Below are 57,671 nucleotides of genomic sequence, written 5' to 3'. Positions count from 1 at the left end.
CGGCACCGTGGAGCTCATTCTCGTCACGCACCGGCACGCCGACCACACGGAGGGCAGCGCCCGGCTCCGCGAGCTGACCGGTGCCCCGGTCCGCGCCGCCCACCCGGACTTTTGCCACGGCGGCGCACCCCTGCGCGGCGGCGAGCTCATTCGCGCCGCCGGCGTGGAAATCGAGGTGCTGGCCACTCCCGGCCACACCTCGGACTCCGTCTGTTTCGCCCTGTTGGACCTCGACCTGAAGCACGACGGCGGCACCTCCCAGGTGCTCACCGGCGACACCGTGCTGGGCCAGGGAAGCACCGTCCTTGACTACCCGGACGGGCGGCTGGCCGACTACCTGGACTCCCTTGAAACGCTGCACGTGCTGGGCGGCGGTGTCCTGGGCGGCACCGCCGGCGGCCGGCCCGTCGCCGTGCTGCCGGGCCATGGGCCCGTCCTGCCGGACCTGGCCGCCATCGCCGCCGCCTACCAGGCACACAGGCGGGAGAGGCTCGCCCAGGTGAGGGCCGCCGTCGAACATTTGGGTGGGGAGCCCTCCGCCGGGGCCGTGGCGGCCGTGGTGTACGGGGATGTCCCGGCGAATCTGCAGGGCGCCGCGCAGCTTTCGGTGCAGGCGCAGCTGGACTACCTGCGGGGCGCTACTTCCGCCCGGTGAAGTGCTCCATGGACTTGTAGACGCCAAACACGCGCCCGGCCACCACATCCCAGGCGCCGACGGGCAGGATCCCGCGCAGGGCTGTGCTGAGCTTGACGGTCCACGGCATCATGAGGATCGGCGTGCCCTCCTTCATGGCCTGCCAGACGCGCCTTGTCACAAGTCCGGGGTCCAGCAGCGGCGTCAGCAGCGGCCCGCGCGCGCCCTCGAACATGCCGGTCCTGATGTAGGAGGGGCAGAACGTGGTCACCTTGATGTGGCGGTGGCCCGCCTGTGCCAGCTCCAGCCGCAGGGAGTCGCTCCAGCCGATCACTGCCCACTTGGAGGAGGAGTACACGCTCATGCGCGGGTTGGCGAGCAGCCCGGCGGCCGAGGCCACGTTGACGATCCGGGACGTGCGCCCGCCGGCGATCATGCCCGGCAGGAACTCGCGGGTGATGTGCATCGGGGCGAGGGAGTTGATGGCCATGGTGGCGGCAATGTCGGCGCGTTGCTCGTGCTCCCAGAAGTACTTGCCGCGGACAATTCCCGCGTTGTTGATGAGGATGTCCGGCGTGCCGACGTCGGCGCGCACCCTCTCCGCCGCCGCCTCGATCGCCGCCAGGCTGCCGACGTCCACCACATGGCGGTGGATTTCCGGGCCGCGGCCTTCCAGCTCCGCGGCGGCCTGCTCCAGCAGTTCGCCGTTGATGTCCCAGAGCACCACATGGGCGGCGTGGTCCTCCACAGCCAGATGGGCGTACATCCTGCCCATGCCCATGGCGGCGCCCGTGATCAGGACGGTGGTGCCGGTGAGGGATGCAATGGTCATGGTGTGTCCTCCGTGTCAGCGGTGTCCCGCGTTGTGATGGTACTTGGCGGTGCGGCCGGGATCGGCGCCCCGGCGGCGCCTGGCGTCTCCGGCGGGATGAGCTTGCCCGGGTTCATGATGCCCCCGGGGTCCAGCGTGTCCTTGATGCTGCGCAGCACCCGGACGCCCAGCTCCCCAATTTCCGCGGCCAGGTACGGCGCGTGGTCCAGGCCCACGGCGTGGTGGTGGGTGATGGTGGCCCCTGCCTCGACAATCGCCGAGGAGGCCGCCGCCTTGACGCGGGCATTTTGCGCCAGCCCGTCCTTCTCGAGCCCGGCGAGAAAGGTGAAGTACAGGGAGGCGCCGTCGGAGTAGACGTGCGAGACGTGCGTCTGGACGTATGCCGCGCCGCCGTTTGCCTGCAGCGCGCCGAGGATGGCGCCGCGCACGCTCGCGTACGTCTCCTCGAGGCGGCCCCACGTGGCTGCCGTTTCCAGCGTCTCGACGTAGACGCCGCGGGTCAGCAGCTCGTCGCGCCGGTAGGGACCGCTGAACCGCCCGTGCTCCCAGGACTTCCCGGGCAGCGGCCCCAGCGGGATGCCGCCGGCCCGCCGCAGGATCCGCGCGCCGCGCCGCCTGCGGGCCCGTGCCTCCCGCCTGCCGCCTTCCCAGACAAACAGCGCCAGCGCCGGGGTCGTTTGGCCCCGGCCCCGGAGGTACCGTGAGAGCGTGCGGGTCTTCCAGCCGCCCAGCTTGAAGGTCGACGCCGTTTCATCCGTGTCGCTCAGCCGGCAGACATGCGGCAGGTCGCCCCGGGCGCCGTCGTGCCGCAGCCGCCGCAGGGCCTGCGCCCCCGCCTCGAAGGTGGGGAAGGACCAGGCGCCGTACACCCTGTCCGCCGGCGCGGGCGAGACCTTGACGGTGGCGCGGGTGATCACGCCGAGCGTGCCTTCGCTGCCGACGACGGCGTCCAGCAGCCGCGGCCCGGCGGCCGAGCCGGGTGCCAGCGACCCGGCGTCGAACGGGCCCGCGGGGGTCTCGAGGTGCACGGCCTTGACGAGCTGGTCGGAGCGGCCATAGCCCGTGGACGCCTGGCCGGCGGAGCGGGTGGCCACGTAGCCTCCCAGCGTCGCCTCCTGGTGGCTTTGCGGAAAGTGTCCCAGCGTGAAGCCGTGCGGCGCCAGCGCCGCCTCGATGGCCGGGCCCCGGATGCCGGCCTCGAAGGTGGCGGTGCGCGAGAGCGGGTCCACGTGCAGCAGCCGGTCCAGGCGCCGGAGGTCCAGGGTGACCACGCCGGCGAACGGTCCGCGCAGCGCCTCGACCCCGCCCACCACGGAGGTGCCGCCGCCAAACGGCACCACCGCCAGCTTCCGCCGGGCGCACAGGGCCAGGACCTCGCCCACCTCCCCGCTGCCGCCGGGGAGGACGACGGCGTCCGGGGCGCCGAGTGCGTCCCCGCTGCGGCGGCGCAGCAGGTCCGGGGTGCTCTTGCCGCCGGCGTGGAGGATGCGCTCCGTGGCGCCGGTGGAGACGTGCTCGGGACCGGTGATGGCGCGGAGTTCCGCGAGGACCTCCTCGCCCAGCGCGCAGGGGCCCACCCGGACGGCCGCGAGGGCCACGGGCGGGTGGGCCGCCGACACGTCCGTCAGCCTGAGCGTGCGGCGCAGGAACTCGAGGGCACCGGCGTTCAGGGGCCGGGCCCGGGCCGGGTCTCCCCAGCCGTACCAGACGGACCGGGAAATTTCTTCTGTGAGGTGGGTCACCATGGGATACAGTGTGACACATGAAGTCACAACGTACCAGCATGCCCGCCGACGAAAGGCTGCTGGCGGCCACGAGGGACGCGGTGGTGGTCCACGGCGTCCGGCGCACCACGGCCAATGACATTGCCGAGCGGGCCGGCGTCTCCCGCATGACGTTCTACCGCCGGATGGGCTCGGTGGAAAACGCGGTGCTGGCGGCGCTCACCGAGGAGTTCCGCCGCTACGCCGGGGAAGCGGGGGCGGGCACCGCCGCCGGGCCCGCGGGCACCGCCGCCGCGGGCAGCACCGCCGCCGCGGGCACCGGGCGCGAGCAGCTGGTGCGCTTCGCGGTGGAGAGCGTGCGGGTGTTCGCCACTTCGGAGCTGATCGCGTCCATTGCCGAGCGGGACCCCGAATTCCTGATCCCGTATGTCACCGACCGCTTCGGCGCGAGCCAGCAGCTCATCCTGGAGCGGCTGCACGCACTGCTCGGCGCCGGCGCCGGCGACGGCAGCATCGAGGTCTCGGACGGCACCGCCACCGCGCTGCTGCTGGCGGTCCAGGGGGTGGCGCTCTCCTGCCGGGTCCTGCGCAAGACGGGTGCGTTCGAGGGCGCCCTCGCGGAACTGGGGAAGATGCTGGAACGGTACCTCACGCCGTCGGACGCCATGGCGGACGGCGCCGCCCGGGCCAGGGGGAACTGAGCATGGCCAACCCCACGTGGATCAATGACGCCACCCGCCGGCGCTCGCTGGAACACCTGGCCGCGCACACCGTGGACGTGGCCGTGGTGGGCGGCGGCATCACGGGCGCCGGCGTGGCCCTGGACGCCGTGAGCCGGGGGCTGAGCGTGGCGCTCGTGGAGGGCGCCGACTTTGCCTCCGGGACCAGCGGCTACAGTTCCAAGCTCATCCACGGCGGGCTGCGCTACCTGGCCGGGCTGGACTTCGGGGTTGCCTGGGAGTCGGCGGTGGAGCGGCGCTGGCTGATGGCGCGGATCGCCCCGCACCTGGTCCGCCCGCTGGGGTTCGTCATTCCGGTGATCCGCGGCGCCCCGGCCCGGGAGGCGGCGGCGGAGGGGTTCGGCGCCGTCCTCTACGACGTGCTGCGCCGGCTCTCCGGGCTGGGCGGCCGGGTGCTGCCGCGTCCGCAGCTGCTCACCAGGCAGGCGGTGGCCGCGCTGGTGCCTGCCCTCGACGCGGAGGCGGTGCGCCGCGGGATCCTGTACTGGGACGGGCAGGCGGTGGACGACTGCCGGCTGGTGCTGGGCGTGCTGCGGACCGCCGCCGGCCGGGGCGCCCACGTGCTGCGGGATGTGAAGGCCCGCGCCCTGACGGCCACCGCCGTGGAGGCCGTGGACACCCGCACCGGCACCCCCGTCACGGTGGACGCCCGGGTGGTGGTGAACGCGGCGGGCGTGTGGGCCGCCGACTTCGAGCCGCAGCTGGCGGTCATCCCCAGCCGGGGCACGCACCTGGTGGTCCGCGCGGAACGGCTCGGCAACCCCCATGCCGCGCACACCGTTGCCGTGCCCGGGCACTTTGGCCGCTACGTCTTTGTGCTGCCGCAGCCCGGCGGACTCGTGTACATCGGGTTGACGGACGAGGAGGACCACGGCGCGGACGGCCACCATCCCGCGGTTCCCGAGCGCGACGTCGGCTTCCTCCTGGACACTGTCAACGCCGCCCTTGCCGTGCCCTTGGCGCGCGACGACGTGGTGGGCACCTTTGCCGGGCTGCGGCCCCTGGTGGAGGCCGCGCACGGCAGCGGGCCCGGCCGCCCCGAGGGCACCGCCGACATCTCCCGCCGGCACCTGGTCCGCGACGTGCCCGGGGCGCCCATCACGGTGGTGGGCGGGAAGCTGACCACCTACCGGCGGATGGCCCAGGACGCCGTGGACGCCGCGGCGGCGCGGCTCGGGGTGGACGCCCCGTGCCGCACCAAGGTCCTGCCGCTGGTGGGTGCCGGATCCGCCCGGGAGCTCGACGCCGTTGGCGCGCCAGCCCGGCTGGTGGCGAAGTACGGCACGGAGGCCGCGGACGTGGTGGCCCTTGGCCGGCTGGACCCGCTCCTGGCGGAGCCCCTGTTCAACGGGACCGGGATCACGGGCGCCGAGCTGCTGTTCGCGGTCCGTGCCGAGGGTGCGGTGTCGGTGGAGGACCTCCTGGAGCGGCGCACCCGGCTCGCGTTTGTGCCCGCCGACGCGGCCAAGGCACGCGGGCGGGCCGCGGAAATCCTGGCGCTCGCAGGCACTCTCGGCGATGGGGCCGCGGAGTGAGCGCGGAGATTGGCGTGGTCCCGTCGGGCGGGGAGGCGCTGCTGCTGGTCAACCCGGCGTCGGGTCGCGGGCGGGCGCTGCGGCTGCTGCCCCGGACCGCGGACGCGCTGCGGGCCGCGGGGTTTGTGCCCACTGTGTGCATCACGGAGTCCCTGGCGGACGCCACGGCAAGGGCCCGCGCGGCAGCCCCGGGTAGCCTGGTGGCCGTCCTCGGCGGGGACGGGTCCCTCGGGGCCGCGGCAGGAGGGGCGCGGGAGTCGGGCGCCGTCGTGCTTCCCCTGGCGGGCGGGAGGGGGAACGACACGGTGCGGCGGCTGGGACTGCCGCGGGACCCCGTCAAGGCGGTGCGGGGCATGGGCCGGCTCGTGGTGCGCGAGCTCGACCTGGGGCTGGTCAACGGGTGCCCGTATTTTGGTGTTGCCAATGCGGGGTTCGACGGGCTGGCCAACGAATACGGCAACGGCGCGCGGCTGAACCTGGGGCCGTTTGTGTACCTGTACGGCGGCCTGAAGGCGTTCAGGGAGTGGAAGGATGTGACGTTCACGGTTTCCGTCGACGGCCTCGAGACCACGTTTCCGGGCTGGTTTGTGGCGGTGGGGAACGTGGGCCAGTACGGGGGAGGGTTGCGGATCTGCCCGGCGGCGAAGGCCGACGACGGCCTGCTGGACGTGGTCTCGCTGGGCCGGGCGTCGATCCTGGCAGTGGTGGCCGTGTTCCTGAGGTCGTACCGGGGTGCGCACCTGGGCCAGGCAAACGTCAGGTTCTCGCGGGGCTCGGCGGTGGTGATCAGCGCCAACAAGTCCCTGAGCGTTTATGCGGACGGCGAGCGGGTGGCCGAGCTGCCGGTGACGGTGGGGATCGCGCCCGCGGCGGTCCAGGTGCTGGTGCCGGAGGGGTCGGGGGGTTTTGGGTGAGAGGGCTGCCGGCCGGCCGCGACGGCTGCTGCCGGCACATGTCCGTCATTGGGACCAGGCAGACCAAACGACCCCTCAAGCCCCTGCCAGGTGTGGACACTCGAGTCGGCGGAGTATTGGCGCATTTGTCCGGCAAGGTGGCGAGCCCTTTCTCGAGCCACGTCCTGGTCATCGCCGCGGTCCACCCGCTTGATTTCTTCGTTGCACACCACCTCCGCCGGAATCTTTCCGGCGCGGGCTTGGATGAAGTCGTAGACCCTTCCCGTTCCCGGCGCATCTGGGTCGACGAATGTTTCTGTGGTTGCGGTGTTGCTGGTCATTGGATTCTCAGTTCCAGCACGTTCGTTTTTTGCGTTTTATCCGTTTTCTTCGAAAACAACCTTGGTGGGCCCTGGCGTCGAGCCCGTGCGTACGCCCGTCCCGCCCCCCGCGGGCCGTGCGCATCAACTCCCCGCCCGTGACTCCGTCTGTGGCCCCGTCTGTGGCCCCGTCCAGCCATATACGCTGGCAAGTAGACAATGTGGTCATTGATTGGGGACAGGCGGGGCATCATGGGTGAAGGCACACCTCCACGGAGGAATTTGGCCATCTTTTTGGACATGGAGAACCTCTTCGGCGGCTACGCGGGCAACGTTGCCGGCGTCCAGATCGGCAAGGTGGTGCGCGGCATCGAGCAGATCGTCCGCTCAAGCGGCATCGGTCAGCAAACCGCCACCGTCCGGGCCTATGCAAACTGGGGCCGCTCCGACATGGCGGTTTACCAGCGGGAGATGCTGGAGTACGGCGTCGAGCCGGTCCAGATCTTTTCCTTCAACAAGAACGTCAAGAATGCGGCGGACATTGAACTGTGCGTGGACGTCCTTGAAGTGGCCCACGATTCCCCGTGGGTTGAAGTCTTCGTCATTGTCAGCGGCGACGGCGGGTTCGTGCCCCTGATCCGGCGCCTCCACTACCTGAACAAGTACGCAATCGTCGTGTCCACCAACGACGCCAACGCCGGCGACGTCAACCCCCTGCTCAAGTCGGTGGCGGACGAGTATCACCAGATAGATGTCTCCGGCGTGCTGGCCGCAGTTTCCACGGAGTCCTTCGGTTCCGCGACCGAGCCCGAAACCAGCGTCGTCCCGCCGTCCATCGTGACAAGGCCTAAATCCGAGAACGGAAGTCCGGCAGCGCCGGTCCTCCGGGCCGCCATCATTGAGCTGTGCAAGAAGGATTCCCAGGTTCTCATTGACGGGCAGGTGAATGCGGCGGCGCTCGGCTCAGTATTGCGCAGCAAGTGGCCTTTGGTGGACTACTCGAAGTACGGGTCCAGGAACCTTGCCGGTTTTGTGGAGAAGCAGTGCGGCCTCACGGTCTACCGGCCTGTGGCGCCCAAGTCCGATGGATCGAAGTCGAAGCCGCCGGCATTGATCCGCGCAATCAAAACGCGGGACGAGTACATGGCTGCCGTCCGTGGATTGTTCACTGACGGCGACCTCGGCCTCGCCGTCAGGGATCACGAATCCCGTGGTGTGGGCCTGCCACAGATTGGAGCGCAGCTCAGGAACTCCATTCCAAGTTATTCGTCCGCGGATTCCGGATTCCCGCGGCTCTACATGGTGCTCCAGTATGCACTTTCAGGCACGGCCTACCACGTGGTGCGTTTTGAAGACAAGTCCCTGGCCGTGGTCCACGTGGATCACCTGGACTACAGCGACGCTCTGCCGCACCTCATGGACCGGGACCTAAAATCGCCGGAACTCGTTCGCATGGTGCTGGGCCAGAGGATGCCCGCCGTTCTCTACCCGGGCCCGCTTGTCCTGTCGGACGTCCTCCGGGTGGTCCTGGCCGTGCCCCGGCCCTACGGCCTGGCGGAGTTCATTGACTTCGTGGCCGACGCACTTCCCGCCGTGCCCGCCGAAACCGTCCGGCTGACCCTCGGCCTCCTGTTGCGCGTTGGTGTCCTGACGGACGACGGCGCCGCTGACCGGATGGTTGTCAAGCCCGGACTGGTGACGGAATCCGCAGCCCTCCGGGTGGTCGTTGACGACGCCGTGCGCCGGGCCGCCGAGATCCAATGGCCGGTGACGGAGGAAGACTTGCTTGAGGCGCTTTACTGAATTTGGCATCATACAAGGGCACCAATCTCATCATGGCACACCGGGGTACCGTGGAGGAGAAAGCGACAAGGGGCGATGACCATGGCTGCTTTGCCTAACAATTCCCGCGCTGCACGGGCGGAGGGTATCAAGGGCCCACTCTCGCCGAAACAAAACGGTGTGCTTGCCAAAGCCGCAGGTGCAGGTCAGGCAGAAGCCCGGCGCGTTCATGGACAACCTGAATGTTGAGACGAGGCTGCCAACTGACTGGTTCACCGACCATGGGATTGCCTTGGTCGAGTGACCACTGAGTCCCAGTGGTTACGCAATCGCAACCCCCAAAACGCCCCGCCTAACCGCCGGCAGCGGCCCCGTGCCGTAAAATTGCTCATTGGCCGTGTAACGTCACGTGCTGCCACAGTGGAGTTAGTCCACCGATTTGGGGGGGAATGCATGCCGGAGTTGGGATCCGTCCGGAAGCCGCGCAGAGGCTGGAAGATTGCAGGCGTCGCCGCATTTGTCCTGGCCATCGGAGCGGGCGGCGTCGGTGCGGCCACCGCCACGTCCTGGCTCCCGGAGAACCCTGCCAGCGCCACAGTACCCACGGTGGCAGCCCCCACCACGCCTCCCGCCACGCCCGTGGAACTTGCCCTCGAGCCCAAGCAGGGCACGGTGAGCTACAACCCGGCCGTGCCGGTCGTGGCCCAGGTCCAGGCCGGGACAATCCACAGCGCCATCCTGAAGGAAACCGAAACCGGCGCCACCACGGACGGTGAACTTTCGGACGGCGGCCGCAAGTGGGTCTCCGGCTCCGCGCTGGCCTTCAACACCGACTACACGTTCAGCGTCACCACCATGGATGACAACGGCACCCTGGAAACCCAGGCAAGCACCTTCTCCACGGTCCCGGCCGCCAATGAGGCCGACATGTGGATGTACCCGGCCAACGGCTCCACCGTGGGCGTGGCCCAGCCGCTCGAATTCCACTTCAGCGAACCGGTGGCCAACAAGGACGCCGTCGAGAAGGCCATCAGGATCACCTCCGCCACCGGGCAAAAGGGCGCGTTCCACTGGTACTCGGACACCATGGCCCGCTACCGCGCCGCGAGCTACTGGCCGGCCAACACCGCGCTGAAGGTTGACATCAAGCTGTTCGGCGTCGACTACGGCAACGGCCAAATCGGCAACTTCAACAAGACCAACACCATCAACATCGGCGACAAGGTCGTCATGGAGGCAGACGCCTCGGCCAAGGTCGTCCACATCTTCATCAACGACAAACTGGCCCGGACGTTCCTGGCCTCCATGGGCGACGAGCGCTTCCCCTCCGCAGCCGGCTTCCTGGTCCTCACGGCGGACAAGCAGCGCTTCGCCACGTTTGACGCCGCCACCATCGGCCTCAAGCCCGGGGACCCCGCCTACTACGGCAAGCTCAAGGTCGAATACGCCACGCGCCTGGCCAACAGCGGAATCTTCATCCACCTGGCCGCGCCCGTCGCCATCCCGTACCTGGGCAAGGTCAACCTCTCCCACGGCTGCATCGGCCTGGACCGCGAGGGCGCCTCCTGGGTGTTCAACAACATGAGGCCCGGCGACCTCGTCCACACGGTAGGCACGGGCCACCCCACCAACACCATCGCGCCCACGGACGGCTTCGGAGACTGGAATATCCCGTTCGCCCGGTACGCCAACAAGTAGCCCTCCGCCGCACCTCGGATCCGGTGCCGTAACATCGGGCTTATGATCACTGTTCTGCGCGTCCTCTGGGGGACCGCGCCGCTCGCCTTCTGGCTGGTGCTGATTGCCGGCCTCCACTACCTGGTGATGGCCTGGCGGCTAACCGTCATCGACATCAGGCACCAGCTGCTGCCCAACCGGATCGTGTTCCCCTCCGCCGCCATTGCCGGGGTGCTCCTGCTGTTGGCCAGCCTTTTCATGCATGACGCCGGGGCCGCCTTCCGCACCGTCCTGGGGGGTGTGGTGCTCTGGGCCGCCTACGTGGTTCTCAGGTTGGTGTACCCGGCCGGGATGGGTTACGGAGACGTGAAGCTGGCCTTTGTGCTCGGCCTGTACCTGGGCTTTGTCAGCTGGGGCGCGGTGCTGTGGGGGACTGTGCTGGCGTTCCTCTTGGGGGCACTGTGGGGGCTTGCGCTCATGATCCTGCGCCGCGGCACCGGCAAGACACAGATCCCGTTCGGGCCGTTCATGCTCGCCGGCGCGCTCGCCATGCTCGTGGGCTGAAGGCGCTCAGTCCGGGATCCGCAGCAGGTGCTGGTTGGGGCTGATGGCGTTGACGGCGGAAACGAAGATCGGACCAAGCTCCGCTCCCTCGGCGGCGCAGGTGGCGGTGGTCGCGTCCCCAAACGCGACCGTCACGATCAGCACGTGCTGGGCCTTGGCACTGTCGGCGACCTGCAGCAGCTTGTTGCACGCCACCGCCCCATCGGTGCTTCCGATGCCGCCCAGTGTGTCAATCGACGTGATTCCCGTGATGTTCTGTTCATTGGGCTGGCCGTCGGTCTCGAAGATGATCGCCTTGCGGGCCGCGACCGGGCGGGAGCCCCGGCCCTCCAGTCATGTAATCGCCGGGGGTCGAAAAGTCAAACTCCGCCGGCTAAAACTTTCAGTCCGCTTGCGTTTATCCGGGCATGACGGCGACGATGTGTCGTTCAACCCAATGGGGGCAGGATGCTTGAGAAACCGGAAGGGTCATGGGCCTCTGCAAACAAGGTGTTCTGCTCCCTGTCAACATGTAGCTGTTTGGTCATGGAACCGTGGGCACTCCCTCAGCGCTCCGCTGGTTCGCCATCCCAACCATCAGCGATTTTGCCGACTGTCACACTCGCGCCGGCAACCGGGGCATTCGTCAAGTTTTCTGGGGGCTGATGATGGCCAGGGCCAGATAAGCGCTAGACAGCGCCAGGGTGCCACGGGCGGCCCGCAGCAGGGGATCCCATCCGGTACCCAGGGTGCAGGCGCCGATGAGTAAGGACGCGGTGGTCCCGGGTCCGGGGGCGACTAGTGGGTTGGGCAGGAGACGGTGGTGAAGGTCGAAGGCTGCCAGGGGGACGTCGATTGCTGCGCATAACAGGTAGGCCAGCAGTTGTGGGGTGAATCCAAGGCGCCAGGGAAGCAGGGCGAATACGAGCGCGGTCAGCGGTTCATGGAGTGCGGGTCAGGTTTTAGTCTTTGACTGGTTGACGGATCCAGATGCCGATGCCCCGTCCGGCCAATTTGGTGGGCAGGAGGATCCAGGGTGGGGCGGTAGTCCAAGCTGTTGTGGCGGTGTTCATTTGACGAAGGTGTTGATGACGCCGATGGCCGCCGGGCCGAGCATGACGATGAAGAGGACTGGCAGGATGCAGAACATGAGGGGGAAGAGAACCTTGACGGGGATCTGCATGGCTTTTTCTTCGGCGCGTTGTCGGCGCTTGAGCCGCATTTCTGCGGCTTGGGTGCGTAGTACTCCGGAAATGGAGATGCCGTACATGTCGGCTTGGATGATGGACCGCACAAAGCGGCGCAGGTCGGTGACGCTGGTCCGTGCGGCGAGGTCGGTGTAGGCTTCCCGGCGGGACCGGCCAACCTGCATGTCTTGGAGGGTCCGGACGAGTTCCTCGGCCAAGGGGCCTTTGCCGTTGTAGGCGGCTCTGGACATGGCCGCTTCAAATCCCAACCCGGCTTCAACAGCGATCGTCATTTGATCCAGTGTGTCCGCAAGGCCTTTGGCGATCGCGGCCTGCCGCTCTGTACCTTGGCTGTAGAGAAGCAGGTCCGGCACGAAGTAGCAGAGCGTGATGGCGGCGGCGGCCAACAGGTAACGGCCCGCCCCAGCGGAGCCCGCCGCGTAGAGGATACCGAGGCAGGCGGCTGCCACGGCGAGGAGGAATTTCGTGGAGAGGACCTTCTTCATGGGCCATGCCGGGGGTCTTCCCGCACGAACGAGGAGCCTGTCCAGCCGGGCGATGAAACTGCCGGGAGTAAATCGTCTGGCCAGATCGGCGAAGGGATGTCCCCGGTCAGTTTCTACCGTTGCCGGGGATGGCAGGAGTCCCCGGGAAAGGTTCCGATGGGCTGCAGGGTCACGGTAGAACCTGGGGGAGAGGATTGACCAGCCCAGGACGGGTAGTGCCAGGGCGGTGGCCACGATGGCCAGGACGATGGTCAGGGACATGGGTTCATTCTCCGGTCAGAATTTGAAACTGATCACTTTGCGCAGCCAAAGCCCGCCGGCGACCAGAAGGATGGCAGCCGTTGCGACCATGGCGTAGCCGATGGGCCCGTCGAAGAGGGGGGTGAGGTAGCCGGGGGTGATCAGGACAAGGATGCCGCCGAGTCCGAAGGGCAGGATCATCAAAACGAGGGCCGAGATGCGGCCCTCGGCGCTGAGCGTTTGGATCTGGCGCCGGATCTGGTTGCGTTCACGGATGGTTTGGCCGACCTGGTCGAGGACTTCGGCGAGGTTCCCTCCGACCTCCCGGTGGATGGCAATGGCCTGGGCCACCCAGAGGAAGTCTTCGCTCTTCATGCGTTCGGCCGTGGCGTCCAGGGCTTGGCCCACGTCACGGCCGAGGCGGGTTTCATTGATGATACGGGCGAATTCCTCCGACGTCGGGGTTTCCGCTTCAGCGGACAGCGCATCAATGGCGCGCAACAGGCTGTGCCCGGCCCGAAGGCCGCTGGCCATGAGTTGAAGGGAGTCGTCGAGCTGGTCGTTGAAAGAGGCACGTCGGCGCCCGGCAAGGTAGCCGAGGAGAAATTTTGCGCCGAAGCCCCCTGTCGCGACGATGAACAGCGCCGTCAGCGGCCCGCCGATGGGGAGGAGGACCCCTGCAACGACAACGGTGGACGAGGCCACGATAATGATGAACTCGGCTGGCTTTAACCGGAGTCCGGCGGCTTCCAACGCGGCTGAGAGGGCAGGTGCCCCACGGATCTGGGTCAGTAGGTTTTCAATGACCCGCGTGGCAGTAGCGGTGAACCCGGCCAGAACGGAGGGCTGTTGCGAGGGGGAAACCGTCCGCTGGAGGGAGATTTTCGCACATGGCGGAAAAATGGCCAGGTAAACGGCGGCCAGCGCGGCGCAGCACAGCAGCAGCCCGAGGATTAGCAGGATCGGGGAATCCGCGGCCGGGCCCGTCGCGGTGACGCCCTGGCCCTCCAGGGGAAGGAAATCCGTGCTGGTGGTGCCTGCACCAAGCATCCCTCTCACCACCGACCCGGAGTGGAAGCCGCGCCGCCAAATACTTGGGGCGAGAGTTCGATGCCGAGTTCCTCAAAGCGGTCGGTGAAGCGCGGACGCACCCCGGTGGGTATGGGTTTGCCCAAGAACCGGCCGTTGTGGTCCAGTCCGGCGCTGTAGTCGAACACAAACGTATCCTGCAGGGTCACGATCTCTCCCTCCATGCCCTGGACCTCGGTGACATGGGTGACCCGACGCGTGCCGTCGCGCAGCCGGGTTAGCTGGACGATCACGTCCACGGCGGAGGCAATCTGTTCCCGCACCGCGCGCAGCGGCAGGTCCATCCCGGCCATCAGCACGAGGGTCTCCAGCCGGGAAATGGCGTCCCTCGGCGAGTTGGCGTGCACGGTGGACAGGGATCCGTCGTGGCCGGTGTTCATGGCCTGGAGCATGTCCAGGCTTTCCCCTCCGCGGCACTCTCCGACCACGATCCTATCCGGCCGCATTCGCAGGGAGTTGCGGACCAGGTCCCGGATGGTGATCTCGCCCTTGCCTTCAATGTTGCTCGGGCGGCTTTCCAGGGTGACGACGTGGTCCTGCTGTAGTTGCAGCTCCACGGCGTCTTCGATGGTGACGATGCGCTCGTCTGCGGGGATGAAGGAGGAGAGCACGTTCAGAAGCGTGGTCTTCCCGGTGCCGGTGCCACCAGAAACAATGATGTTCAGCCGGCCTTTGACGCAGGCGTCGAGCAGTTCGGCCATTTCGGGGGAGAGGGTACCGAAATCGATCAGATCGTTGACCTGGAACGGATCGGTGGCGAACTTACGGATGGTCAGTGAGGATCCGTGCACGGCCAGCGGCGGGATGACCGCGTTCACCCGTGAGCCGTCGGAGAGCCGAGCGTCCACCAATGGTGACGACTCATCGATCCGGCGCCCCACCTTGGAGACGATCCTTTCAATCACCCGGCGAAGATGCGCCTCGGAGGCAAACCGGACACCGGTCAGGGTCAGTTTGCCGTGGTGCTCGGCATAGATGCGTTGGTGTCCGTTGACCATGATTTCGGTGACGTCGTCGTCGTCGAGTAGGGGTTGCAGGGGGCCGTAACCGATGACATCGTCGGTCACTTCCTTGATCAGGCGTTTGCGTTCGTCCCTGCTTAGCAGGATCGCTTCCGCGTCGACCACCCGGACCAGTTCCTCATGGACCATTTCGTACAGGGATTCCTCGGTCAGGGAGGCATCGAGGAGACGGGCGCCCATCCGTTCAAAAAGCTCTTCACCGGCGCGTTGTTTGAGTTTCGCCAGGGCGTCGTGGGGTTCAGAGAGAACCGGTGCATTCATCTTTGACCGGGACGCAGGGGCAGGACCGTCCGCGGGAGGAGGGGGGACTGCCCTCTCGGAAGGGGGTGGGCCCAGTGTTTGTGGTTCCTGCGGGGGCTGGCCGGGCGGGGCGGGTGCGGTGCCGTGGGCGGCGGCCAGGCGTTCGGCGAGATTCATGGCATTCCCCTTCTGTGTCGGGCTTTGCTCAGGCGTTTGCGTTTCGGTGCGGGTGCCGGGATGAAACGTTCAACCAGCCGACGCAGTTCCTTGGTTGCCCGGTCCTTCGGGGTGCCTTGAAGCAGTGGTGTGCCCTGGTTGGTGGCCAGCCGGGCGGCACGGCTGAAAGGGATGACTATGTCGGCTTTGTGGCCCAGGGTCGTTTCGACGTCGGGCATGGACAGCCCGTCCCGGGGATCGGCACCGTTAAGGACGACGTGCCGGCTGGGAGGAACCATCCCGAGTTCCTTGAGAACGTCCAGTTCCCTGCGCAGGCCGCGGATACTGGGCACGTCCATGCCGGCGACAAAGACGTAGTCGGTGGATTTGTCCAAGGCGGCCAGGGTGTGGTCGGAGAGTCCGGCGCCGGTATCGATGACAACGTAACTGTACTGGCTGGCAAGCTGGTCAAGAAGGTGGCCGATGTTGGCGGCCGTTATCTGCGCCTCAGCGGCAGGGGAATCCGGGGCGCACAGGACATAAACACCCGTCGGGTGGGGGCTCAGGTACGACTTGAGGACCATGGTGTCCTGGGTTGCGGCCCCGCTCACGGCCTCTGCCACTGACTGCTCGGGCGCGATCTGCATCGCATTGGCGACGTCCCCGAATTGAAGGTCGAGGTCAACCAGGACGGTCGCATGCGGGGCGGAAGCCGCCAGCCCGACGGCAAGGTTTGTGGCCACAGTGGTCTTGCCGGCACCGCCCTTGGGGGAAAGGACCGAAATAACCCGGCCCTTCACGCCCGGATCGGCGGTACCTGGCAAGGCGGTAAAGGCCGAACGCCGGTCCGCGGCCGAACGGACGGCCCGATGCAGCAGCGCTGTGACATCGGTGGCCTCGGCGCCCGGGTCAAGGACATCACGGATACCGGCGCGCATGGCGGCCAGCACGATGTCCGCTCCGCCGGGATGGACCAGCAGGACGCTGACCTCGGGGTGGGAGTGGTCCAGGGCTGAGGCCAGGGACAGGGATTCCTCCATGGCAGTGCCGGGGCCCAGAATGACAACTTCGGGACGGCTGGTGTTGCGTTGGCCGGCGAAGAGGACTTCGGGTTGTCGGGGGAAAACAGGGTCATTCCAGTGGTGAATCTCACCGGCGAGTTCGCCTGTCGCAGCAGCGTCCAGGCGCCGGGCGAAGCCGGTGTCAGAGGTGATCAGCAGATACCTGCTCATTTGAAGACGCCGTCCCGGTTCAATACCCGGGCTCCGTTTTCCGAGGCTGTTGATGGTTCCCGGCTGAGCCAGATCTTGCCGTTTTCGGCTGCGTAGACGATTTTCTCCACATCGGGTGCGGTCCGGGCCAGGGTGACCAGGACCGTGCCTGCAGGGACGGCAGGCACGGAGCCGGCCTGCCCGTTTCCGGTGGACGGGGCATTGGCCGCCGGGACACCCTGGACTGTCAAGACGAGGACTTTCTGCATTTCCATATGGGTGACGGGCCCAACCGGACCCCCAGCCGGGCCTTGGCCAAAGGAAAAAAGGACACCGACGGTGTCACCGGGCGCGAGCTGGCCTCCGACCACCCGTTGGGGTTCAAGCTGGATGGTCACTTCCTGCATCCCGTCCGGCAGGGGGACTTGGCCTGCGTTCTTGTCCTTGAGTGAGTCCGGGTTGACGAATCGGCTGTTGAGCAACTGTTCACCTGGGAGAAGGTCTGTCGAGGGTACCCTTCCGGCCAGTTGGGACAGGTTGCTGATGGCACCGAGGGCGACGGCGTTGGCTGGCAGTGCCTGTTCGGCGACGAGCTGGGGCAGCTTATCTGCGGCGGTGCCGGCCGGAATGCGGGAGCGGACAATATAGACCTGCACGGCCTGGGCGCCCTTGAGGGCGCGCTGGTCCGCGTTGGCGACATAATTTGTCAGCACTGCCACCCCAATGACAGCCAACAGGACGGCAGCCACGGCGGCCAAGATCCGGACTTTCACGAAAAAGAAGCTCCTACTGGCTGAGGGAAACAAAAGAGGCATTTAGGGCGGGCCCGCCGAGCCGGGTCACAGACCAGTGCCGGGCACTGTCAAGGGTGACGAGTTGGCTAAAGTAGCCCCTGATGCCCGTACATTTGTCGCAGGCAGCCGAGGGGGATTGGGTGTAACTTCCGGGCCAGCTCCAGTCGGTGACATGGAAGGCGGCGAAGCCAGAGATGGAGTATGTAGCGTTCGTCCCCTGCCCTGATGCAACCGCGTAGACGGGAATCAGGATCGTCGTATTGACGATCGTGGACATGTTACAGGGGGGCCCGCTTTTACCGGGCTGGCTGCCCACCTCGGCGGTGAGGTCTACCACGGCCGCACAGGGACTGCTCTGATCGAGCCATCCGAATCCGCCCGGGACGACGTTTCCGGAGGCATCCGTACACGAACTGGTAGTCGTGATCCATAACACCTGCCCTGGCGGCGTCTGGTCATAAATGCAGCGCGGGGTGGTGAAGGGAAACACGGTGGCCGCCGCGGGGCTGCCCCAGCTCGCCGTGGCCCGGGCCGTGACGGTGCTCGTAGGAATCCCGAGAATGGCGCCGAACGTGTTGGTCAGGACGTGCTGCCCAGCCGCGGTCAGCGTGCCGGTGTTCACGGTGACGGTGTTGGCGGCCAGGTCAAGGGTAGCGGTGCCACTGGCGCTGCTGGTGTGGTTGTTCTGGCCCGCCAGGGCAGTCGCGGTGGCGTTCGGATCTCCGCAGTTCCCGGCGGCACAGTTTTGGGCTATGGCCAGGGCTGCGGCGTCGGCGCCGGTTTGGAGTTGGGTGCGTTCGAAGTAGATGCTGCCGGCATCGATGACCATTGCGGCGCAGCCAAGCAGAACGACCATGGACAGGGCCGTAATGATGGCCACGGCACCACGCTCTTGGCGCAGACGGCGGCGAAGAAGTGTTCTTATCCTCCGCATTGCATTGCGCTCTTTCCCGTGATGGTGATGCTGTTGCCGAACATTCCCGTGAGGAACGTCAGCGGATAGGTGGCCGTGACCGTGACAGTCAGGTTCGGCGTCCCGATTGTGTTAAGGCAGGAGGACGGATCCGCCCCATTCGTCAGCACCGAGATCTGCGCATCCGTCAGGGCAGGATTCAGCGACGGAGCCCCGGCACGGGCTGCTGCCTTGGCTGCCGTGGAATTGTTTTGGATTGCCATCACCCGGGCGCCTTCACGGGCGGCTCCGGTTAGTTCGATCTGCGTATTGTAAACGCGTCCGAATTCGATGATGCCGAACAACAGCAGCAACAGGACGGGAACGACGAGGGCGAACTCCACCGCCGCCGCGCCCTTCTCCGACTTGCACAGGCGGTCCAAGGCCACCCGCAACCTGGTGCGGGGCGCGGCGGCGCCCCGCACCGGATCGACATTCCAGAGACGATTCACCCCGGAACCGGCAATTCTGTCAGGCAGGTGCGTTGAAGGTTTTGGCCGCGAGTCCGCCGAAGAAGGTGCTCAGGGCAGGGCCGAAGAGGGTGATGCCGGCGACGAGGACGACGGCGATCAGGCCGACGAGCAGGGCATACTCAACGGCGGTCGCTCCGGTTTCCCCGCGGCGCAGGCGCTGCTGCAGGTTGAAGCCAAGGGTGTGGAGGGTGGCAAAGATCGAGACCATGGGGGTTGCTCCTGAAAAGTGAAGAGTAAAAGTGAAGAGTAGCAGCCCAGCGCTGGTACTCTGTGACAAATGTAACACGGGAAACGATCAAGTTGAATACCGAGTTACATGAATATTTGTGTTTTTATTTTCCTTCCTCTTCACTTCCATGTTCCATCTTCGGGGATAGGCGGGGCGGGGAGATTGTGGAGGGGACTTCTTTGTTGCGGACATATTGATGGACGGAGGTGTGCTTTGCTTGGCTGGCGACTTGCTCGAGCTTCACGCGGTGTTGACAGTTTCAGGGGCGCCTTCCTGCCGGGACTGTCCGGGGCCCGGGTCGCTGCCCCGTGGTGGGTCTACGTATGTCTGGCTCTGATCATGGGCGGATCAGGTGTGATTTTCGCGTATGACATTGGGTTTGGCGGCTATTCCGACTACTACGCCTCAGCTGCCCGGAGCATGTCCGGGAACTGGCGGGCCTTTTTCTTCGGCGCCTTCGACCCCTCGGCCACAATCACCTTGGATAAACTTGCGGGGTTCCTGGTGCCCCAGGCACTTGCGGTACGGGCCTTGGGCTTTAACCCCTGGGCCCTGGGCCTTCCCCAGGCGTTGGAGGGACAGGCCACCATCCTGGCCGCCTACGCGGTGATCCGCCGCTGGGCCGGGTTTCGGGCCGGCGTGTTCGGTGCTGCCGTGATGGCCACCACTCCACTTCTGGTGTCCATGTTCTCCCACCCAATGGAGGACGCGATGCTTACCCTGTGCACGACGCTGGCCGTGCTGGCCTGGCAGAAGTCGCTGGATACCGGCCGCACCGGCTATCTCTTCCTCAGTGCGGTGGCGGTGGGTCTGGGATTTCAGGCCAAAATGATGCAGGCCTGGCTGATTCTTCCTTCCCTGGCCGTCGTCTATATGATCCTGCAGAGGCACACAATGCTCAGGAAGGTTCGGGATCTGTGTGCTGCTGCCGTGCTGACTGTGGCCGTTTCACTGTCCTGGATGAGCGCCATCGCGCTCGTGCCCGCACCCGGCAGGCCCTTCATCGACGGCACCGTGGATAACAACATCTACTCCATGGTCTTTGGGTTCAATGGACTGAACCGCTACCTTCCCGGCCTTGTCCCGGGGGCTCTGGCGCCGGGTGCTGACGGGAAGGAAGTGGGAGGCGCAGGGGATGTCGGTCCTGGACAGGGGTGGCTGGTTCACAGTCCGCTTAAGCTGTTCCTTCCGTACTATTCCACCCAGATCGGATGGCTGTACCCGCTGGCGCTGGCGGGCCTGGTTCTGGGCGTCCTTTACCTGCGCCGGAACCTTCTTCCCGTTCCTGCGGCCCGAAAGTTGAAGTCCGGGCTGCTGGTGAGTGCGGGCCTGCTGCTGACGGAGGGGACGCTCATGGGTGTCACCGCCATACCTCACCCCGTGTATCTGGCCAGCCTCGCACTGCCGATCGCTGCGCTGGCCGCCATTGGTGGCGGACTGCTATGGAGGAGTTTGGTGTTGCCGGGCAGCAGAGCCAGGTACGCCCTGTCCCTGTACTTGCTGATCCAGACGCTCTGGACCATCGCAATCATCGAGTCTTCAGGAGACTGGGGCCTTGCTCCGTGGCTGCTGCCCGTCATTGGAGCGGCTGGCTTCGGCAGTAGCCTGTTCTCTTTTGTCGGAGCCAACCGCACGGCGACGCTCGGCCGCGGGCACACCTTGGAGGTATTGGCCGTGTTCGCCGTTGGCGTGGTTCTGGCAGGCCCAGTGCTCTGGTCGCTGTCCACCCTTGATCCCAGCTTCAATGGCAGCGCGAACGATGCCTACGCCGGGCCCCGACCGGCGACACTCGACCAGGCATCGATCGACCCCCTCCACCCCGGGATCTATGGTCCGGGCCTGAACTCCGACCGAAGGATACTGGACCTCGCGGCGGCGGGATCCGACATGTACCGCTTTGCCAGGCTCAACACACACGTTCCTGGCGGCTTCATTCTGGCCACAGATTCCTGGCGCACCAGCGCACCCCTCATTATGGAAGGAGGAAACCGCCTCCTGACAGTGGGCGGCTACTCATCCACGGCACCAAACGTTAACCCGCAGCAAATCGCCCGACTGGTCGCGGCGGGGTCCTTGCGATTTCTCCTGCTGACGGCTGGCTCCCGGCAGGTCGATTCACGGTCCGGCAACGTGAACGGCATCCGTGCCTGGGTCGGGGCGAATTGCAGCACGGTCCCCGAAAGCCAATATATGCCTCCGCGAAACGGCCCGGAACGCCCCGCAGCCGGCACTTACGTCCTTTTCGACTGCAGGCCGCACACGGGCGTTGCCAAGGGGCAGGGACCTCATCCCGCGGCCCCTGCCTCAAGTACCCTTAATCCACCCAGATAGGAACACGCGTGGACCGGCGGCCGTTCAGGGCGGCAGGCTTGGCCGTGCGTATCCAAGCATGCCAACGGACAGGAGCCCAAGGGCAGCCCTTCAGGAGTGGGGGAGGCCAGGGAAAGTGCTGTGTTCCACTCGGAAATTACGTTGGTTCTTTCCCCGGTTTCCGTGTGGATTCCGCGGAAAGGGCCTTTGTTGCACCAATATTTGAAGCCACTAAATTTTTTTGAAAAGCTCTGTTTGCGGCCACAAGAAATTACCGACGGGCGGCCAAGGGGATTGCGGCGATCATGCGCCTTATGGCCACGAAGGGTGCCCGCCTGCGGCCACGTTGATCGTTGCCAGTTCCTCCATCGAAGTTCCCGGAGCACCCGCGCCTGGGTGCGTGTGCCGGTAGTGGTTTGAGGTTCGACGTCGTGTCGTGACGGAATTCGTCAGTTCCGGGCCGGGCCGGCGCCGGTTTGTGGGTCCGTGGATGTCGTTGTGGTGCCTTGGCCTCTCCCGGCGGCACCTGACGGGCGCTGCAGAGGCTGTGGTGGCTGCTTTTTCTGGTTCCTTTCTCTCTCAGGTGGCCTGGTGGGTGCGGTAGGTGTGGAGTTTGAGGCCTTGCGCCGGACGTAAATCTTCTTGCCCTTTTTGGTTCTCAGTTTCCGGGCCATGCGCTCGCCCGGGGTGGCGTTGGCCGGGATCCGGCCCCGCGGGGAGTCAGGGATAGGGGCGGTGTGTTTCATGCGGCGGGCGGAGATGAAGAACTCCGTCGCATGCTCCGCTTCCACGTCCTTGACGTGTTCGAGGTTGGCTGCCGGGCAGAACCCGGCATCGGCGCTCCAGGTCTTGGGCGTCCCCCCGACCGTGTCCATGGCGCGCTTGATTATCGGTTCGAGTTGCTGGATGTCGATGGCAACATTGTTCAGCTCGGTGGCGTTGATGACCTGGTGGTCGGCATCAACGACGCCCTGGCCGGTGCAGGCGTGGTGGTTGGAACCGTCCGCGGTCTTCATGATCCGCGCGTCCGGGTCCGTGAAGTTCCGTTGCGCGATGGGCTGGTGCGGGTTCCCTTCTCGGTCGTGACGGTCACTGCGGCGTCCATGCACTGCCGCGTCCATGCCCCGCACCGGCAGCCCTGCCTGTCTTGGCTCGGATCAGGAAATCAGATCCCGTGGCGGCGACTCTTGCGAAGAATTTGTGGGTGGCAAAGTTCCGGTCGCCGAGCAGCACCATGCCATCGCACAGGCACGAGATGGCTTGATGGGCGTAGCTCAGCTCACCCACCGCATCGGCACCGAACGCAATCGGCACCGAACGCTGCATCAAGGATCGAGCGGGTACCGGCCGTGAGGATGGCTACCGTCCGGATCATCGGATACCCCGGCACACCGTTCGGCCTGGTGTGTTTTGAGGAACCGGACCTGGGCCGCTTCAGTGCCGGCTTCGGCCAACTGCGTGCCGTCAATGGCCGCGACCAGCCTTCCGGCAAGCCGTGTCACCTGGTGCGCTCCGGCCCCCGCGGGCCCCTTGACGAGGGTGAACAGTTCGCGCAACGGCGCATCGCCTCACGCAATGTCGCTGCCGAAGGGCTTCACCGGCTCCGGCAACCCGGCGGGAGTGGACCCGCTTCCAGCCCTGATCGGCGAACGGGACCACACACGTCAACTCGCCCAAATGCCCGGGCGCAAAGACCCCCGAATCGTGATTGATGGCAGAATCACGCCTGGTGGCTCCCGTTCGGGTAGATCAGTCCTGGCGGACCGAACTACCCGAACAGGAGCCACACCCAATTCCCCCCAAGACACGCCGACCTGACACCAAACGCCACACCTCAACCGAACGGCAGTGGGGCTAAGCCTCGTGCAGCTGCAACGGCTGTTGTAGACCCGCAGAAGCGTTATAGTCATCGTCGGCAACGCAGCTCAGTGTCTCGTTGAGCTGTTCCAGGAGGGAACGGAGTACATCGACACTGGGCGCCGGAACATTGATGAGAGTCTGACAAACCACGGCATCGAACTGCTCGTAGACCCACTGGACCGACTGCAGCCCGGCAGGGGTGAGATGGATGAGAAGTCCACGCCGGTCCTCCGGGTTTCGTTCGCGCCTGAGCAAACCGGCCTTTTCCCCCCGATCCAGCAAAGCTGTCATGGTACCCGAGGAGACGCCCATCAGCGCCGATAATTCTTTAGGCGCCATGGGACCGCCGTTATGGAGATGCCCCAGTGCCACAAGGTCGCTGGACCCCACCTGGAGTTCCTTCGCACGAAGGTTCCTGAACTGTTCCCCGCAAATGATGAGACGCCGCAATTCGCCGGCCAGTTCTTCGACGGGATTGATCGGAGCCCCCTCATCATCACCCACCACCACGGTCAGTGCCATGTTCATCTCCTGATCCATCGATTGCCAAGCCATACGTTATTCGTCTAACTTTATCAGCGGTACACCAATCCTTGCGAATATCGCCTGCGAATTGGGGAAAAATTGGGGAAAAATGAAGGTATTAATCAAAGTTATCAAACGGTAAATCAAAAAATATCGTGAAATTAGTTTGGCCAAAACAACCCGCCCAGCGATTTGGATTCTCTTTCCTCGCAATCCGGCGCAAGTCGGAAGTGCGTCCTTCCATCGGAGCCCGCCAGCTTGAAGCAGTGGGTGGGCTCAATGGTCCTTATCGAGTGCCTCAGGAGTCCATCCCGCCCGTATGCCGGCAACCAGCCGGAGGGCATGGCCGTGTTCTTGGCGAAATCATGGTGGCTGCCAGATTCAGGGCACATGAGATCAAGGTTTAAAAAAGGAACCCCAACAAGAAAAAAACCCCGAGAACCCAACGAACACCCAAGCCCGCCACCCAAGCGCACCCGGATTCCGAGTACTCGGCAGGACTACTTGCTTCCCACCCCATGGCCCTCAAGGCGTGCCCGCAGGTGCGCAGCCTGCTCTTCCGCGGCGGAAAGCCGGGCGAATTCGCGGCTGCGGCGCTCGGACATCAAGGCCGCCAGGAAAACCTCCGCGGGAGTGCCGGCCGGCGGCAGCGGCGCCACAAAGGCGGCGGCCTCCTCCGCCAGCGCAACACCCATCGAAGCACGCGAAGTGGCCGCCATCCGCGCGCCCTGGCGCAGGTAGACGGATATCCGCCGGGCCAGCGGATCCGGCAGCCGGCCGATGTCGGCCAGCGATGCCCAGGACTCCAAGGCCGGGACGGTGTGGACCTGCAGCGGCCCGGCGGAGGGGGCGCGGTCCCTGATGGCATACGTGCCGGCCATCATGTCGCCCAGCCGCTTCGACTTGCCGTTGAAGAGGCACACCAAAAACGCCACGGAGCCCAGGGACAGGTAAATCTCAAACACCGCCAGGAGGCCACGGACCAAGGCCTGCCGGAAGCGGATGGAGCCTCCGTCGTCGCGCACTATCCGCAGCCCCATGACCAGCTTGCCCACGGACTTGCCGCGCGTCAGGGTCTCCACGGCGATGGGCAGCGCCACCACAATCCCCACCAGCGTCACCAGGATGACAGTGCGGGCCGCGGCCCCGTCCAGGAGGTCCGGCACGGCGCCCATGACAAACATGGCGCCGATGATCAGCGCAATGGTCACCAGGACGTCGATGGCGGACCCCAGCGACCGGGCGGCAAAGGACGCCGGGCGGAGCTCCAGGACAACGGCCTCGCCGGTGATGATCGCGGACATGAAACCAGTCTAGTAAGGCCGCCCCGTAAGCGCCGTGGCCGGTAGGCTGGCTGCGTGGACCTGGACGCGTTTACCGCAGTGCACCGCCGGCAGTGGGAACGGCTGAATTCGCTTGCCCGCAAGCGCCGGCTCACAGGTCACGAGGCGGACGAGCTCCTGGAGCTGTACCAAAGCACCTCCGCCCAGCTGTCCCTGATCCGCTCCGTCGAGGCCGAGTCCGCGCTCTCCGCGTCACTGTCCGCCATCCTGGCCAACGCCCGCACCCGCTTCACCGGCGCCCGGTCAAACGTGTTCGTGGACGTGGCCCGCTTCTTCGCCATTTCCCTGCCTGCCGCGTTCTACCGGCTGCGGTGGCTGACAGTCATTGTCGGCGTCGTCTTCACCGTCATCGGCGCGCTCTTCGCCGCGTGGGCGGCCGGCAGCCCCGCCGTGCTCGCGGCCCTGGGCTCCGACGCCCGCCTTCAGCAGCTGGTCAACCACGACTTCGTCAACTACTACTCCGACAACCCCGCGGCCTCCTTCGCTGGCTCAGTGTGGACCAATAACGCCTGGATCGCCGCCCAATGCGTGGCCCTGGGCATCACGGGCGTGTTTGTGCCGTACTCACTGTTCATGAACGCCCAAAACGTGGGCATGACCGCCGGTGTGATGTTTGCCTACGGCCGCGGCGACACCTTCTTCAGCTACATCCTCCCGCACGGGCTCATGGAACTGACCAGCGTCTTCATCGCCTCCGCCGCCGGCCTGCGCATCTTCTGGGCCTGGGTGAGCCCCGGGCCCCGCAGCCGGCTCGACTCCCTGGCCCGGGAGGGCCGCTCCCTGGTGACCACCGCCGTCGGCCTGGTCTTTGTCCTGTTCATCTCGGGGCTCGTGGAGGCCTATGTCACGCCCAGCCCGCTGCCCGTCTGGGCCAAGATCACCATCGGCGCCCTGGTCCTGGCCGCCTATTGGAGCTACACCCTGATGCTGGGCCGGCGCGCGTGGCTGGCCCGGGAGCGCGGCGACCTTGCCGCGGACGACGCCGGGGCTGCCGCCCCTTCTGGCTGAACCCCGCCGGGGAGCGCGGTGTTAGTTTGGCGTCGCCCCGGGGTGGCACCAGCTCCCGGACAGCATCGGTGGGTATCCTTGCGGGTGTGACAGAGAACGAGCACCCTAAAGCACGCGAAGTGCCCACCGCCTCAGCAACGCCCGCCACCGCTGCCCTCCCGGGCGCCGAACCTCCGGCCAGGCCCGCTGCCGCGGGGGCCGCCGGCGCTGCGCCGGGCGCCGATTTCCCGGTGGCCGACAGCGCCGCCGCCGCTGGGCCTGCTTCCCCGGGTGCCACTGCTTCTTCAGCCGCCCCCGCGAAGCCCGCCGGCAGCAAGATCAAGATCGACATGCCTGCCAGCGGCGCGCCCGAGCCCATGCGCCCGGCCACCCGGATGCCGAAGCTGGCTTCAGAGCCTCACGCTGCGGCCAAGTCCGGGTCTGCTGTCCCTGCAGAGCCTTCCATGGACTCCGCCGGCGCCGCGGCCGCGGCCGGACGAACGGCTCCTGCGGCCGCCGGGAGCCCGGCTCCTGCGGCCAACACCGGACCCGTTGCCAATTCCGCGCCCGCCCCCGATGCGGAGCGGGATGTCTTCGTGGAAGAATCGCCCACCACCATGCTGCAGGTCCGGCCGCCGCAGGAGGAGGTGGACCGCCGCCTGGCCGCCCGTGAACAGGCCGCCAACACCAAGCCCGTGCTGCCGCGCGTGTTCCAGGTGCTGATGGCCGTGTTTTACCCGGTGGTGCTGCTGGTGCTGGCCATCCGGCTGGTCACCACCAACGCCTTCCTTTGGATCGAGTACCACCGTCCCGGCTTCCCGGCGGATTCGTTCGGGTTCTCCACGGACGACCGCCTCACCTACGGCTCCTACACCGTGGACTACCTGCTGAACTTTGCCGGACGGCGCTACCTGGGCGGCCTTGTCAACACGGAGGGCAAGCCGCTGTTCCTGGACCGCGAAGTGGCGCACATGGCTGATGTGAAGTCGCTGATCGACCTGGCCTTCCTGCTGGGCCTGGTGCTGGCCATCGTCATGGTCATTGGCATCATCTACCTGTCCCGCCGCAGTACGGGCGGGGTCCGTCGCGGACTGTTTGCCGGCTCCATCGCCACCCTGGTGCTGATCATTGGGTTGGGCGTCCTGGCCGTCATGGGCTGGGAGACGTTCTTCACCGACTTCCACAAGATCTTCTTCGCGAATGGCACCTGGACGTTCTACACGGACGACACCTTGATCCGGCTCTTCCCGAGCCAATTCTGGTCGGATGCCGGCATCTTCATTGGCGCGTTCGTGCTGGTGGTTTCCTCGCTGACGCTGGCATTCACCTGGCCCACCAAGGACCGCCGCCAGGCCGTGGCCCGCGCCAAGCGCCCCGGCCGCCGCGCCGCCGCCCAGTAACCGCCGCCCAGCCCAGGAAATGCCGCCGCTCCCGCATTTTGCCGCCGCCACATCGGTGACTATTTGCGGGAGCGGCGGTATTTTCCGCCCGAGTCCGCTCGCCGGGCACCGACCTTAGATCCAGCTCGGCATCCACATGTGCTGGCGCCAGTAGTCGAACGGGATCACCTCGGCGGACCACAGGGGGTAGAAGTAGGCGCTCAGGCCCACCGCGAGCACAATGAAGATGCCGGCGAAGAGGGCGCCCTGCTGCCTGCGCCAGGGGGGAGCGGACGCCCTGCCCAGGACCATGCCCAGCACCATGGTCACGGCCAGGATCATGTAGGGCTCGTACGCGATTGCGTAGAAAAAGAAGATGGTCCGCTCCGGGTACAGCAGCCACGGCACGTAGCCGGCGGCAAAACCGGCCAGGATGGCCCCGGCACGCCAGTCCCGCCGGGCGGCCCAGACACCGATCAGGAACAGCAGCGCCAGGGAGCCGCCCCACCAGATCAGCGGGTTGCCCAGGCTGGTCACCATGGCGGCGCACTTGTCCGCCGTGCAGCCGGACTCGCCCTTGAGCGGATACTGGGCGTAGAAGGACGTGGGCCGGCCCATGACGAGCCACGACCACGCGTTCGCCTTGTACGGGTGGTCGGATTCAAGCCCGATGTGGAAGTTGTAGGCCGTCAGGTGGTAGTGCCACAGGGACCTGAGCGACGCCGGGACCCACCCCCACCCTTGGCTCGGGTTGGCTGCGGCCCAGTTGCGGTCGTACGCGTTCGTGGAGAGGAACCAGCCCGTCCACGTGGCCAGGTATGTGAGGGCGGCAACGGGCACCACGCTGACAAACGCGAGGATGCCGTCCTTCAGTATGGCACCGGTGATCCAATACCGGATGCCGGCGATGCGCCGGGCACTCATGTCCCACATCACGCCCATCAAGCCAAAGGCCGCCAGGAAGAACAGCCCGGACCACTTGGTGCCGGTGCACAGGCCCAGCGCAACGCCGGCCGCGAGCCGCCACCACCTCATGCCCAGCCACGGCCCAAAGAGCAGGTGCTTCGCCGGGACCCGGCCACCGGGGGAGGTGAGGCGGGACAGGCGGGCCGCCAGCCGGCGTCGTCCGTCATCCCGGTCCAACAGCAGCGCGCCAAACGCCACGAGGGCCCAGAACATGACAAAGATGTCCAGCAGGGACGTGCGCGACTGCACAATGGCGTGCCCGTCCACGGCGAACAGGAGCCCCGCCACGGCGCCCAGGATGGTGGAGCGGAACATCTTCTGCGCGATCAGGGCGAGCAGGAACACGGACAGCGTGCCGACCAGTGCCGCCGAGAACCGCCACCCGAACGTGCTGTCCGGACCGAAAAGCCACATGCCGAAGGCGATCATCCATTTCCCCACGGGGGGATGCACCACGTATTCCGGCGTGCTTTGAAGGCCGCTGAAATCGCCCTTGGTAAAGAGGTCGTTCGCCTTCTCCGCCCAGTTGCGCTCGTAGCCGCTTTGCAGGTAGCTGTACGCATCCTTGATGTAATAGGTCTCGTCAAAAACCAGGGAATTCGGCTGGCCTAGGCGGACGAAGCGCAGGATGCCGCCGATGACCGCCGCCAGCGCCGGGGCCAGCCAGAACCAGAGGCGCAGGCTCGCCGGCGTCTGGCCGAAGCTGGCGCGGACGCCGAGCAGCCGCAGGAGCAGGGACGACCGGGTGAATGCGTGGACGGGGTCCATGAGCCAGTGGCTTTCCGCCGGCGCCCGCAGGGCCGGCGCTGCTGCGGGGAGGTCCGGGGTGGGAACGGCGGATTCCGCAGCATTGGTGTGCACCCTGCCCATGCTACCGAAGTGCGTGGCCGTTGCCCGGGCCAACTACGCTGGTGTCATGGAAGATGACCTGGACCTGGAAACCGCCGGCACCGACGCAGGAGCCGATGCGGGCTTTGAGGCGGCCCTCGACGCGTCGCTGGCCCCCGCGGCGGGAGCGGGGGAGGGGTTCATAGTCCTGGCGGCCACACCCATCGGGAACATGGGCGACGCGTCCGCCCGGCTGGTCTCCTGGCTCGGGAACGCGGACATCGTGGCCGCCGAGGACACGCGGCGGCTGCACCGCCTCGTCACGTCGCTGGACGTCACCGTTTCAGGGCGGATTGTCAGCTACCACGAGCACAACGAGGCCGCCAAGACGCCCGAGCTGTTGGCCCAGGTGCAGGCGGGCAAGGTGCTGCTCATGGTGACCGACGCCGGCATGCCCTCCGTGTCCGACCCCGGCTTCCGGCTGGTGGAAGCCGCCGCCGCCGCCGGCGTGCGGGTCACCGCGGCCCCCGGACCGTCCGCGGTTCTCACCGCGCTGGCGCTGTCCGGCCTTCCCACGGACCGCTTCTGCTTTGAGGGGTTCCTGCCGCGCAAGTCCGGGGAGCGGGCCTCGCGGCTGCATGACCTGGCCGTGGAACCTCGCACCATGGTGTTCTTTGAGGCCCCACACCGGCTGGAGGCCATGCTGCGGGCGCTGCACACGGCGTTTGGGCCGGCCCGCCCGGCGGCCGTGTGCCGCGAACTGACCAAGACGTACGAGGAAGTGATCCGCAAGCCGCTCTCCGGCCTGCTGGAATGGGCGGAAGCTGCCGAGATCCGCGGCGAGATCGCCATCGTGGTGGCCGGGTCCCCCGCCGCGGACCATGGCACGCCCGAGGACCACGTGGCCGCCGTGAACGAACTCATGCGCCAGGGCATGCGCATGAAGGAGGCCGTGGCGGTCATCGCCCACGACGTCCACGTCAGCAAGCGCGAGCTGTACAGCGCCGTTCTGGCAGCGCGAGGATGAGGACTCCGGCCACTTTGAAACGGAGCACGATACGCCGCCAATGGTGCTCCACTTGAAGAGTGGCGCACCAGTGGGACCCAATGGCGCTCCAGTTCAAGGACTTTGAGCCGTGCTCCTGTGTTCGAGCCCCCCGCTGTTGGACAAATGCACAGTCGCGGCGCGCTCCGTAGTGCGCACATGAGTAGACACTGCTGGCGCAGGAGAACTACCGTGAACGCTATAGCAGCACGCTGCTTCCCCGCGCACCAGGCCGGGGCCTGCCCACAGACGAAGGAGTCATCATGACCGTGACCGCCGCCACCGAACTGACCGAACGCGAAAGCGCCCTGCTGGCAGGCGTCCCCACCGGGCTGCTGATCGATGGCCATTGGCGCCCGGCCGCGTCGGGCAAGACATTCGACGTCGAAGACCCGTCGACGGGCAAGGTCCTGCTGACGCTGGCCGACGCCGGCGCGGCGGACGGGGCCGCCGCGCTCGATGCCGCCGTCGCGGCGCAGGACGCGTGGGCAGCCACGGCGCCCCGCGAACGCGCCGAGATCCTGCGCCGTGCGTTTGACATGGTCATGGCCCGCGCCGACGACTTCGCGCTCCTGATGACCCTGGAAATGGGCAAGCCGCTGGCCGAATCCCTGGGCGAGGTCAAGTACGGCGCCGAATTCCTGCGCTGGTTCTCCGAGGAGGCCGTGCGGTCGTTCGGCCGCTACTCGGGCAACCCCGAAGGCACCGCCCAGATCCTGGTCCAGAAAAAGCCCGTGGGCCCGTGCCTGTTGATCACGCCCTGGAACTTCCCGCTCGCCATGGCCACCCGCAAGATCGCCCCCGCCATCGCCGCCGGCTGCACCATGGTGCTCAAGCCAGCCAACCTCACGCCGCTGACCAGCCAGCTCTTCGCGCAGGTCCTGCTCGACGCCGGACTGCCGGCCGGGGTGCTCAACGTCATCGCGACGTCGACCGCCGGCGCCGTGACCGGGCCGCTGATCCAGGACCCCCGCCTGCGCAAGCTCTCCTTCACCGGTTCCACCCCCGTGGGCCGGCGCCTGCTCGCCGACGCCTCCAACACCGTGCTGCGCACCTCGATGGAGCTCGGCGGCAACGCCCCGTTCCTGGTGTTCGACGACGCCGACCTCGACGCCGCGGTGGACGGCGCCATGGCCGCGAAAATGCGCAACATGGGCGAGGCCTGCACAGCAGCCAACCGCTTCCTGGTGCACGATTCCGTGGCCGAGGAATTCGCCGCCAAGTTCGCCGCGAAGATGGGCGCCGCGGCCGTTGGGCGCGGCACCGCCCCGGAAACCAAGGTGGGGCCGCTCATCGACGCCAAGAGCCGCGACAAGGTCCACTCCCTCGTGACCGATGCCGTGGCCGACGGCGCCCGCGCGGTGGTGGGCGGGGCGCCCGTGGCCGGGGCCGGCTACTTTTACCAGCCCACCGTGCTGCAGGGCGTGGAGCCCGGGGCCCGCATCCTGAGTGAGGAGATCTTCGGCCCCGTGGCACCCATCGTCACGTTCAAGAACGAGGACGAGGCGGTGGCCCTGGCCAACGACACCGAATACGGGCTCGTGGCGTATGTCTTCACCAAGGACTATGCCCGCGGCCTGCGCATGGCGAACCGGATCGAGACCGGCATGATGGGCCTGAACGCCGGCGTCATCTCCAACGCCGCGGCGCCGTTCGGCGGCGTCAAGCAGTCCGGTCTGGGCCGCGAAGGCAGCCTGGAGGGCATCGAGGAATACCAGTACACGCAGTACATCGGCTTCCCGAACCCGCACACCGCCTGACCGCCGCCCCGCCCGGGCTTGACGGCCTGCGACGACGTCGATGCCACTGGAGTCAGGCACCAGAAGGCCTGTGCAACACCAGCTTCAACGACCACGGCCAGTCCAAACCGCACGCGTTGTCCGGTACCGCCGGCGGTCAGCGCATGCGCCGGCGGTCAGCGCGTGCGCCGGAACAGGGACTGCGGGAGCAGGACGGCGCGGACGCGGGCCAAGGTGTCGGCCCGGCCCTTGAACCGGGCAACGACGGCTTCGACGGCGTCGGCGAGATCGTCCCGGCCGCCAGCGGCTTCCTCCCGGGGCGGGCCGTAGACCGCGCTTTCATAGGCGTCGCGCAGCAGGTCCGGAGCCGTCCGCACCGCGGTCCGGGTGGTGCCCGCGGGGGCACCGGCCACGTCCGCAGGACGCGCAGCGGAAGCCGCGGCGCCGGCAGCACCCGAACTTTCAAACCCGGCGAGCCCGGCAATGCCCGCCGCCTGCTGCGACGGCGTCAGCGAGGGGTCGTACCGGTAGCCGTAGTCCACCGCCGAAGCAATGAATTCACGCCACGCCAACAGCTCGGGCGCATCCCGGGGATCGGGCGCCACAGCCACCGCCCCGCTGGCGGCCACACCCCGGCCACGTAGACGCCGCAGCCGTTCCCGAACGCGCCAGCGGCCCGGCCCGGCACCGCGCACCAGGGACAGGCGCCGGCGTCGTACCTGGATGCGCGAGAATGCGGGGGAGGCAAGGGCCAGCAGCACCAGCAGCACGCCGACCAGCGACGCGCTGATCCGGGCCGGGGGAGGGGTCGGCGCCACGGCGGCAGCGGCGGCGCTGGCCGAAGGCGCGGCAGTGGCGGACGGCGCGGCAGTGGCCGTTTGCTTGGCATTGGCGCCGTTGAGGAAGTCGTTGGGGCCGGCATTGGAGGCGCCGGAGACGTTGTCGCGGGCGTAGGCCGGCACGGCGCCGCGGGAGGGGGTGGGCTCAAACGGCACCCAGCCCAGGCCCTCAAAGTACAGCTCCGGCCAGGCGTGGGCGTCGCGGCCGGACACCTGGTAGCCCGCCAGCTGCTGCCCGTCCACCAGCGCGGTTTCCGTGGTCCGCTCCCCGGGCGCATACCCCACGGCAATCCGCGACGGGATGCCCAGCTCGCGGGCCATGACGGCCATGGTCGCGGAGAAATGCACGCAGTAGCCGGCCTTGACCTCCAGGAACTTGGCCAGCACGTTCATGCCGGCCCCGTCGTAGCCCTTCTCGACAGGTGTTTTCTCGCTGTAGGTGAAGATGGGGGAGCGCAGGTAGTCCTGGATGGCCAGGGCGCGGTCGTAGGGGGTGGCCTTGCCCTTCGTGATGTCCTCGGCGGTGTTCTTGATGATCGACGGGACGTTTCTGGGCAGCGCGGTGTACACCGGATCCAGGGCGGGGTCGGGCCTTTGCGTGGCCGCCTCGAGCAGTTCCGGCGTGAGCGCGGGCATCTGGCTGGTGACCATGTACGACTGCTCCCGGGTGCTGGTTCCGGCGTCGGCGTTGATGGTCTGCGTGGAGGCGTTCCAGGTCCACAGCCCGCGCAGGTCAACCACGCCGGTCACCCCCAGCGGCGCGGGCAGCCAGGTGCTGGCCAGGTTCACCACGTCGACCCAGGTGGTGGTCTTCACCTCGGGCACTGCCGGGTTGGGGCCCAGCGCCGGCGCCAGCCCGCTGAGGTCGCCGGTCAGGTTCTTGGGGACGGGCGACGGCTTCCACACCCTCCCGGAAAAGTCCTCAAGCGTGCTCATGCGCAGGTACAGCGGCGTGTCCGAGCTGCTCAGGTACGTCAGGTTGACCGCGCCGGACTGCGTCCTGAGGTCGTTGCCGAGCGAGATCATCGGGTCGAGGCCGGCCACGTTCCCCGGCGAACCCAGGCGCGAGCCCTGCGGGAAGGCCCCGTTGTCGAAGCCCGGGATGGCCACCGGCAGCACGGCGGCCACCAGCACGACGGCGGTCCCCAGCACGGTTGCCCGGGCGAGGGTCCCGCTGCGCGCCCGGTTGGCGGCGGGGCGGAGCCTGCCGTCGGGGGCGTACCACCGGCAGCAGCCGAGCAGCAGCAGGTAGCCCGCCCCGGCGCCGATGAAGCCCGCGGCGCCGATTCCGTCCTGCGTGGTCAGCGACGCCGGCAGCAGCAGCAGGACCAGGCCGATCGCACTGGACGCCGGCATGGACACCGTGACGGCCAGGGTGTCCACCAGCAGCGCGGCGAAGCCCACGCCGGCACAAATGACAAAGACCAGCCCGGTGTCCACGGGCACGGGCGTGTTGTTCACCATGATGGTGGCCGACGCCTCCGTGGCCAGGTTGACTGCCGCGTCCACGGTCCGCTCCGACGGGATCAGGCCCAGGTACGCCGTGCCGGCGAAGAAGGCCAGGGTCAGCCCCACGAACCAGCCCGTCAGCGCGGCCAGCGGGGCAAAGGCGGCAAGGCGCGGCCAGCGGCGGGCCAGGGCCGGCAGCAGCACGGTCATGGCCGCGACCAGGAAGGCCTTGGGCATCCAGCTGTAGTCCAGCATGACGTTGCGGAAGCCCAGCGACGCGCCCATGACGGCGCCCAGCACCGCCGCGGCAAGCACCCACCGGGCCGGGCCGGTCTCGGGCCGGCCCAGGTACCGGCGCATGCCGGCCCGCCAGCCACGTTCGGGGCCGCCGCCCGCCCCGGGCCCCGGCCCGCCGCCGTCGTGCGTTCCGTAGGGCGGCCGGGTCCCGGCGATGGTCCCGGTCATGGCCGTCCCCCCGGGGCCGCCGCGGGCACATGGTGCAGGCTGCCGGTGGTCGGGGCGGGCAGCGCCAGGGGCGTGTCAACGTCCATCCAGGCCTGCAGCAGCGCGGTGTGCGGCGCCACGGCCAGGGCCTGCCAGCCGGCCCGGCGCAGGATGTTCAGCGGCCCCGCCGCGTGCGCGGGGTCGGGGCAGACCATGAAGGCGTAGGCGCCCTCGGCCGCCTCGATGGCCGCGGCCAGGATCATGGCGTCGGCGTCGGTCAGCAGCCCCGTGACGGCGATGACCGGGCCGCGCCGGCGGGTCTGGATCAGCCGGTCGGCCAGGACGTCGGCCAGCGGCGTGGCCGCGTCGGCGCGGGACGGCGCCGCCAGCTCCAGCGCCGCAAGCGACTGCGCCACGGCCAGCGCGCCGGACTGGCCGGCAAAGTCCTCCCGGCCCGGCTCGGCGGCGGAGCGCGAGGAATGGAAACCCGGGTGGCCCTGGTCGTCCAGCACCCGCAGCACGTACGACCTCTCGAGCAGGTGCGCGGCGATGGAGACCGCCGCCGTCACCGCCCACTCGAACGCCGGCGTGGTGGCCAGGGTGTCCGCCCTGCGCGGCATTTTCGCCGCCCCGCCGTACGCCCACGTGCGCTGGTCCAGCACCAGGGCCGCCTCCGGGGTGGTCACGGATTCCTCGGCGCGGACCATGAGCTTGCCCTGCCGTGCCGTGGCGGGCCAGTGGACGCGCCGCAGCGGGTCCCCGTGCCGGTATTCGCGGGTCATGACGTCGTCGTCGCTGGGGTTGGCCTGCTGGCGCGTCATGCGCGAGCCGTCCTGCCCGCGCCCGCCCGTGAGCGAGATTTCCGGAAGCACGACGGCGGCCGGCGCCACCGTGAGCGGCTCGCCCTTGTCGAGTTCGCGGGTCAGCAGGGCGACGTCGAAGGGGTCGGCGAACTTGGCCGTGAGCGGGCCGATGGTGAAGACGCCGCGCCGGCTCGGGCGCAGGGTGTAGTGGTAGCGGCTGAGCAGGCTGCGCGGGGTGACCGGGTTCGGGTAGTCAAAGTGCGGGACGTCAATGAGGTGTGGGGGCAGCTGCTCGGTGATGCGGGCGCTGGCGCCCCCGGGGGTGGTGCCGTGCACGTCCACGGTGACGGCCGCCGTCGTGCCCGCCTCCACAAAGGCGGGGGAGAAGCGCCGCTTGACGGTGAAGCCCGGGGCCAGCAGGTGCAGGCCCGCGCTGGCGAGCGGCGGCAGGGCCAGCAGGAACACGGCCGCCACCAGCAGGTCGCGGCGGCCCAGCAGCTGGGCGAGGAGCAGGGCGAGCAGGCCGGCTGCCATCATCATCCAGCCGCGGGGCCGGAAGACCTTCTCCGGAATCCAGCTCATCACGGTGACGCACCTACCTCCTGCCGGGCTGGGCGGCCTGCGGCTGTGCGGGGACGGGGAGCCGGGCCAGGGCGTCGGCGATGACGTCCGCCGCGGTGGTGCCCATGCTCGCGGCCTTGCGCTCCACGATCAGGCGGTGCGCCAGGACGGGTTCGGCCAGGTTGCGGATGTCGTCGGGGAGGACAAAGCGGCGCCCGGCCAGCGCCGCCGACGCCTTGGCCGCGCGCAGCAGCTGCAGCAGGGCCCGCGGGCTGGCCCCGAGCCGCAACTGCCCGCTGCTGCGCGTGGCCTGGCCCAGCGCCACCGTGTATTCCTTGACCGCGCCCGAGACGTGCGTGGCCGCCACCACCTCCAGCATGGCCGCCACGTCCGCCGTGGTCGCCACCGCGCGCACCGCATCGAGCGGGTTCACGGACTGGTGCGTTTCCAGCATGGCGAGTTCCGCCGTCGTATCCGGGTAGCCCATGGAAATGCGGGCCATGAAGCGGTCCCGCTGCGCCTCCGGCAGCGGGTACGTGCCCTCCATCTCGATGGGGTTTTGCGTGGCGATGACCATGAACGGCTCCGCCAGCCCGTAGGACGTCCCGTCCACCGTGACCTGGTGTTCCTCCATGGATTCCAGCAGCGCCGACTGGGTCTTGGCGGACGCGCGGTTGATCTCGTCGCCGATGACCAGGTTGGCGAAAATGGCGCCGGGGCGGAACTCAAAGCTCTGCGCGGACTGGTTGTAGATGGAGACACCAGTGATGTCGCTGGGGAGCAGGTCCGGGGTGAACTGGATGCGGCTGACGGTGCAGTCCAGCGTCCTCGCAAGGGTCTTGGCGAGCAGGGTCTTGCCCACGCCGGGCACGTCCTCCAGCAGCAGGTGGCCGCGGGCCAGGAGCACCGTCAGCGACAGCGCCACGGCTTCTTCCTTGCCGTCGATCACGGTGTTCATGGCGGCCATGATGTCCCGGCTGAGGCCGGCGAACCGTTCGGCGTCCATGGGCTGCTGCCGCGGCGGGGCGCTGGGCCGCTCCGGGTGCCGGCCGTTGGGGCTCGGCAGGGGCTCCCGCCGGGGCGTCTCGTGTGCGGCCTGCTGGGGTGCCTGGTGGACCGTGTCGGGCCCCCCGGCCGTGCCCGGGCCGGAATTTGATGCCGCCGTAAGCGTCTCGCGCGGGTGCATGCCCAACCTTTCACCTCTGTTCGACCAGCGTCAGTCCCCGGTGGCCTCTTTGGTCCCCAGGGCCAAGGCGGGTCTTTTTGTGACCCACGCTACTAGTATCCGACGGTTTGGCCCGAAAGTGTCCGGTGGAGCCCGGATAAACAAAGGTAAAATTGGCAAACATGTGCTCCCTTGACGTGCCCCGCCCCTACCGCCGCGACGAATCACCGGAGGCCGGCCCCAAGCCCGACGCCGGAACGCCCGGCGCCGGAACGCGGCGCCCGGGGTTCGCGCCCGCCCCGGCCCCGCTCCCGGTGCCCGTGTACGACAACCACACGCACTTTGACTTTGGCGACTCGCCGGTTGCCCTCAGGGACGCCCTCGACGCCGCGGAGGCGGTGGGCATAGCCGGCGCCGTGCAGGTGGGCTGCGACCTGGAGTCGTCGCGCTTTACGGCGGAGGCGGTGGACCTGGACCCGCGCGTCCTGGGTGCCGTGGCCATCCACCCCAACGACGCCCCGCCGCTTGCCGGCTCCGGGGGGCTTGACGACGCGCTGGCGGAAATTGACGCGCTGGCCGCCCACCCGCGCATCCGGGCCATCGGCGAGACGGGACTGGACTACTTCCGCACCGGCCCGGACGGCATCGCGGACCAGAAATACTCCTTCCGGCGCCACATCGACATAGCCAAAAGGCGGGGGCTCGCGCTGCAGATCCACGACCGGGACGCCCACGGCGATGTGGTGGACGTCCTGCGGGAGGAGGGGCCGCCGTCGTGCGTGGTTTTCCACTGCTTCTCCGGCGATGCGGCACTGGCACGGATCTGTAACGAAAACGGCTGGTACATGTCGTTTTCGGGCACCCTCACTTTTAAAAATGCAAAAAGTTTGCGGGAGGCGCTCGCCGTGGCGGACCCGGCGCTGCTGATGGTCGAAACCGATGCGCCGTTTTTGACGCCGCACCCGCACCGCGGACGCCCGAACGCCAGCTATATGCTGCCGTACACGGTGCAAAGCATGGCACAACTGACGGGGCGCGGACTGGACGCCCTGGGGGAGCTTTTGCGGGCCAACACGGAGGCGGTCTACGGCTCCTGGACCGCCTGAAGGGGGGTTGCCTTCGTTATCAATCCTTGGCTTATTGGTAACGATTGGGTTACGCTGGGTGACTATTAGCCGGGGTCGGGGAAGGCCTACGGATGAAACGCGGCGGGATCCACCGTTCAATTGGGCCCTGCCGCAGCCGTTCGCGACGGACATTTTTGCAGTGATTTTGCCTTGGGGCAGGACCGTGCAAAATTGCTCCGCCACTCCCCGTGCCCGGGTGCTCTAGTAGTTACGGGAACAAGTGACCAACCTCTTCGCCACTGACGGCAAATTGAACTATCTGAAAATTGCCGGGCAGGCTGCAGTCCTCATCGCCCTCGTGGCCGGGCTCATGACCTTCACCGGCGCCAACAAGTCGATCAGCCTCACGGTTGACGGCACGGCAAGTTCAGTTTCCACATTTGGCGGATCCGTGGCCGAGGTCCTGAACAAGGCCCACGTCCCGGTTGGTCCCGACGACCGCGTCAGCCCCGCACTGGACACCAGTGTGGAAAACGGCATGGCCATCACCGTTGACAAGGCCAAGGACGTCAAGGTCAACCTGGACGGCACCGAGCGCACCGTCACCACCACCTCGAACAAGATCCAGGGCCTGATCAGCCAGCTGGGCATCGCGGCCAACGCCCGTGTTTCGGCGCCGGCAGACACCCTTTTGGCCAGCGCCAGCGACATCAGCATCATCACCCCGAAGGCGGTCACGGTCATCGCCGACGGCCGGAAGGACGTGAAGACCACCACGGCCGCGACCGTCGCCGACGTCCTGGCGGAGTCCGGCGTCAAGGTTGGCGCGGCGGACCTGGTTTCCGTCCCCGCCGTGTCCGACGTCGTCGCCAACATGGTGGTCAAGGTGTCCCGCGTCAACAAGTCCGGCACCGTCTCCGAGAAGTCCCCGCTGGCGTTCAAGACCAGCCAGAGCGTTGACCCGTCAATGTTCAAGGACCAGACCAAGACCATCCGCGCCGGCGTGGCGGGCACGCTCGAGACAGTGTTCCGCACCGTCTCCATCGACGGCCACGTCGTCAGCCGCAGCCTGGACGGCACCAGGGTCCTCACGGCACCCGTCGACGCCCAGGTCGTTGTGGGCTCCAAGGCCCGTCCCGCGGCCACCCCGGCCGCCAAGGCAGGCGCCACCGGCGCGAAGGCCCCGGCCATGTCCAACGAGGCCATGTGGGATGCCATTGCACAGTGCGAGTCCGGCGGCAACTGGTCCATCAACACCGGCAACGGCTACTACGGCGGCCTGCAGTTCGACATCCAGACCTGGATCGGCAACGGCGGCGGGGCCTACGCGCCCAATGCCAGCCTGGCCACCAAGGCCCAGCAGATCGCCATCGCCAACAAGGTCTACGCCCAGCGCGGCCTGAGCCCCTGGGGCTGTGCAGGCGCCGCCGGCTAATCCCCGGTGGTTGGGCTTGTCGAAACCGGTGGGCCCGCCGAATCCCTGAAAACGCTCCCCGCGGCCGACGAAGCCGCGGGGAGCGTTGCACTTAACCGTGCCATGAGCCTGGCCCGGTTCGCTGGGGATGCCCAAACGCCCTGTTGTGCGGCGCTGTACGGCCTCGGCGGCTTGGCACCCGCCCCGGAAGCGCCGATTGCGCAGATCCGGCCCCTTGTCCGGCGCCTTGTCCGGCGCCTTGTCCGGCGCCGGGCCCGCCTTTTTGGACAGCTCTGGCGATGTGGCCGCGAGCTGTCCCGCCGGGACCGTACATCCGGCGCGGAATCCGCCGGCCAGGTCGCCAAACGCTCGCACTGCCGGCAGGCCCGCCGCGAGCCCGATCGCTCCGAGCGGATACGATTGTCCAGTGACCTCGACCCAGCCCAGCCCCGCGACCCAGCCGCTCCTCGGCGCCACCGAGATCCGCCGCCTCGCGGAGGAGATTGGCGTCCGCCCCACCAAGACGCTGGGCCAGAACTTTGTGATCGACGGCAACACCATCCGCCGGATTGTGGCCGCGGCCAAGGTGGACCCGCGGGAAACCGTGCTGGAGGTGGGCCCCGGCCTGGGCTCCTTGACGCTCGGCCTGCTGGACGCCGCCGCGCGCGTGGTGGCCGTGGAGATCGATCCCGTCCTGGCCGCCAAGCTGCCGTCAACCGTTGCCGCGTTCCGCCCGGGGAAGGCGGGCAATCTCGACGTCGTGCTTGCGGACGCCATGCGCGTTACCGAGCTGCCCGCGCAGCCCACGGCGCTGGTGGCCAACCTGCCGTACAACGTGGCCGTGCCCGTGGTGCTGCACCTGCTGGAGCATTTCCCGTCGCTGGACCACGGTCTGGTCATGGTCCAGGACGAGGTGGCGGACCGCATGGTGGCCGGGCCCGGGTCCAAGACGTACGGGGTGCCGTCGGTCAAGGGCGCCTGGTACTCGCAGATGCGCAAGGCCGGCGTGATTGGCATGAACGTGTTTTGGCCGGCGCCGAAGATTTCCTCGGGACTGGTGGAATTCACCCGCCGCGAGCCACCCGTGACCAGGGCGTCCCGTCAGCAGGTCTTCGCCGTGATCGACGCCGCCTTCGCCCAGCGGCGGAAAACCCTGCGGGCCGCGCTCGCCGGCTGGGCCGGCGGCGCGGCGGAGGCCGAACGCTGCCTGCGGCTGGCCGGCGTCGATCCGACCGCCCGCGGCGAAGTGATCGACGTGGCCGCCTTTGCCCGCATCGCCGAAGCCAAGCTCCCGATGGCGGCCTGAGACTGCGCCATGGAACCACTGAACCCCCGCGATAACACCCCGGCGGACTTTTTCGCGGACTCCCCGGGCGCCGAGTACGACTGGACGGGCCGGCCCAAGCACGTCCGCGTCCAGGCCCCCGGCAAGATCAATGCCTCCCTGCGCGTGGGCCCGCTGCTGGACACCGGGTACCACCATGTGGCAAGCACCTACCTGGCTGTTTCCCTCTATGAGGAAGTCCAGGCCACGGCCAAGCCCGGCACGCCCGCCACCGACGTCACCGTAAGCATCGACCCGCGCAGCACCGTGGCCCCGGAGCTGCTGGCCGGCATCCCGCTGGACGCCGCCAACCTGGCCGTCCGGGCCGCCCTGCTCGTGGCCGACGTCAGCGAGGCCGCCAGCGGCGTGCACCTGGAGATCACCAAGCGCGTGCCCATCGCCGGCGGCATGGGCGGCGGGTCCGCGGACGCCGCGGCGGCGCTCGTGGCCTGCGACGCCCTCTGGCACACCGGCCTGTCCAAGGAGGAGCTCTCCCACCTCGCGGCGGAGCTCGGCGCGGACGTGCCGTTCGCACTGCTCGGTGGCGCCGCCGTCGGGCTGGGGGTGGGGGACCGGCTCACCTCCGCCCTGGCCCCGCAGCCGCTGCACTGGGTCCTGGTCGAATCGGGTTTCGGGCTGTCCACGCCCGCGGTCTACGGCACGCTGGACACCCTGCGCGACGGCGCCGTGCCGGCCGAGCCCGAGCAGGTGGACCCGGCCCTCCTCGCGGCCCTGCGCGCGGCGGACCCCGAACTGCTGGCGCCCTGCCTGGCCAACGACCTGCAGGCAGCCGCCGTGCACCTGGCTCCCGGGCTGCAGGAGGTGCTCGACGCCGGACCCCGGCTGGGTGCCCTGGCCTCCCTGGTCTCGGGCTCGGGACCTACGGTGGCCATGCTTGCCAGGGACCGGGCACACGCGCTGGACCTTGTGGCCCAGCTGGCCGGCGACGGCCTGGACGCGCAGGCCGTGGAGGGTCCCGTGCACGGCGCGCAACGAATTTTTAACGCATGATTTCCTCAATGAAAGTGGTTTGACGTGGCACATCTCCTCGGTGGAGAAAATCTCAGCATCGCCTTTGCCACCCGCACGGTCCTGGACGGTGTCACGGTGGGTCTTGAAGAGGGCGACCGCATCGGCATTGTGGGCCGCAACGGCGACGGCAAATCCACGCTCATGCGCCTGCTGGCCGGACGGCAGAGCGCCGACTCGGGGCGCGTGACCGTCCGCGCCGGCGTGCACGTGGGGTACCTGGACCAGTCGGACGTGCTCGACGGCGAGAGCACCGTGGGTTTCGCGATTGTGGGCGAGGCCGCGGACCACGAGTGGGCGTCCAACCGGAAAATCCGCGAGATCATGGGTGCCCTGGTGGGTGAAGTGGACTGGCACGCCAACATCCACTCTCTCTCGGGCGGGCAGAAGCGGCGGGTGGCCCTCGCGAAGCTGCTCATCGGCGACGACGACGTCATCATGCTGGACGAGCCCACCAACCACCTCGACGTGGAGGGCGTGGCGTGGCTGGCCAAGCACCTCAGGGAGCGCTGGCGGACCAACGAGGGCGCCTTTGTGGTGGTCACGCACGACCGCTGGTTCCTTGACGAGGTCTGCACCCGCACCTGGGAAGTGCACGACGGCATCATTGACCCCTTCGACGGCGGATATGCCGCGTACGTGCTGGCCCGCGCCGAACGTGACCGCATGAACTCCGTCATTGAATCCAAGCGTGTTCAGCTGGTCAAGAAGGAGCTCGCGTGGCTGCGCCGTGGAGCCCCGGCCCGGACGGCCAAGCCGAAGTTCCGCATCGAGGCCGCCAACGACCTCATTGCCGACGTCCCCGAACCCCGCGACACCGTGGCGCTCTCCCGCATGGCCACCGCCCGGCAGGGCAAGGACGTCCTGGACCTGGAGAACGTATCCCTGTCGTACGGGGAAAAGGAGATCTTCAAGAACATCACGCTGCGGCTGGCGCCCGGGGAACGGCTGGGGCTGGTCGGCGTGAACGGCGCGGGCAAGACCACCCTGCTGCGCCTGCTCAACGGCGAGGTCCCGCCGTCGTCCGGGCGGCTCAAGCGCGGCAAGACCGTGCAGACGGCGGTGCTGACGCAGGAGGTGCGCGAGCTCGACGACGTCCTGGACCTGCGCGTCCTGGAGGTCATTGAGCGGGAGAAGCGTTCCTTTGAGGTGGGCGGCAAGGACATGACGGCGGGGCAGCTGGTGGAGCAGCTTGGCTTCACGAAGGACAAGCAGTGGACGCCGGTGCGGGACCTGTCCGGCGGCGAGCGGCGGCGCCTGCAACTGCTGCGCCTGCTGGTGGGGGAGCCGAACGTGCTCATGCTCGACGAGCCCACGAACGACCTGGACACCGATACGCTGGCGGCCGTCGAGGACGTGCTGGACGGCTGGCCGGGCACGCTGGTGGTGGTCTCGCACGACCGCTACCTGCTCGAACGCGTCACCGACCACCAGATGGCGATGCTCGGCGACGGCAAGCTGCGCGGGCTGCCCGGGGGAGTGGACCAATACCTGGAACTGCGCGGGGAGGCACTGTCAGCCGCCTCCAAGCCGGCCGCTGCCACTCGCGCCTCCGGGCCGTCCGAGGCCGAGAAGCGCGATGCCCGCAAGAACCTGAACCGCGTGGAGCGCCAGCTGTCCAAGCTCGCCGCCGCGGAGGCCAAGGTGCACTCCCAGATGGCGGCCAAGGTAGGCGACTACGACGCCCTGGACGAACTGAACGCGAAGCTCGCCGAGCTGGCGGGGGAGAAGGAGTCGCTGGAAAGGGAGTGGCTCGAGGCCTCTGAAGTGCTCGAGTAGCACTTGGACAGGTGAGCGCCGCTGGCCCCCAACGGAGCTCCACTTTTGAAGTGGAGCGTTGCAGGGCAGCAATGGGGCTCCCGTCCAAGGTGGCATGGGTCCCTCCACAGGCGCTGCGATCACGGACTTGTCCACATTCGGCGGTGACAAGGCTGCCGGCGTCGTGGGTTTCGCCGCAAGCTGGGACCATGGACACTCTCACCAGCAGAAAGCCTGTGGAAGCCGTCATTGCGGCCATGGGATCAACCACTGCCCGGCGCCCGGACCTGATCAAGCGGGGTTTGACCGACTGGGACCTTCAAAGGGCCGTCGCGGAGGGACGGGTTCGCCGCCTGGCCAGGTCCGTCTACGGCCTGCCGGACGCCGCCGCCTTTGACGTCCTGCTGGCGACGAATCAGGCCCAACTTGGCTGCTTCAGCAGGGCGGAAAAGATGGGCCTCTGGGTCTTGAACACGCCGCGGATTCCGCATGTGGCGGTGATTCACGGGCGGCCGGTGCCCGGGTGCAAGGTGCACCGGTTCAAGGGCAGGCTCACACTGTGGGATGTGCTGCGGCACTGCGTCCAGTGCGGGACCGAAGTGGAAGCGCTGTGCGTGGTGGAGTCGGCCCTGGTGAAGAAGAAGTGCACCATGTCCCAATTGCGGCGCGTTTTCGACAAGCGCAGGGATGCCGCCATGCGGCGCATCCTGGACAAGGTCGACCCCCAATCCCAGTCCATCGCTGAGACGTGCGGGCGATACTTTCTCCGCGAGGCCGGCTTCAATGTGCAGGGGCAGGCCGCGGTCCGTGGAATGGGGCACCTGGACTTGCTGGTTGAGGGCATTCTGGGTGTTGAAACGGATGGTGAAAAGCACCACAACTCCGCATTGGCCTGGGCCGAGGACCTGCGCAGGCTCAATGTCCTGACCATCCAGGACGTGCCAACCCTGCACATCAAGGCCAGCGACGCCATGTATCACCCCGACGCCATGGTGGAGCTGGTCCGGAACGCGCTCCGCGCCCTGGAAAACAGGCGCCGTTGATGGCGTGCACGGCTCCACTTCTAAAGTGGAGCCGTGTTGGCAGCCTACGGCGCGCCAGTTCAATGTGGTTCCCAAGTCGCGAAAGCGGCGCCCGCCATGGCACACTATATTCTCGTGGGTTGCGCCCCAAGGGCAGCAGTGCACATTCCGCCCTGGTGTAATGGCAGCACCCCAGCCTTTGGAGCTGTGGAGTATAGGTTCGAATCCTATGGGCGGAACACCCCCGCCAGGCACCTTCCATGAACACCCACCGGCCGCGAACGGGTAACATGGGATTGTTTCCAATTGCGTATGTTTTCTTCACGGACCTCTGTCCGGGCAGGAGTGCCACTTAGTGAGCCCCCAAGACACCAATTCGTTCAATCCCGCCGCCGTGATCGTGCTGGCAGCCGGCGCCGGTACCCGGATGAAGTCTCGCTTACCCAAGATTTTGCACCCCATTGGCGGCATCTCCATGGTTGGCCACGCACTGGCCGCGGCACGCGGGCTGAACCCCGAACGGCTGGCCGTGGTGGTCCGCTTTGAACGCGACCAGGTCGCCGCGCACATCGCGGAATTGGACGGCACGGCCCTGATTGTGGACCAGGACGAAATCCCGGGCACCGGCCGCGCCGTCCAGGCAGCACTCGCGGCCCTTGACGCGGAGGGGGAGGTCGAGGGCACCGTTGTGGTCACCTATGGCGACGTCCCGCTGCTGACCACGGGGCTCCTGGAGGAACTCACGGCCACGCACCAAACAGACAACAACGCCGTCACGGTCCTCACCGCGGTCCTTGACGACGCCACCGGCTACGGGCGCATCCTCCGCCACGACGCGGACGGCACCGTCCTGGGCATCCGCGAACACAAGGATGCGAGCGACGATGAGCGTGAAATCGGCGAAATCAACTCCGGCATCTACGCCTTCGACGCCAAGGTGCTCCGGGAAGCGCTGAAAAAAGTCACCACGGACAACACCCAGGGCGAGATGTACCTCACCGACGTGCTCGGCCTGGCCAGGCACGACGGCGGACGGGTCGCCGCCGTCGCCACCACCGACCGGTGGCAGGTGGAAGGCGCCAACGACCGCGTCCAGCTCGCCACGCTGGGCGCCGAGCACAACCGCCGCACCGTCGAATCGTGGATGCGCCGCGGCGTCACCGTCATCGACCCCGCCACCACATGGATCGACTCGACCGTGGTACTCGACGAGGACGTCACCCTCCTGCCCGGCACCCAGCTGCACGGGAAAACGACAGTGGCCAGGGACGCCGTCGTCGGTCCCGACTCGACGCTGACCGACGTCCAGATCGGCGAAAAGGCCGAAGTCACGCGGACGCACGGCTCTGGGGCCGTCATCGGGGCGGGTGCCCACGTGGGCCCCTTCACGTACCTGCGCCCCGGCACGGTGCTGGGTGCGGACGGCAAGATCGGCGCCTTCTACGAGACCAAGAACGTCACCATCGGCCGCGGCTCCAAGCTCAGCCACCTCGGCTACGCCGGCGACGCCGAGATCGGCGAGGACACCAACATTGGCTGCGGCAACATCACGGCCAACTACGACGGCGTGAACAAGCACCGCACCGTGATCGGCTCAGGTGTGCGCACCGGCTCCCACACCGTCTTCGTGGCCCCGGTGACCGTGGGGGACGGCGCCTTCACCGGGGCGGGCGCCATTGTGCGCAAGGACGTCCCGGCCGGCGCGCTGACGCTGACCGTGGCCCCGCAGCGCAACGCCGAGGGCTGGACCGCGGCGCACCGGCCCGGCAGCATCTCCGCCGCGGCCGCCGCCAAGTCCAACTAGACACTCCCCGTTCCAGACCCCACCCCGCAAGAAAGCGAATCCATGAGCGAACTGAGCTACAACGGCGACAAGAAACTGGTGCTGGCGTCCGGACGGGCCCACCCCGAACTGGCCGAGGAAGTGGCGCGCTGCCTGGAGACCGAGCTGCTGCCCATGTCCGCCTACGACTTTGCCAACGGTGAGATCTACGTCCGCTCGGGGGAGAGCGTGCGCGGCAAGGAAGTCTTCATCATCCAGGCGCACCCGGCCCCGCTGAACAACTGGCTCATGGAACAGCTCATCATGGTGGACTCGATGAAGCGCGCCTCCGCCCGCCGCATCACCGTGGTGGCCCCCTTCTACCCGTACGCCCGCCAGGACAAGAAGGGCCGCGGCCGCGAGCCGATTTCCGCCCGCCTGGTCGCGGACCTCTACAAGACCGCCGGCGCCGACCGCATCATGAGCGTTGACCTGCACACCGCCCAGATCCAAGGCTTCTTCGACGGCCCCGTGGACCACCTCTTTGCGATCCCGCTGCTGGCCGGGCACATCCGCAAGATTGTGGGGGACGACGCCGTCACCGTGGTCTCGCCCGACACCGGACGCGTGCGTGTGGCTGAGCAGTGGGCGGAGCGGCTGGGCGGGGCGCCCCTGGCGTTCGTGCACAAGTCGCGCGACTTGACCGTGCCGAACCAGGCCGTCTCCAAGACCGTGGTGGGCCAGGTCGAGGGGCGCACCTGTGTCCTCATCGATGACATGATCGACACCGGCGGCACCATCGCCGGCGCCGTGCGCGTGCTCAAGGACGCGGGCGCCAAGGACGTCATCATCGCCGCCACCCACGCCGTGTTCTCCGAGCCGGCCTCCGAACGGCTCGCCAACTGCGGAGCCCGCGAAGTGGTTGTCACCAACACGCTGCCCATCCCGGCCAAGAAGCGCTTCGAGACGCTGACGGTCCTCTCGATCGCACCCCTGCTGGCGCGGGCCATCAAGGAAGTCTTTGAGGACGGCTCCGTCACGTCCCTCTTCGACGGCAACGCCTAGCCTGCACCTTGAAGCCGTGCACGGCTGGGTCGCCACGGTGCGCCACTTGCCAAGTGGCGCACCGTGGGCAGCCCCAGCGGTCCGGAATTCAAAGTGGCGTCTGCTAAACTTGCACGGTAAACCTTGGCGAGGGACGCCCCCAAAGCGTCCGTGATCGACTGGGTCCCACAGCTCCTTCACCCTTGATGGATTGTGCGGCCTTTTTAGTCCACGCCCACATCCAAGAATGAAGGAGCTTTTTCATGTCCGACCTGAACCTTACCGGTGAAGTCCGCAGCGAATTCGGCAAGGGCGCTGCCCGCCGCATCCGCCGCGCAGCCCAGATCCCCGCCGTCATCTACGGGCACGGCGCCGAGCCGCTGCACATCGTCCTGCCGGAGCGTGCCACCGTCCGCGCCATCCGCGGCGCCAACGCCCTGCTGACCATCACGGTCGACGGCGCGGAGCACCTGGCCCTCGTCAAGGACGTCCAGCGCGACCCCGTACTGCAGATCGTCGAGCACATCGACCTGCTGACCGTCAAGAAGGGCGAGAAGGTCATTGTTGACGTTCCCGTCGTCCTCGTCGGCGAGCCGGCCCCGGCCGTCGTCGTGAACCAGGAGGAAATGTCCGTCAGCCTCTCCGCCGACGCCACGCACCTGCCCGCCCACGTCGAGGTCGACATCAACGGGCGCGAGGCCGGCCATCACATCCTCGCCAGCGACCTGACCCTGCCGGCCAACGTTGAGCTGCTGACCGACCCGTCGCTGCTGATCGTGCACCTCGCCGAGCCCGCCGCCGTGGCCGAGGCCGAGGAGACGGCCGCGGAAGCCGCCCCGGCAGCCGAGTAACCACCACACAGTGGGCAACACCTGGCTGGTGGCCGGGCTCGGGAATCCCGGGCCCGGCTACAGCCGCAACCGGCACAATATTGGCTACCTGGTGGTGGAGGAACTTGCCTCCCGCCTCGGCGCCACCTTCAAGACCCACAAGGCGCGCGCCCTTGTCGCCGAGGGCCGCCTGGGCATCGGAGGCCCCAAGCTAATCCTGGCCAAGCCCGGCACCTTCATGAACCTTGCCGGAGGCCCGACGGCGGCACTCGCCAAATTCTTCGACGTCCCGGCAGACCATGTGGTCGCCGTCCACGACGAAATCGACATCCCCTTTGACACGGTCAAGCTAAAACGCGGCGGCAGCGAGGGCGGGCACAACGGCCTGCGTGACATTTCCAGGGCCCTCGGCACCAAGGACTACTTCCGGGTTCGGGCCGGCGTGGGGCGCCCTCCCGGCCGGGCCGACGCGGCCAGCCACGTGCTGAAGGACTTCTCCGCCACGGAAAACAAGGACCTGCCGTTCCTGGTCGGCAACGCCGCGGACGCCGTGGAACTCCTCATCACCGGCGGACTGGCGGCCGCGCAGCAAAAGTTCCACGGCACCGATTCCTGATTCCCGGCAGGGGTTTCCCGCGCCGCGGCAGGAATCGATGTGAAGGGAACGCGCCGTTACCCCTCCGACACGCCCGGCAACGCTGTTATACTCGGCATTAATCACGGCGGCGCGGATTATTGGGGTCCGCGTCCATTGTCCGTGAACTAGGGGATGTTTGAGCATGACAAGCGTTTGGGGAGACGCTGCGCCTCAACGTGAAGCTGGGGGGGAGCTGCGGTCTCAGCGAAGGGCCATGGGAGCCGAGGAACGGCGCCGGTGGTCCTCACTTGTGCGGCAGGAAGCGCTTGCTGCCGTCATGGCCCACCTGAAGAACCCCCAGCTCTACGGTGCAGCCATCATCGGTCCCCGCGGGGTGGGCAAGACCACCCTGGCGCGCCGGGTCGAACACCGGCTGCTTGCCAGCACGCACGTGGTCCGCATTTTTGGCACCGGCGCCGACACCGGCGCCGACACCGAGGTCCCGTACGGTGCCTTCAACGTCCTCATGGCCAGGCTCAGCGACCACCAGGCTGAAACACCGGCCGCAATCCTGCAAAAAATTGTGGACCTGGTCAACCAGGACGCCGGCGGGCGGCCCGCCGTCATTGTCCTGGACGAGCTGCCCGGCATTGACACGGCCAGCATGGGCGTGCTGATGCAGTTGGTGCTCAGCGGCACGGCCAAGCTGCTGGTCATGGCGCGCAGCACATCGGAGCTGCCCGAGGACCTGGTCTGGATGGTCAAGGATGGGCTGGTGGCCACGGAACGCATTGACGTCTTTACCCGGGCCGAGGTCCGCACCCTGCTCGCCAGGGCACTCGACGGGACCGTGGCCGAGTCGGTGGTCGGCGCGTTTCACACCTCCAGCTCGGGCAACCCCCTGGTGCTGCAGGCCCTGGTGAATGAGAACCTCAACAGCGGCGCCCTGCGCCGGCACGGCGACATCTGGGTGCTGGTGGGGCGCCAGCGCGAGACGGCGGCAAACATCCTGGCGGACCTGGTGGAATCCAGGCTGGCCCGCCAGCCGGAGTCCGTGCGGGCAGGGCTGGAGAAGTTTGCGCTCCTGCGCCGGGCGCCCCTCCCGGTGGCCATTCGCGCCTTGGGCCCGGAGTCGCTTTCCGAGCTGGAGGAGCGGGGATTCCTGACCATCAGTCCGGGCCCGAAGAGCGAGGTTTCCCTGGTTGAACCGTATCTCGGGGAGACCATCAGGGACGGGCTCACGGCCGAGGGGAAGGCGCGCCACTTCCAGGAGATGTCCGGGGTGCTGGCGATGGAGCCGGCAGCCATGGACCAGCAGCAGCTGTTGACGATCGCGGCCTGGGTCAACGACGCTGGCATGGTCATGAAGCCAAAGGCCGCACTGGCTGCCGCCCGGGCGGCCGTTCGCTTCTTCGACCCCCAGCTGGCGCTGGCCTGCTGCGCCCACATCCCCCGCGGGCATCCGCGGCAGGTGCAGGCGGCCCAAATCCGCAGCCGGGCCTACTTCATCCTGGCCAACTACACCATGGCCGTGGCCGCCCTCGAGTCGCTTGCCCCGGACGTCCTTTCCGCGCTGCCGCCGGAGGCCTACGCGTCCTGGGCCATGGACCTGACCAGCGCCCTTTTGTGGGTGCCCGGGGGCTATTCGAGGATTGAGGAGCTGCTGGCCGAGGTCGCATGGCGCATCCAGCAGGCCGGCGCCGGCGGCGGGCAGACCGCCCGGGCCGAGAAGTATCTGAAGCTGGCCCGCTTCGAGTTCCAGGTGCACCGCGGGGAATTTGCCCAGGTCGCAGGGGAACTTGACGCCGGCAGCAAGGACCCCGACGACCGTGAGTACCGGCTCAATTGCGCGAGCCTGCTGGCGCTGGTCCGGGCCGCCACGGGACGCGAGCTGGACGCCATCGCACTTTCCCGGGCCATCACCGCCGAGGCAGCCGAGCACGACCTGGTGCTGCGGATGGGCGAATGGCACCTGAAGGGGCGGGTCCTGTCGATGACGTGGACCGGGCAGTGGCGGGCCGCCGAGAAGTTGCTGAAGGACGCCGTGGAGGTTTCCTCCGGGCGGACCCAGTTCCGGGGCGGCGTCATGGAGCTGGCACTCGGGTTGGCATACACATATGCGGGCCGGGGTGCGGACGCGGCGGATGTGCTGCTGGTCGCTGCGGCCCAGCTGGAGGTCCGCGACACCTACAACAGCCTGGAACTTGCCTACTCCGCCCTGGCATTTGCCTTTGCCCAGATTCACGACGTCCCGAACGCGAGGCGGTACCTGGCCAAGGCCCGGGATGTCACGGCCTACACCCTGTGGGTCAACCGGTCCATGGCGGAGTTCTTCCAGTTGATGGCGCTGCGCTGGCTTGATGACGCCTCCGCCGCGCCACGCCTGGTTGCCAGCGCGGAAATCGACATCGCAAAGGGCCGCTTCACCACGGCGTCCATGAACCTTTTCGGGGCAACCACCCACGGGAGCAGCGAACAGTACCGGCTGCTGGAGGAAACCTCGGTCAAGCGGCAGGGACCCATGGCGGCGGTCAATGTCGCGCTGGCACGGGCCCACCGGGAAGGCAGCGCCGCGCTGGCGCTGCAGGCAGCGGAAGGCGCCCATGCGCTCGAACTGGCCGCGGTGGAGTCGCGCTGCGCCGTCGTTGCACTGGACCTGGCCCGCAATGCCGGCGAAATGCGCCTGTCCCGCGAGGCGCAGCGGCGGCTGGACCTGCTGGTGCCACAGGTGCCCGTGTTCCCGGTGGCACCCCATGCCGCGGCCGTTCCCCTGACCACGCGGGAACGGCAGGTCGCGGCGCTGGCGGTCCGCGGCATGGCCAACCGGGAGATTGCCTCGCGCATCGGCGTTTCCATCCGCACCGTGGAGGGGCACCTCTACCAGGTGTTTGCGAAAACGGGCATCACCTCCCGGGCGGAACTGGGGCAGGGGATGGATTTGTGACCGAACCCGACGGCCTGCCGGGCGGTAAACGGGCGCTGCTGGAGCCGCCGTTCTGCCGCGGCAACGAATTGGCGGACATAGTCTCCGCCATCCGTACCGAAGGCAGCCGTGCAGTGTTCCTCACGTCCGACAGCGGGCTGGGTGCCTCCACGATCCTGCGTGAACTGGCCGCGGCCGCCCGGGAGCATGTCCCCGTCCTGGCCATCCACGGCTCGCAGTCCCTGGCGAAAATCCCCTACGGCGTCATGACCCCGTACCTCGCCGGTGTGAGCACCGGTGAGGCCAGCGTCCGCATGTCCATGCTCCGCGCCGTCCTGGCCGAGCTGCGGCGGCTGCAGGCGGAGCTTGCGCCCGACGGCCGGTCCGGCGAGGACCTGCCGATCATCATCATTGACGATGCCCATTCCATGGACCCCGCCTCCGCCGAACTGGTGGTCAGCCTGGTGCGCTCGGGCATGGCCACCCTGGTGGCGTCCCACTCAAGCCGGCACCGCCTGCCCGAACCGCTGCCCGCGTTGTGGATGGCCGGGATGGCGGAGAACATTGTGCTGCGCCCGCTGGACCAGGCGCAGGCACACGCCTTTTGCGAGGCCATGCTGGGCGGACCGGTGCTGCCCGCCACCGGCTGGCACTACTGGTCCACCTCCGGGGGAAATCCGCTGTTCCTGCGCCTGCTCCTGGCGCAGGCGCAGGAACAAGGCTTACTGACCAAAAGAGGGGGCGTCTGGGTGGGCGATCCCGACGCGTCCATCCACGGACATGACCTGGAGGAGGCCGTCCGCAGGCAGCTGCGGGGGCTCTCGCGCGAGGGCTTGGAGGCCCTGAACCTCATCGCGCTCTCGGAGCCCGTGGACGATTCCATCATTCAGGACGTGGTGGGCGCTGCCGGCGTGCGGGAACTGCTGGACTGGCATCTGGTCCACTACGGCACGCCTCCATCGCGCCTGCTCAGCCTGGCCAACCCCGTCTACGGGGAAGTGATCCGGGAAATGGTGCCCGTGACACAGAGCCGCCTCCTGCACGAACGCCTCATTGGCCGCCTTGAGGGGGGTCCGGTCAACAAGGAGGCCCTCCTGCGCCGCGTCCTGTGGGCGGTGGAGATTGGGGCCGAGGTCCCCGATGAAAGCCTGCTCTCAGCGGCGATCCTGGCCAGCAGGATGTTCCAGTCCGCCACGGCCCTGGACCTGGCCAACCAGATCCACGGCGGGGAATTCAGGCTGCGGGCGGCCATGGTCAAGGCCCGGGCCCACTACAACCTGGGCGACTACCAAGGCGCGCTCTCACTCATGGAAGCGGGGCATGGAGAGGCCGGCAACCTCCCGGACCTGTTGTTTGGCAGCCTGCTGCGCGCTGCCACGCGGTCTGCCCTGGGCATGCCCGTCGCGTCCCTCGCGGCGGACGCCGCCACGCTGCGGGACCGGGGGGCGGAGTTGGCCCGGTCGCGTCCCGAAGAGGCCGATTCCCTCCAGGCGCTGAGCGAATCCGGGGCCCTGCTGGTTGAACTCATGGCGCTATCCCGCCAGGGCCGCTACTCGGAAATGGCGGGCCTGACGGCGCTGCTTACATCCGCGGACGGGCTGTCCGAGGCGGCCATGCGGCTCAACCGCACCATGGCCCTGACCATGGACTCCGAGCGCTTGATTGCGCAGGGCTTCCCGCAGCAGGGGATGGAGCGGGCCGCCCAGGCATACGCCATTGAGCACTCCGAGGAGAACGACGTGTTTTTCCTGCCGGAGACCATCCTGCTCCGGCTTCTGGCGGCGGCCATGTGCTGCGGGGACTGGCAGGGTGCGGCCAGGACGCTGGAGGAATTCTCACTCGACGCCGGCCCCGTGGTGTTCTCCTTCGGCGGGGGCGCCAACGTGGTGCGGGGCATGGCGTTCCTGCGCGGCGGCAAGGTTGCGGACGCGCTGGAGATCCTGCTGGCCGGCATCGACGCGCTCCGGATCAGCGACCCCCAACAGCTGTTGGGCTTCTGCACGGCCATGGCTGCCTACGCCGCGGCCAGGCTGGGCACCACGGAGCTGGCACGGCAATTGGTGGACGCCCATGTTGAGGGCACCGGCATGTTCGTGGTGGTCTCCCACGAGCGCGCGTATCTGGCCGGGGCCCGGTACTTGCTGGGGAACGACGCCGGCGCCCCCGTCGAACTGGTGGCCCTCGCCGACGCGGCGCTCGCCGACCGCTCGACCACGCTGGAACTGAACGCACTGGCCATCGCCCTGGAGCTGGGGGACGAAAGTGTGGTGCCCCGGCTGGGGCGGGTGGCTGCCACGGTTGAGGGGACGTGGGCGCACGCACTGTGCCAGTATGCCCGGGCGCTGGAGTGCGGGGACGGCCAGCTCCTGGCCGCGGCCGGAGAGTCGCTGGGAGCGGCGGGGTTGTTTGGCTTTGCCGAGCAGGCGCTTGAAAAGTCAATCTCGCTGCTGCGGGAGAACGGTCCCCGGGGCCAGGTCCGGGCGGCCCGCTCGAGCCTGCGAAAGGTCGCGGAGGGCATGGGTGTGAGGGCCCCCGGAGCGTTGCGGTCAGTTCAGGCGGAGGATCCGACGGTCCGGCAGCCGCCGGCGCTGCTGACACGCCGCGAACGCCAGGTCTCCACCCTCGCCGCCGCAGGGCGCAGCGACCGTGAGATTGCCGCGGAACTCACTTTGTCCCTACGCACCGTTGAGGGGCACCTGTACCGGGCCTACGCGAAACTGGGCATTTCAAGCAGGGAAGACCTGCCGGAGGCCATGGCCAACACGGCAGCTGGCTGAGCGGGGCGGGCGCCGCCTGAGTACTACCTAGGTAGTGCCTGGCTACTTGTTGGTTCGGGGCTCCCAGATACGAGTAGCGACCACTCGTGTGCATCCTTCCCGGCTGGACTTGAATTGGAGACAGCACTCAAGGTCTCCCACAAAGAAGGTCTCACCATGGTCAGGTTGCAGTCGTCGTTGGCTCAATTGGTCTTCAATGGCGCGGGCATTCTGGATCCGAGTGCTGCGGTGCCGCAATCCGGGGCGCCGGTACATTCCATGACGGCTCACAGCGAGCCCTTCGGAACGCCGGCCCAGCCTTCGGCTTGGCTCGGCACCTACCGGTCTCGAAGGGCATCGACCATCTTGTCCATGCCCCGGTCGGCCACTATGCTTGATGCAATTCATCAAGCTCCCCATTCGGAGCCGGCGGCGGAAAAGCCTTCTGAGACCAAGGCTTTCCCCCAGCCGTCGCCGGCTCCCCTCCTTGACGTCGCTCACTTGAATCAGCCGGGGCCAAGCACCACGGCCGCGAGAATCCAGTGAGCGACCTCAGGAGCCGCCCCCCGGTTGGCAGCCCCGCGCCGGCGCCGCAACCAGAGTCTGCGGCGCTCGCCGCCAGCCGCCCCAGGCACACCGCCTGGGACGCGGATGCCCTGCGCGACCCGGATCCGTCCGGGAAACCGCGAGCCGGATGGCCGGTGCTGTACGCCCGCAGGCTGTTCCTGACCGACCTGGCCGTCACGGTGGTGGCGGTTGCCGCAGCCTATTTTAACCGTTTCGGCTTGGACAGCGAGGGAGTCGCCAACCAGGTGCCGCCCTATGAGTACGTGGGCGTCAGCCTGCTGATCATGGTGCTGTGGAACGCGGATCTGGCCCTGTTCCGGACGCGGCAGCGCCAGGTGCTCGGCGCCGGGGCGGCGGAATACAAGCGCGTCACGCATTCAACCCTCAGGTCCTTCGGGCTGCTCGCCATCATTATGGTCGTCTTCCAGCTGGACGTTGTCCGCGGCTTCTTCGCGCTGGCCCTGCCCCTCGGAATCGTGCTGTTGCTGGCGGACCGCTGGCTGTGGCGCCGGTGGATTGCGTCGAGGCGCGCCGCGGGCGACTACCTCTCCAACGCCGTGGTCCTTGGCTCGACGGACGACGTGCAGTACGTCATTTCCCAGCTTCAGGCGAACCCCTCGACGGGCTTCCGCGTGGCCGGCGTTGCCGTGACCTCGCTGGACCTCGACACCGAGATTGACCCTGCCTGGCACCGGGTGCCAGTGCAGTCCAACATGGCGGACATTGCCCGCGTGGTCCGGCAGGCACGGGCCGACGCCGTCATTGTGGCCGGCAACCTGCCCGGCGGCCCAAAAACCATTCAGGAGCTTGGCTGGCGGCTCGGGGACCTCTCCACCGAACTGGTCCTCGCCTCCAGCCTGACGAATGTGGCCGGGCCCCGTGTCCATTTCCGCCCAGTGGAAGGACTCCCGCTCATGCACGTGGAAATGCCCCAATATTCAGGCGGGAAGCACGTCTACAAGCGGGCCGCGGACGTGATGCTGTCCTTCATGGCGCTGCTGGTGCTGGCCCCGGTGCTGCTGGTGTTGGGCGCCATCGTCCGGCTGGACAGCCACGGACCGGCGCTCTTCCACCAGGAACGCATCGGCCGCAACGGGGAAACGTTCAAAATGCTCAAGTTCCGGTCCATGATTGTCGACGCGGAGGCGAAGGTCGAGGCCCTGGCCGGCAGCAACGAGGCCGCCGGGGTGCTCTTCAAGATGGCGAACGATCCCCGCGTGACCAAGTGCGGCCGCTGGATGCGCAGGTTTTCCCTGGATGAGCTTCCCCAGTTCTGGAACGTCCTGGTGGGCCACATGAGCCTGGTGGGCCCGCGGCCTCCCTTGGCACGCGAAGTGGCAAAGTACCAGGCACCCGCCCACCGCCGCCTGCTGATCAAGCCGGGCATTACGGGGCTGTGGCAGATCAACGGCCGCTCCGACCTGCCGTGGGAGGAGGCCGTCCGGCTGGACCTCTACTACGTGGAGAACTGGTCGCTGACAGGAGATTTCATCATCCTGTGGCGCACGGCCAAGGCGGTCTATGCCCCGGAGGGCGCCTATTAGGTGCCCGCCCCCTCCAGAAATTCACCGTCGAAAGAAATGGATATCGTCATGGTCTCAACTCCAGACTCCCTGCCACAGCCGGGCCAGCCACAAACACGCCTGAGGGCCGCCGTCATCGGCGCAGGGTACTGGGGGCCGAACCTGGCCCGGAACTTCAAATCCGGACCCGATTGGGAACTCGCCGCCATTGTGGACATGGACTTGGCCCGCGCACAGAAGATCGCCGGCCCGCTGGGGGACGTCCCCGTCTATCCCGGGCTCGCGGAACTGCTCGACTCCACCGAGGTCGACGCCGTCGCCATCGCCACGCCTGCCCGCACCCACCACGTGGTGGCCTTGCAGGCGCTGGAGGCCGGCAAGCACGTCCTGGTGGAGAAGCCGCTGGCGGCCAGCCGCGAATTGGGCCTGCAGATGGTGGACCTTGCCGCCGACCGCGGCCTGACGCTCATGGCCGACCACACCTATTGCTACACCCCGGCCGCGCTGAAGATCCGCCAACTCGTTGCCGATGGCGAATTGGGTGACATTCTCTTCATTGACTCCGTGCGGATCAACCTGGGCCTCGTCCAGCCGGACGTTGACGTCTTTTGGGACCTGGCCCCGCACGACCTCTCCGTCATCGACTTCATCATGCCCGGCGGCCTGCGCCCGGACACCGTGGCCGCCCACGGGGCCGACCCCCTCGGGACCGGCAAGTCGTGCGTGGGACACCTGACCTTCGCCCTGCCCAACAATGCCATGGCCCACATCAACGTCAATTGGCTCAGCCCCACCAAGATCCGCCGGATGGTCATTGGCGGCTCGAAACGGACCCTGGTGTGGGACGACCTCAATCCGCAGCAGCGGCTGAGCGTCTATGACCGGGGCGTCAATTTTGAGAAGGTCTCCACCACCCCCGCCCAGCGCACGGCCCAGGCCATTTCCTACCGGCTGGGGGACACCTGGTCGCCCGCCCTGCCGGAAAAGGAGGCGCTCGGGCTGATGGTGGCGGAATTTGCCGCCAGCATCAGGGAGGGGCGCCCGTCGCGGACC

45 protein-coding genes and 1 tRNA gene (2 of these 46 running past the window's edge) are annotated in these 57,671 nt (G+C 67.7%); 27 read left to right on the top strand and 19 right to left on the bottom strand.

Annotated elements, in window-relative coordinates; translation table 11 throughout:
* A protein-coding gene (locus G6034_RS05930) for an MBL fold metallo-hydrolase (RefSeq protein WP_343037949.1) crosses the window boundary here: on the top strand, positions 1 to 655 show its 3' portion. It extends 188 nt beyond the left edge of the window; the window shows 655 of its 843 coding nt (coding positions 189-843); the start codon falls outside the window, past its left edge; the stop codon is at positions 653 to 655.
* Here G6034_RS05930 and G6034_RS05925 read toward each other — a convergent pair.
* Both G6034_RS05925 and G6034_RS05920 read right to left on the bottom strand, forming a co-directional pair.
* Entirely contained in the window at positions 639 to 1,466 is an 828-nt protein-coding gene (locus G6034_RS05925) for an SDR family NAD(P)-dependent oxidoreductase (protein WP_176634175.1), read from the bottom strand. The genes G6034_RS05930 and G6034_RS05925 overlap by 17 nt on opposite strands.
* On the bottom strand, positions 1,463 to 3,211 hold the full coding sequence (locus tag G6034_RS05920; RefSeq protein ID WP_176634174.1) for an FAD-binding oxidoreductase: 1,749 nt from the start codon (positions 3,209 to 3,211) through the stop codon (positions 1,463 to 1,465). The genes G6034_RS05925 and G6034_RS05920 overlap by 4 nt, the downstream gene beginning before the upstream one ends.
* A 17-nt stretch (positions 3,212 to 3,228) precedes the next feature.
* On the opposite strand from G6034_RS05920, the gene G6034_RS05915 reads away from it, so the two are divergent.
* The 6 genes from G6034_RS05915 (at position 3,229) to G6034_RS05890 (ending at position 10,701) form a co-directional block, all read left to right on the top strand.
* Positions 3,229 to 3,891, top strand: coding sequence for a TetR/AcrR family transcriptional regulator (locus G6034_RS05915; protein WP_176634173.1), 663 nt, complete (start codon positions 3,229 to 3,231; stop codon positions 3,889 to 3,891).
* Between the two features lie 2 nt (positions 3,892 to 3,893).
* A complete protein-coding gene (locus tag G6034_RS05910; RefSeq protein WP_176634172.1) occupies positions 3,894 to 5,465 on the top strand; it encodes a glycerol-3-phosphate dehydrogenase/oxidase in 1,572 nt (523 codons plus the stop codon).
* Positions 5,462 to 6,379, top strand: coding sequence for a diacylglycerol kinase family protein (locus tag G6034_RS05905; RefSeq protein ID WP_176634171.1), 918 nt, complete (start codon positions 5,462 to 5,464; stop codon positions 6,377 to 6,379). Before G6034_RS05910 ends, G6034_RS05905 begins: the two co-directional genes overlap by 4 nt.
* A 581-nt stretch (positions 6,380 to 6,960) precedes the next feature.
* The gene (locus G6034_RS05900; protein WP_176634170.1) at positions 6,961 to 8,481 is read left to right on the top strand and encodes an NYN domain-containing protein; all 1,521 of its coding nucleotides are present in this window, start codon (positions 6,961 to 6,963) and stop codon (positions 8,479 to 8,481) included.
* 432 nt (positions 8,482 to 8,913) lie between these two features.
* Positions 8,914 to 10,158 carry a L,D-transpeptidase gene (locus G6034_RS05895; protein ID WP_176634169.1) on the top strand — a complete coding sequence of 415 codons (1,245 nt, stop codon included), beginning with the start codon at positions 8,914 to 8,916 and terminating at the stop codon, positions 10,156 to 10,158.
* Between the two features lie 42 nt (positions 10,159 to 10,200).
* Positions 10,201 to 10,701: a prepilin peptidase gene (locus tag G6034_RS05890; protein WP_176634168.1), complete on the top strand. Its 501-nt coding sequence runs from the start codon at positions 10,201 to 10,203 to the stop codon at positions 10,699 to 10,701.
* 6 nt (positions 10,702 to 10,707) lie between these two features.
* Here the strand turns inward: G6034_RS05890 and G6034_RS05885 are convergent, their stop codons facing one another.
* The 9 genes from G6034_RS05885 to G6034_RS05845 form a co-directional block, all read right to left on the bottom strand.
* On the bottom strand, positions 10,708 to 10,896 hold the full coding sequence (locus G6034_RS05885; RefSeq protein ID WP_176634167.1) for a hypothetical protein: 189 nt from the start codon (positions 10,894 to 10,896) through the stop codon (positions 10,708 to 10,710).
* 853 nt (positions 10,897 to 11,749) lie between these two features.
* Positions 11,750 to 12,373 carry a type II secretion system F family protein gene (locus G6034_RS05880; RefSeq protein ID WP_343037948.1) on the bottom strand — a complete coding sequence of 208 codons (624 nt, stop codon included), beginning with the start codon at positions 12,371 to 12,373 and terminating at the stop codon, positions 11,750 to 11,752.
* Positions 12,374 to 12,649: 276 nt separating this feature from the next.
* Positions 12,650 to 13,663, bottom strand: coding sequence for a type II secretion system F family protein (locus tag G6034_RS05875; protein WP_176634165.1), 1,014 nt, complete (start codon positions 13,661 to 13,663; stop codon positions 12,650 to 12,652).
* Positions 13,664 to 13,668: 5 nt separating this feature from the next.
* Positions 13,669 to 15,141 carry a TadA family conjugal transfer-associated ATPase gene (locus tag G6034_RS05870; protein ID WP_176634164.1) on the bottom strand — a complete coding sequence of 491 codons (1,473 nt, stop codon included), beginning with the start codon at positions 15,139 to 15,141 and terminating at the stop codon, positions 13,669 to 13,671.
* Complete coding sequence (locus G6034_RS05865; RefSeq protein ID WP_176634163.1) at positions 15,138 to 16,352, bottom strand: CpaE/TadZ family protein; 1,215 nt, start codon at positions 16,350 to 16,352, stop codon at positions 15,138 to 15,140. Before G6034_RS05865 ends, G6034_RS05870 begins: the two co-directional genes overlap by 4 nt.
* Positions 16,349 to 17,104, bottom strand: coding sequence for a Flp pilus assembly protein CpaB (gene cpaB / locus G6034_RS05860; RefSeq protein WP_176634162.1), 756 nt, complete (start codon positions 17,102 to 17,104; stop codon positions 16,349 to 16,351). The genes G6034_RS05865 and cpaB overlap by 4 nt, the downstream gene beginning before the upstream one ends.
* Positions 17,105 to 17,117: 13 nt before the next feature.
* Positions 17,118 to 18,005: a pilus assembly protein TadG-related protein gene (locus G6034_RS05855; RefSeq protein WP_176634161.1), complete on the bottom strand. Its 888-nt coding sequence runs from the start codon at positions 18,003 to 18,005 to the stop codon at positions 17,118 to 17,120.
* A gap of 41 nt (positions 18,006 to 18,046) precedes the next feature.
* The gene (locus tag G6034_RS05850) at positions 18,047 to 18,529 is read right to left on the bottom strand and encodes a TadE/TadG family type IV pilus assembly protein (protein WP_343037947.1); all 483 of its coding nucleotides are present in this window, start codon (positions 18,527 to 18,529) and stop codon (positions 18,047 to 18,049) included.
* Between the two features lie 19 nt (positions 18,530 to 18,548).
* Entirely contained in the window at positions 18,549 to 18,758 is a 210-nt protein-coding gene (locus G6034_RS05845) for a Flp family type IVb pilin (protein WP_176634160.1), read from the bottom strand.
* 360 nt (positions 18,759 to 19,118) lie between these two features.
* Between G6034_RS05845 and G6034_RS05840 the strand changes: the two genes are divergently transcribed.
* The gene (locus G6034_RS05840) at positions 19,119 to 21,110 is read left to right on the top strand and encodes an ArnT family glycosyltransferase (RefSeq protein ID WP_176634159.1); all 1,992 of its coding nucleotides are present in this window, start codon (positions 19,119 to 19,121) and stop codon (positions 21,108 to 21,110) included.
* Positions 21,111 to 21,538: 428 nt separating this feature from the next.
* Here the strand turns inward: G6034_RS05840 and G6034_RS05835 are convergent, their stop codons facing one another.
* The 4 genes from G6034_RS05835 to G6034_RS05820 all read right to left on the bottom strand — a co-directional run bounded on the left by G6034_RS05835 (position 21,539) and on the right by G6034_RS05820 (position 24,778).
* Positions 21,539 to 22,105 carry a hypothetical protein gene (locus G6034_RS05835; RefSeq protein WP_176634158.1) on the bottom strand — a complete coding sequence of 189 codons (567 nt, stop codon included), beginning with the start codon at positions 22,103 to 22,105 and terminating at the stop codon, positions 21,539 to 21,541.
* 73 nt (positions 22,106 to 22,178) lie between these two features.
* A complete protein-coding gene (locus G6034_RS05830) occupies positions 22,179 to 22,415 on the bottom strand; it encodes a hypothetical protein (RefSeq protein ID WP_218063621.1) in 237 nt (78 codons plus the stop codon).
* A gap of 528 nt (positions 22,416 to 22,943) precedes the next feature.
* Positions 22,944 to 23,477 carry a MarR family winged helix-turn-helix transcriptional regulator gene (locus G6034_RS05825; protein WP_218063619.1) on the bottom strand — a complete coding sequence of 178 codons (534 nt, stop codon included), beginning with the start codon at positions 23,475 to 23,477 and terminating at the stop codon, positions 22,944 to 22,946.
* A 497-nt stretch (positions 23,478 to 23,974) separates the two neighbouring features.
* The gene (locus tag G6034_RS05820; RefSeq protein ID WP_176634155.1) at positions 23,975 to 24,778 is read right to left on the bottom strand and encodes an RDD family protein; all 804 of its coding nucleotides are present in this window, start codon (positions 24,776 to 24,778) and stop codon (positions 23,975 to 23,977) included.
* A gap of 54 nt (positions 24,779 to 24,832) precedes the next feature.
* Here G6034_RS05820 and G6034_RS05815 point away from each other — a divergent pair, with 54 nt between their 5' ends.
* Entirely contained in the window at positions 24,833 to 25,825 is a 993-nt protein-coding gene (locus tag G6034_RS05815) for a stage II sporulation protein M (protein WP_176634154.1), read from the top strand.
* A gap of 119 nt (positions 25,826 to 25,944) precedes the next feature.
* Positions 25,945 to 27,204 carry a TIGR01906 family membrane protein gene (locus G6034_RS05810; protein ID WP_343037946.1) on the top strand — a complete coding sequence of 420 codons (1,260 nt, stop codon included), beginning with the start codon at positions 25,945 to 25,947 and terminating at the stop codon, positions 27,202 to 27,204.
* A gap of 114 nt (positions 27,205 to 27,318) precedes the next feature.
* Here G6034_RS05810 and G6034_RS05805 read toward each other — a convergent pair whose 3' ends face one another.
* Positions 27,319 to 29,019: a dolichyl-phosphate-mannose--protein mannosyltransferase gene (locus tag G6034_RS05805; RefSeq protein ID WP_176634153.1), complete on the bottom strand. Its 1,701-nt coding sequence runs from the start codon at positions 29,017 to 29,019 to the stop codon at positions 27,319 to 27,321.
* 46 nt (positions 29,020 to 29,065) lie between these two features.
* On the opposite strand from G6034_RS05805, the gene rsmI reads away from it, so the two are divergent.
* Positions 29,066 to 30,004, top strand: a complete 939-nt coding sequence (gene rsmI, locus G6034_RS05800) for a 16S rRNA (cytidine(1402)-2'-O)-methyltransferase (RefSeq protein WP_176634152.1) — start codon at positions 29,066 to 29,068, stop codon at positions 30,002 to 30,004.
* Between the two features lie 281 nt (positions 30,005 to 30,285).
* The gene (locus G6034_RS05795) at positions 30,286 to 31,782 is read left to right on the top strand and encodes an NAD-dependent succinate-semialdehyde dehydrogenase (protein WP_176634151.1); all 1,497 of its coding nucleotides are present in this window, start codon (positions 30,286 to 30,288) and stop codon (positions 31,780 to 31,782) included.
* 155 nt (positions 31,783 to 31,937) lie between these two features.
* On the opposite strand, the gene G6034_RS05790 is transcribed toward G6034_RS05795, so the two are convergent.
* The 3 genes from G6034_RS05790 to G6034_RS05780 are packed head-to-tail and all read right to left on the bottom strand — an operon-like array spanning position 31,938 to position 37,043.
* Positions 31,938 to 34,514, bottom strand: coding sequence for a transglutaminase TgpA family protein (locus tag G6034_RS05790; RefSeq protein ID WP_176634150.1), 2,577 nt, complete (start codon positions 34,512 to 34,514; stop codon positions 31,938 to 31,940).
* On the bottom strand, positions 34,511 to 35,878 hold the full coding sequence (locus G6034_RS05785; protein WP_246295339.1) for a DUF58 domain-containing protein: 1,368 nt from the start codon (positions 35,876 to 35,878) through the stop codon (positions 34,511 to 34,513). Before G6034_RS05785 ends, G6034_RS05790 begins: the two co-directional genes overlap by 4 nt.
* Before the next feature lie 13 nt (positions 35,879 to 35,891).
* Positions 35,892 to 37,043, bottom strand: coding sequence for an AAA family ATPase (locus G6034_RS05780; protein ID WP_176634148.1), 1,152 nt, complete (start codon positions 37,041 to 37,043; stop codon positions 35,892 to 35,894).
* Between the two features lie 161 nt (positions 37,044 to 37,204).
* Between G6034_RS05780 and G6034_RS05775 the strand changes: the two genes are divergently transcribed.
* The 15 genes from G6034_RS05775 to G6034_RS05705 form a co-directional block, all read left to right on the top strand.
* Positions 37,205 to 38,128, top strand: a complete 924-nt coding sequence (locus G6034_RS05775) for a TatD family hydrolase (RefSeq protein ID WP_176634147.1) — start codon at positions 37,205 to 37,207, stop codon at positions 38,126 to 38,128.
* A gap of 241 nt (positions 38,129 to 38,369) precedes the next feature.
* Positions 38,370 to 39,524: a resuscitation-promoting factor gene (locus tag G6034_RS05770; protein WP_343037945.1), complete on the top strand. Its 1,155-nt coding sequence runs from the start codon at positions 38,370 to 38,372 to the stop codon at positions 39,522 to 39,524.
* 406 nt (positions 39,525 to 39,930) lie between these two features.
* Positions 39,931 to 40,809, top strand: a complete 879-nt coding sequence (rsmA, locus tag G6034_RS05765) for a 16S rRNA (adenine(1518)-N(6)/adenine(1519)-N(6))-dimethyltransferase RsmA (protein ID WP_176634146.1) — start codon at positions 39,931 to 39,933, stop codon at positions 40,807 to 40,809.
* Positions 40,810 to 40,818: 9 nt separating this feature from the next.
* Positions 40,819 to 41,838, top strand: a complete 1,020-nt coding sequence (locus tag G6034_RS05760) for a 4-(cytidine 5'-diphospho)-2-C-methyl-D-erythritol kinase (protein WP_176634145.1) — start codon at positions 40,819 to 40,821, stop codon at positions 41,836 to 41,838.
* A gap of 24 nt (positions 41,839 to 41,862) precedes the next feature.
* Complete coding sequence (locus G6034_RS05755) at positions 41,863 to 43,635, top strand: ATP-binding cassette domain-containing protein (protein ID WP_176634144.1); 1,773 nt, start codon at positions 41,863 to 41,865, stop codon at positions 43,633 to 43,635.
* Positions 43,636 to 43,823: 188 nt separating this feature from the next.
* Positions 43,824 to 44,657, top strand: a complete 834-nt coding sequence (locus G6034_RS05750; RefSeq protein WP_176634143.1) for a type IV toxin-antitoxin system AbiEi family antitoxin domain-containing protein — start codon at positions 43,824 to 43,826, stop codon at positions 44,655 to 44,657.
* A 146-nt stretch (positions 44,658 to 44,803) separates the two neighbouring features.
* Positions 44,804 to 44,875 (top strand) — tRNA-Gln (locus G6034_RS05745).
* A 116-nt stretch (positions 44,876 to 44,991) separates the two neighbouring features.
* Entirely contained in the window at positions 44,992 to 46,440 is a 1,449-nt protein-coding gene (glmU, locus tag G6034_RS05740; protein WP_176634142.1) for a bifunctional UDP-N-acetylglucosamine diphosphorylase/glucosamine-1-phosphate N-acetyltransferase GlmU, read from the top strand.
* Positions 46,441 to 46,482: 42 nt separating this feature from the next.
* Positions 46,483 to 47,463 carry a ribose-phosphate diphosphokinase gene (locus G6034_RS05735; RefSeq protein ID WP_176634141.1) on the top strand — a complete coding sequence of 327 codons (981 nt, stop codon included), beginning with the start codon at positions 46,483 to 46,485 and terminating at the stop codon, positions 47,461 to 47,463.
* A 242-nt stretch (positions 47,464 to 47,705) separates the two neighbouring features.
* Positions 47,706 to 48,293 carry a 50S ribosomal protein L25/general stress protein Ctc gene (locus G6034_RS05730; RefSeq protein WP_176634140.1) on the top strand — a complete coding sequence of 196 codons (588 nt, stop codon included), beginning with the start codon at positions 47,706 to 47,708 and terminating at the stop codon, positions 48,291 to 48,293.
* Between the two features lie 10 nt (positions 48,294 to 48,303).
* Positions 48,304 to 48,888 (top strand): aminoacyl-tRNA hydrolase, encoded by a 585-nt coding sequence (gene pth / locus G6034_RS05725; RefSeq protein WP_176634139.1) that lies wholly within the window; start codon positions 48,304 to 48,306, stop codon positions 48,886 to 48,888.
* A gap of 235 nt (positions 48,889 to 49,123) precedes the next feature.
* Entirely contained in the window at positions 49,124 to 51,793 is a 2,670-nt protein-coding gene (locus G6034_RS05720; protein WP_176634138.1) for a helix-turn-helix transcriptional regulator, read from the top strand.
* Positions 51,790 to 54,549 carry a LuxR C-terminal-related transcriptional regulator gene (locus tag G6034_RS20270; protein ID WP_176634137.1) on the top strand — a complete coding sequence of 920 codons (2,760 nt, stop codon included), beginning with the start codon at positions 51,790 to 51,792 and terminating at the stop codon, positions 54,547 to 54,549. Before G6034_RS05720 ends, G6034_RS20270 begins: the two co-directional genes overlap by 4 nt.
* A 521-nt stretch (positions 54,550 to 55,070) precedes the next feature.
* Positions 55,071 to 56,639, top strand: coding sequence for an exopolysaccharide biosynthesis polyprenyl glycosylphosphotransferase (locus G6034_RS05710; RefSeq protein ID WP_176634136.1), 1,569 nt, complete (start codon positions 55,071 to 55,073; stop codon positions 56,637 to 56,639).
* 48 nt (positions 56,640 to 56,687) lie between these two features.
* A protein-coding gene (locus G6034_RS05705; protein WP_176634135.1) for a Gfo/Idh/MocA family protein crosses the window boundary here: on the top strand, positions 56,688 to 57,671 show its 5' portion. Its footprint extends 120 nt past the window's final position; only the first 984 of its 1,104 coding nucleotides appear in the window; its start codon is at positions 56,688 to 56,690; its stop codon lies beyond the right edge, outside the window.

It is taken from the genome of Arthrobacter wenxiniae, assembly GCF_013376105.1.
GTDB classification, from domain to species: domain Bacteria; phylum Actinomycetota; class Actinomycetes; order Actinomycetales; family Micrococcaceae; genus Specibacter; species Specibacter wenxiniae.
Note: the sequence above shows the minus strand (reverse complement) of the source record. Positions and strands in the feature narration are given on the sequence as shown.

Bases quoted from the DNA above. Each gene is read 5' to 3' on its own strand.
- G6034_RS05925 (WP_176634175.1), bottom strand. From the start codon at position 1,466: ATGACCATTGCATCCCTCACCGGCACCACCGTCCTGATCACGGGCGCC.
- G6034_RS05920 (WP_176634174.1), bottom strand. From the start codon at position 3,211: ATGGTGACCCACCTCACAGAAGAAATTTCCCGGTCCGTCTGGTACGGC.
- G6034_RS05915 (WP_176634173.1), top strand. From the start codon at position 3,229: ATGAAGTCACAACGTACCAGCATGCCCGCCGACGAAAGGCTGCTGGCG.
- G6034_RS05910 (WP_176634172.1), top strand. From the start codon at position 3,894: ATGGCCAACCCCACGTGGATCAATGACGCCACCCGCCGGCGCTCGCTG.
- G6034_RS05895 (WP_176634169.1), top strand. From the start codon at position 8,914: ATGCCGGAGTTGGGATCCGTCCGGAAGCCGCGCAGAGGCTGGAAGATT.
- G6034_RS05890 (WP_176634168.1), top strand. From the start codon at position 10,201: ATGATCACTGTTCTGCGCGTCCTCTGGGGGACCGCGCCGCTCGCCTTC.
- G6034_RS05880 (WP_343037948.1), bottom strand. From the start codon at position 12,373: ATGAAGAAGGTCCTCTCCACGAAATTCCTCCTCGCCGTGGCAGCCGCC.
- G6034_RS05875 (WP_176634165.1), bottom strand. From the start codon at position 13,663: ATGCTTGGTGCAGGCACCACCAGCACGGATTTCCTTCCCCTGGAGGGC.
- G6034_RS05870 (WP_176634164.1), bottom strand. From the start codon at position 15,141: ATGAATCTCGCCGAACGCCTGGCCGCCGCCCACGGCACCGCACCCGCC.
- G6034_RS05865 (WP_176634163.1), bottom strand. From the start codon at position 16,352: ATGAGCAGGTATCTGCTGATCACCTCTGACACCGGCTTCGCCCGGCGC.
- G6034_RS05845 (WP_176634160.1), bottom strand. From the start codon at position 18,758: ATGGTCTCGATCTTTGCCACCCTCCACACCCTTGGCTTCAACCTGCAG.
- G6034_RS05840 (WP_176634159.1), top strand. From the start codon at position 19,119: ATGGGCGGATCAGGTGTGATTTTCGCGTATGACATTGGGTTTGGCGGC.
- G6034_RS05835 (WP_176634158.1), bottom strand. From the start codon at position 22,105: ATGAAGACCGCGGACGGTTCCAACCACCACGCCTGCACCGGCCAGGGC.
- G6034_RS05830 (WP_218063621.1), bottom strand. From the start codon at position 22,415: ATGCAGCGTTCGGTGCCGATTGCGTTCGGTGCCGATGCGGTGGGTGAG.
- G6034_RS05825 (WP_218063619.1), bottom strand. From the start codon at position 23,477: ATGAACATGGCACTGACCGTGGTGGTGGGTGATGATGAGGGGGCTCCG.
- G6034_RS05820 (WP_176634155.1), bottom strand. From the start codon at position 24,778: ATGTCCGCGATCATCACCGGCGAGGCCGTTGTCCTGGAGCTCCGCCCG.
- G6034_RS05805 (WP_176634153.1), bottom strand. From the start codon at position 29,019: ATGGGCAGGGTGCACACCAATGCTGCGGAATCCGCCGTTCCCACCCCG.
- rsmI (WP_176634152.1), top strand. From the start codon at position 29,066: ATGGAAGATGACCTGGACCTGGAAACCGCCGGCACCGACGCAGGAGCC.
- G6034_RS05795 (WP_176634151.1), top strand. From the start codon at position 30,286: ATGACCGTGACCGCCGCCACCGAACTGACCGAACGCGAAAGCGCCCTG.
- G6034_RS05790 (WP_176634150.1), bottom strand. From the start codon at position 34,514: ATGACCGGGACCATCGCCGGGACCCGGCCGCCCTACGGAACGCACGAC.
- G6034_RS05785 (WP_246295339.1), bottom strand. From the start codon at position 35,878: ATGAGCTGGATTCCGGAGAAGGTCTTCCGGCCCCGCGGCTGGATGATG.
- G6034_RS05780 (WP_176634148.1), bottom strand. From the start codon at position 37,043: ATGCACCCGCGCGAGACGCTTACGGCGGCATCAAATTCCGGCCCGGGC.
- G6034_RS05775 (WP_176634147.1), top strand. From the start codon at position 37,205: ATGTGCTCCCTTGACGTGCCCCGCCCCTACCGCCGCGACGAATCACCG.
- G6034_RS05760 (WP_176634145.1), top strand. From the start codon at position 40,819: ATGGAACCACTGAACCCCCGCGATAACACCCCGGCGGACTTTTTCGCG.
- G6034_RS05750 (WP_176634143.1), top strand. From the start codon at position 43,824: ATGGACACTCTCACCAGCAGAAAGCCTGTGGAAGCCGTCATTGCGGCC.
- G6034_RS05735 (WP_176634141.1), top strand. From the start codon at position 46,483: ATGAGCGAACTGAGCTACAACGGCGACAAGAAACTGGTGCTGGCGTCC.
- G6034_RS05730 (WP_176634140.1), top strand. From the start codon at position 47,706: ATGTCCGACCTGAACCTTACCGGTGAAGTCCGCAGCGAATTCGGCAAG.
- G6034_RS05720 (WP_176634138.1), top strand. From the start codon at position 49,124: ATGGGAGCCGAGGAACGGCGCCGGTGGTCCTCACTTGTGCGGCAGGAA.